49 protein-coding genes and 1 tRNA gene (1 of these 50 cut by a window edge) are annotated in these 57,207 nt (G+C 63.5%); 24 read left to right on the forward strand and 26 right to left on the reverse strand.

Going from position 1 to position 57,207, the window contains the following annotated elements; all coding sequences use genetic code 11:
- Positions 1-35: 35 nt before the first annotated feature.
- From NKI70_RS23940 to chrA, 4 genes are all read left to right on the forward strand, one after another.
- Entirely contained in the window at positions 36-1,841 is a 1,806-nt protein-coding gene (locus NKI70_RS23940; RefSeq protein WP_352577478.1) for an IlvD/Edd family dehydratase, read from the forward strand.
- A 128-nt stretch (positions 1,842-1,969) separates the two neighbouring features.
- The gene (locus NKI70_RS23945) at positions 1,970-3,199 is read left to right on the forward strand and encodes an IS4 family transposase (RefSeq protein ID WP_352698214.1); all 1,230 of its coding nucleotides are present in this window, start codon (positions 1,970-1,972) and stop codon (positions 3,197-3,199) included.
- Between the two features lie 320 nt (positions 3,200-3,519).
- Entirely contained in the window at positions 3,520-4,359 is an 840-nt protein-coding gene (locus NKI70_RS23950) for a chromate resistance protein ChrB domain-containing protein (protein ID WP_352698212.1), read from the forward strand.
- On the forward strand, positions 4,356-5,744 hold the full coding sequence (chrA, locus tag NKI70_RS23955) for a chromate efflux transporter (RefSeq protein ID WP_352698210.1): 1,389 nt from the start codon (positions 4,356-4,358) through the stop codon (positions 5,742-5,744). The genes NKI70_RS23950 and chrA overlap by 4 nt, the downstream gene beginning before the upstream one ends.
- Before the next feature lie 3 nt (positions 5,745-5,747).
- Here the strand turns inward: chrA and NKI70_RS23960 are convergent, their stop codons facing one another.
- Both NKI70_RS23960 and pdxR read right to left on the reverse strand, forming a co-directional pair.
- Positions 5,748-7,337, reverse strand: a complete 1,590-nt coding sequence (locus tag NKI70_RS23960; RefSeq protein WP_352455053.1) for a trimethylamine methyltransferase family protein — start codon at positions 7,335-7,337, stop codon at positions 5,748-5,750.
- 194 nt (positions 7,338-7,531) lie between these two features.
- A complete protein-coding gene (gene pdxR / locus NKI70_RS23965) occupies positions 7,532-9,025 on the reverse strand; it encodes a MocR-like pyridoxine biosynthesis transcription factor PdxR (RefSeq protein WP_023676815.1) in 1,494 nt (497 codons plus the stop codon).
- A gap of 254 nt (positions 9,026-9,279) precedes the next feature.
- Here pdxR and pgi point away from each other — a divergent pair, with 254 nt between their 5' ends.
- A complete protein-coding gene (gene pgi / locus NKI70_RS23970; protein ID WP_352698208.1) occupies positions 9,280-10,923 on the forward strand; it encodes a glucose-6-phosphate isomerase in 1,644 nt (547 codons plus the stop codon).
- 5 nt (positions 10,924-10,928) lie between these two features.
- Entirely contained in the window at positions 10,929-11,651 is a 723-nt protein-coding gene (locus NKI70_RS23975; protein ID WP_352698206.1) for an HAD family hydrolase, read from the forward strand.
- On the opposite strand, the gene NKI70_RS23980 is transcribed toward NKI70_RS23975, so the two are convergent.
- On the reverse strand, positions 11,635-12,291 hold the full coding sequence (locus NKI70_RS23980; RefSeq protein ID WP_352698260.1) for a class I SAM-dependent methyltransferase: 657 nt from the start codon (positions 12,289-12,291) through the stop codon (positions 11,635-11,637). The two genes, NKI70_RS23975 and NKI70_RS23980, sit on opposite strands and share 17 nt — an antisense overlap.
- A gap of 85 nt (positions 12,292-12,376) precedes the next feature.
- Positions 12,377-14,122, reverse strand: coding sequence for a long-chain-fatty-acid--CoA ligase (locus NKI70_RS23985; RefSeq protein WP_352724963.1), 1,746 nt, complete (start codon positions 14,120-14,122; stop codon positions 12,377-12,379).
- 16 nt (positions 14,123-14,138) lie between these two features.
- Between NKI70_RS23985 and NKI70_RS23990 the strand changes: the two genes are divergently transcribed.
- From NKI70_RS23990 to NKI70_RS24015, 6 genes are all read left to right on the forward strand, one after another.
- Positions 14,139-14,651 (forward strand): hypothetical protein, encoded by a 513-nt coding sequence (locus tag NKI70_RS23990; protein ID WP_352724964.1) that lies wholly within the window; start codon positions 14,139-14,141, stop codon positions 14,649-14,651.
- A gap of 165 nt (positions 14,652-14,816) precedes the next feature.
- A complete protein-coding gene (locus NKI70_RS23995; RefSeq protein ID WP_023676821.1) occupies positions 14,817-16,409 on the forward strand; it encodes an ABC transporter substrate-binding protein in 1,593 nt (530 codons plus the stop codon).
- Positions 16,410-16,467: 58 nt separating this feature from the next.
- Positions 16,468-17,475 carry an ABC transporter permease subunit gene (locus tag NKI70_RS24000; RefSeq protein WP_023676822.1) on the forward strand — a complete coding sequence of 336 codons (1,008 nt, stop codon included), beginning with the start codon at positions 16,468-16,470 and terminating at the stop codon, positions 17,473-17,475.
- A 1-nt stretch (position 17,476) separates the two neighbouring features.
- Positions 17,477-18,394, forward strand: coding sequence for an ABC transporter permease subunit (locus NKI70_RS24005; RefSeq protein ID WP_023676823.1), 918 nt, complete (start codon positions 17,477-17,479; stop codon positions 18,392-18,394).
- 4 nt (positions 18,395-18,398) lie between these two features.
- Entirely contained in the window at positions 18,399-19,274 is an 876-nt protein-coding gene (locus tag NKI70_RS24010; RefSeq protein ID WP_023676824.1) for an ABC transporter ATP-binding protein, read from the forward strand.
- Positions 19,271-20,101, forward strand: a complete 831-nt coding sequence (locus NKI70_RS24015; protein WP_023676825.1) for a dipeptide ABC transporter ATP-binding protein — start codon at positions 19,271-19,273, stop codon at positions 20,099-20,101. The genes NKI70_RS24010 and NKI70_RS24015 overlap by 4 nt, the downstream gene beginning before the upstream one ends.
- Positions 20,102-20,123: 22 nt before the next feature.
- Here the strand turns inward: NKI70_RS24015 and NKI70_RS24020 are convergent, their stop codons facing one another.
- Positions 20,124-21,044: a LysR family transcriptional regulator gene (locus NKI70_RS24020; RefSeq protein ID WP_352698200.1), complete on the reverse strand. Its 921-nt coding sequence runs from the start codon at positions 21,042-21,044 to the stop codon at positions 20,124-20,126.
- A 93-nt stretch (positions 21,045-21,137) separates the two neighbouring features.
- Between NKI70_RS24020 and NKI70_RS24025 the strand changes: the two genes are divergently transcribed.
- Positions 21,138-22,010 (forward strand): NAD(P)H-dependent oxidoreductase, encoded by an 873-nt coding sequence (locus NKI70_RS24025; protein WP_352698198.1) that lies wholly within the window; start codon positions 21,138-21,140, stop codon positions 22,008-22,010.
- Here NKI70_RS24025 and NKI70_RS24030 read toward each other — a convergent pair.
- The 16 genes from NKI70_RS24030 to NKI70_RS24105 all read right to left on the reverse strand — a co-directional run bounded on the left by NKI70_RS24030 (position 21,941) and on the right by NKI70_RS24105 (position 38,846).
- Positions 21,941-23,233 carry a cysteine desulfurase-like protein gene (locus NKI70_RS24030; protein ID WP_352591261.1) on the reverse strand — a complete coding sequence of 431 codons (1,293 nt, stop codon included), beginning with the start codon at positions 23,231-23,233 and terminating at the stop codon, positions 21,941-21,943. The genes NKI70_RS24025 and NKI70_RS24030 overlap by 70 nt on opposite strands.
- 30 nt (positions 23,234-23,263) lie before the next feature.
- Entirely contained in the window at positions 23,264-23,938 is a 675-nt protein-coding gene (locus NKI70_RS24035) for an amino acid ABC transporter permease (RefSeq protein WP_292656040.1), read from the reverse strand.
- A gap of 109 nt (positions 23,939-24,047) precedes the next feature.
- A complete protein-coding gene (locus NKI70_RS24040; protein ID WP_352680536.1) occupies positions 24,048-24,839 on the reverse strand; it encodes an ABC transporter substrate-binding protein in 792 nt (263 codons plus the stop codon).
- A 178-nt stretch (positions 24,840-25,017) separates the two neighbouring features.
- Positions 25,018-25,413, reverse strand: a complete 396-nt coding sequence (locus tag NKI70_RS24045) for a RidA family protein (RefSeq protein ID WP_352680535.1) — start codon at positions 25,411-25,413, stop codon at positions 25,018-25,020.
- 72 nt (positions 25,414-25,485) lie between these two features.
- Positions 25,486-26,634, reverse strand: coding sequence for an acyl-CoA dehydrogenase family protein (locus tag NKI70_RS24050; protein ID WP_352698195.1), 1,149 nt, complete (start codon positions 26,632-26,634; stop codon positions 25,486-25,488).
- A 224-nt stretch (positions 26,635-26,858) separates the two neighbouring features.
- A complete protein-coding gene (locus NKI70_RS24055) occupies positions 26,859-27,671 on the reverse strand; it encodes an enoyl-CoA hydratase family protein (RefSeq protein ID WP_023676833.1) in 813 nt (270 codons plus the stop codon).
- The gene (locus NKI70_RS24060) at positions 27,668-28,138 is read right to left on the reverse strand and encodes a MarR family winged helix-turn-helix transcriptional regulator (RefSeq protein WP_352724965.1); all 471 of its coding nucleotides are present in this window, start codon (positions 28,136-28,138) and stop codon (positions 27,668-27,670) included. The genes NKI70_RS24055 and NKI70_RS24060 overlap by 4 nt, the downstream gene beginning before the upstream one ends.
- Positions 28,132-28,905, reverse strand: a complete 774-nt coding sequence (locus NKI70_RS24065; RefSeq protein ID WP_352698191.1) for an SDR family NAD(P)-dependent oxidoreductase — start codon at positions 28,903-28,905, stop codon at positions 28,132-28,134. Before NKI70_RS24065 ends, NKI70_RS24060 begins: the two co-directional genes overlap by 7 nt.
- Positions 28,902-31,196, reverse strand: coding sequence for a bifunctional salicylyl-CoA 5-hydroxylase/oxidoreductase (locus NKI70_RS24070; protein ID WP_352698189.1), 2,295 nt, complete (start codon positions 31,194-31,196; stop codon positions 28,902-28,904). The genes NKI70_RS24065 and NKI70_RS24070 overlap by 4 nt, the downstream gene beginning before the upstream one ends.
- A gap of 138 nt (positions 31,197-31,334) precedes the next feature.
- Entirely contained in the window at positions 31,335-31,934 is a 600-nt protein-coding gene (locus tag NKI70_RS24075) for a VOC family protein (RefSeq protein ID WP_023676837.1), read from the reverse strand.
- Positions 31,935-32,014: 80 nt separating this feature from the next.
- Complete coding sequence (locus tag NKI70_RS24080; RefSeq protein ID WP_023676838.1) at positions 32,015-32,845, reverse strand: ATP-binding cassette domain-containing protein; 831 nt, start codon at positions 32,843-32,845, stop codon at positions 32,015-32,017.
- Positions 32,838-33,728 (reverse strand): ABC transporter ATP-binding protein, encoded by an 891-nt coding sequence (locus tag NKI70_RS24085; protein WP_031211797.1) that lies wholly within the window; start codon positions 33,726-33,728, stop codon positions 32,838-32,840. Before NKI70_RS24085 ends, NKI70_RS24080 begins: the two co-directional genes overlap by 8 nt.
- Positions 33,725-34,573, reverse strand: coding sequence for an ABC transporter permease (locus NKI70_RS24090; protein WP_023676840.1), 849 nt, complete (start codon positions 34,571-34,573; stop codon positions 33,725-33,727). The genes NKI70_RS24085 and NKI70_RS24090 overlap by 4 nt, the downstream gene beginning before the upstream one ends.
- The gene (locus tag NKI70_RS24095) at positions 34,566-35,573 is read right to left on the reverse strand and encodes an ABC transporter permease (RefSeq protein WP_023676841.1); all 1,008 of its coding nucleotides are present in this window, start codon (positions 35,571-35,573) and stop codon (positions 34,566-34,568) included. The genes NKI70_RS24090 and NKI70_RS24095 overlap by 8 nt, the downstream gene beginning before the upstream one ends.
- Positions 35,574-35,637: 64 nt before the next feature.
- Entirely contained in the window at positions 35,638-37,164 is a 1,527-nt protein-coding gene (locus tag NKI70_RS24100; RefSeq protein ID WP_023676842.1) for an ABC transporter substrate-binding protein, read from the reverse strand.
- A 107-nt stretch (positions 37,165-37,271) separates the two neighbouring features.
- Positions 37,272-38,846, reverse strand: a complete 1,575-nt coding sequence (locus NKI70_RS24105) for a phytoene desaturase family protein (protein WP_352724966.1) — start codon at positions 38,844-38,846, stop codon at positions 37,272-37,274.
- Between the two features lie 117 nt (positions 38,847-38,963).
- Here NKI70_RS24105 and NKI70_RS24110 point away from each other — a divergent pair, with 117 nt between their 5' ends.
- The 5 genes from NKI70_RS24110 (at position 38,964) to NKI70_RS24130 (ending at position 45,739) form a co-directional block, all read left to right on the forward strand.
- Entirely contained in the window at positions 38,964-39,755 is a 792-nt protein-coding gene (locus NKI70_RS24110) for a cyclase family protein (protein ID WP_023676844.1), read from the forward strand.
- A 149-nt stretch (positions 39,756-39,904) separates the two neighbouring features.
- Complete coding sequence (locus NKI70_RS24115) at positions 39,905-41,476, forward strand: phytoene desaturase family protein (protein ID WP_352724967.1); 1,572 nt, start codon at positions 39,905-39,907, stop codon at positions 41,474-41,476.
- On the forward strand, positions 41,476-41,955 hold the full coding sequence (locus tag NKI70_RS24120) for a MarR family winged helix-turn-helix transcriptional regulator (RefSeq protein ID WP_023676846.1): 480 nt from the start codon (positions 41,476-41,478) through the stop codon (positions 41,953-41,955). Before NKI70_RS24115 ends, NKI70_RS24120 begins: the two co-directional genes overlap by 1 nt.
- A gap of 42 nt (positions 41,956-41,997) precedes the next feature.
- Positions 41,998-44,151: a thiamine pyrophosphate-dependent enzyme gene (locus NKI70_RS24125; RefSeq protein ID WP_352570280.1), complete on the forward strand. Its 2,154-nt coding sequence runs from the start codon at positions 41,998-42,000 to the stop codon at positions 44,149-44,151.
- The gene (locus NKI70_RS24130) at positions 44,144-45,739 is read left to right on the forward strand and encodes an indolepyruvate oxidoreductase subunit beta family protein (protein ID WP_352698181.1); all 1,596 of its coding nucleotides are present in this window, start codon (positions 44,144-44,146) and stop codon (positions 45,737-45,739) included. Before NKI70_RS24125 ends, NKI70_RS24130 begins: the two co-directional genes overlap by 8 nt.
- Positions 45,740-45,775: 36 nt before the next feature.
- Here NKI70_RS24130 and NKI70_RS24135 read toward each other — a convergent pair.
- A tRNA-Thr gene (locus NKI70_RS24135) sits at positions 45,776-45,851 on the reverse strand.
- A 353-nt stretch (positions 45,852-46,204) separates the two neighbouring features.
- On the opposite strand from NKI70_RS24135, the gene NKI70_RS24140 reads away from it, so the two are divergent.
- Positions 46,205-47,350: a hypothetical protein gene (locus NKI70_RS24140; protein ID WP_352724968.1), complete on the forward strand. Its 1,146-nt coding sequence runs from the start codon at positions 46,205-46,207 to the stop codon at positions 47,348-47,350.
- A 102-nt stretch (positions 47,351-47,452) separates the two neighbouring features.
- Here the strand turns inward: NKI70_RS24140 and NKI70_RS24145 are convergent, their stop codons facing one another.
- Both NKI70_RS24145 and NKI70_RS24150 read right to left on the reverse strand, forming a co-directional pair.
- Positions 47,453-49,054 (reverse strand): cisplatin damage response ATP-dependent DNA ligase, encoded by a 1,602-nt coding sequence (locus NKI70_RS24145; RefSeq protein WP_352724969.1) that lies wholly within the window; start codon positions 49,052-49,054, stop codon positions 47,453-47,455.
- A gap of 235 nt (positions 49,055-49,289) precedes the next feature.
- Positions 49,290-50,300 (reverse strand): ligase-associated DNA damage response exonuclease, encoded by a 1,011-nt coding sequence (locus NKI70_RS24150; protein ID WP_352448565.1) that lies wholly within the window; start codon positions 50,298-50,300, stop codon positions 49,290-49,292.
- A gap of 107 nt (positions 50,301-50,407) precedes the next feature.
- On the opposite strand from NKI70_RS24150, the gene NKI70_RS24155 reads away from it, so the two are divergent.
- Together NKI70_RS24155 and NKI70_RS24160 are read left to right on the forward strand one after the other, a co-directional pair.
- On the forward strand, positions 50,408-51,352 hold the full coding sequence (locus tag NKI70_RS24155) for a methyltransferase domain-containing protein (RefSeq protein ID WP_352645337.1): 945 nt from the start codon (positions 50,408-50,410) through the stop codon (positions 51,350-51,352).
- A 55-nt stretch (positions 51,353-51,407) separates the two neighbouring features.
- On the forward strand, positions 51,408-51,764 hold the full coding sequence (locus NKI70_RS24160) for a hypothetical protein (protein ID WP_023676854.1): 357 nt from the start codon (positions 51,408-51,410) through the stop codon (positions 51,762-51,764).
- 7 nt (positions 51,765-51,771) lie between these two features.
- On the opposite strand, the gene NKI70_RS24165 is transcribed toward NKI70_RS24160, so the two are convergent.
- Positions 51,772-52,635 (reverse strand): prephenate dehydratase, encoded by an 864-nt coding sequence (locus NKI70_RS24165; RefSeq protein ID WP_023676855.1) that lies wholly within the window; start codon positions 52,633-52,635, stop codon positions 51,772-51,774.
- A 33-nt stretch (positions 52,636-52,668) separates the two neighbouring features.
- Positions 52,669-53,397 carry a 3-deoxy-manno-octulosonate cytidylyltransferase gene (locus tag NKI70_RS24170; RefSeq protein WP_023676856.1) on the reverse strand — a complete coding sequence of 243 codons (729 nt, stop codon included), beginning with the start codon at positions 53,395-53,397 and terminating at the stop codon, positions 52,669-52,671.
- 192 nt (positions 53,398-53,589) lie between these two features.
- On the opposite strand from NKI70_RS24170, the gene NKI70_RS24175 reads away from it, so the two are divergent.
- From NKI70_RS24175 to NKI70_RS24185, 3 genes are all read left to right on the forward strand, one after another.
- Complete coding sequence (locus tag NKI70_RS24175; protein WP_352698171.1) at positions 53,590-54,249, forward strand: c-type cytochrome; 660 nt, start codon at positions 53,590-53,592, stop codon at positions 54,247-54,249.
- 173 nt (positions 54,250-54,422) lie between these two features.
- Entirely contained in the window at positions 54,423-56,306 is a 1,884-nt protein-coding gene (locus NKI70_RS24180) for an extracellular solute-binding protein (protein ID WP_352570296.1), read from the forward strand.
- On the forward strand, positions 56,306-57,207 hold the 5' end (the start) of the coding sequence (locus NKI70_RS24185; protein ID WP_352577505.1) for an extracellular solute-binding protein. 967 nt of this gene lie beyond the right edge of the window; only the first 902 of its 1,869 coding nucleotides appear in the window; it begins with the start codon at positions 56,306-56,308; its stop codon lies off the right edge, out of view. Before NKI70_RS24180 ends, NKI70_RS24185 begins: the two co-directional genes overlap by 1 nt.

A 57,207-nucleotide genomic window follows, 5' to 3' on the forward strand; every position in this document is an offset into this window, starting at 1 on the left:
TCATATCGATTTGTCATACAAATACGGAGACCACGATGGCAGGCGCCCCCACCCACAAGAAAAAATTTCGCTCGCAGGAGTGGTTCGACAATCCCGACAATCCGGGCATGACGGCACTCTATCTGGAGCGCTACCTGAATTACGGGCTGACGCGGGCCGAACTGATGTCCGGCAAGCCGCTGATCGGCATCGCCCAGACCGGCTCGGACCTGTCGCCCTGCAACCGCCATCACATCGAACTGGCCAAGCGCGTGCGCGAAGGCATCGTCTCGATGGGTGGCATCCCTTTCGAGTTCCCTTGCCACCCGATCCAGGAGACCGGCAAGCGGCCGACTGCTGCACTTGACCGCAACCTTGCCTATCTCAGCCTGGTAGAGGTGCTCTACGGCTATCCGCTCGACGGCGTGGTGCTCACCATCGGCTGCGACAAGACGACGCCGGCCATGCTGATGGCCGCGGCCACCGTCAACATTCCGGCTATCGCGCTTTCGGTCGGCCCGATGCTCAACGGCTGGCACAAGGGCAAGCGCACCGGCTCCGGCACCATCGTCTGGGAATCGCGCCAGCGCCTGTCGGCCGGCGAGATTGGCTATGACGAGTTCATGGATATCGTTGCCTCCTCGGCGCCGTCGACCGGCTATTGCAACACGATGGGTACCGCCACCACGATGAATTCGCTGGCCGAGGCGCTCGGCATGCAATTGCCGGGCTCGGCCGCTATCCCCGCCCCCTATCGCGAGCGCGGCCAGATCGCCTACGAGACCGGAAAGCGCATCGTCGACATGGTGCATGAGGATCTGAAGCCCTCCGACATCATGACCCGTAAGGCCTTCGAGAACGCCATCGTCGTCAACTCGGCGATCGGCGGCTCGACCAATGCGCCGATCCACCTCAACGCCATCGCCCGCCATCTCGGCGTGCCGCTCGACAATGACGATTGGCAGAAGGTCGGCCTCAACATACCGCTAATCGTCAATCTGCAGCCGACGGGCGAATATCTCGGCGAGGACTATCACCATGCCGGCGGCGTGCCGGCCGTGGTCGCCGAATTGATGAAGGGCGGCCTGCTGCCCTATCCGGAAGCCATGACAGCTAACGGCAAGACCATCGGCGACAATTGCAGCGGCGCCGTCAACGAGAACCTCGACGTCATCCGCACGGTTGCCGAGCCGCTGAAAGCCAATGCCGGCTTCATCAATCTCAAGGGCAATCTGTTCGATTCGGCGATCATGAAGACCAGCGGCATCTCGCCCGAATTCCGCGAGCGCTATCTGTCGAACCCGAAGGACCCCGAAGCCTTCGAGGGCAACGCCATGGTCTTCGACGGCCCCGAGGACTATCACGCCCGCATCGACGACCCGGCACAGGGAATTGACGAGCACACCATCCTGTTCATGCGCGGCGCCGGCCCGATCGGCTATCCCGGCGGCGCCGAAGTCGTCAACATGCAGCCGCCTGCCTATCTGATCAAAAAGGGCATCCACGCGCTGGCCTGTATCGGCGACGGTCGCCAGTCGGGCACGTCGGGCTCGCCGTCGATCCTCAACGCCTCGCCCGAAGCCGCCATCGGCGGCGGCCTGGCGCTGCTGAAGACCGGCGACCGCGTCCGCATCGACCTGCGCAAGGGCACCGCCGACATCCTCGTCAGCGACGACGAGATCACGCGGCGCCGCGCCGAGCTGCAAAACAATGGCGGCTATCAGTATCCGAAGCACCAGACGCCCTGGCAGGAAATCCAGCGCGGCATGGTCGACCAGTTTTCCGAAGGCATGGTGCTGAAGCCGGCGGTGAAATACCAGGATGTGGCTCATACAAGCGGCGTGCCGAGGGACAATCACTGACCAGGGTCCGTCGCACGAGGCGGCCGCCGGTGCAGGCAATTTGCCGAGGTCAGCGCCACGAGGGGTAGGGTCATAGGCGCTAGTTTAAGCTCTGGACACGAGGAATCTCGATATGATTCAAGCTTGGGATGAAGATTCGTCCTGAGATTTTGGATCATTGGCCGGAAGTGAGCGGGCGACTTCCGGCTAATTTTGACCTGGAAGCAACGGCTCGGTCGTGCGGAGCCTTGACGCGGGTTCGAGAAATCAAGAGCGCTGAGACGCTGTTGCGGCTGGCACTGGCCTATGGCGGCCTCGGCATGTCGCTGCGCGAGACCTGCGTATGGGCAGAGGCTGGCGGAATTGCGCGGTTGTCCGATCCATCGCTGCTCGCTCGGCTGTGCAAAGCCGCACCCTGGCTCGGCGATATCGCGACTGCACTGATTGCCGAACAGACAAAACTGCCCGTGCGGCGCTGGACCGGGCATCGCTTGCGGGCACTGGATGGCACGTCGATCTGCGAGCCGGGAGCTGACCGTACGACATGGCGGCTGCATGTCGGCTACGATCTGGCAACCGGTCAAGTCGATCAGCTTGAATTGACCGACGTGCACGGGGCCGAGAACCTTCAGCGCCTCAACTACCGGCCGGGAGATATCATACTGGCCGATCGCTGCTATGCCCGACCGCGCGATCTGCGGCCGGTGATCGATGCCGGTGCAGACTTCATCGTGCGTACCGGCTGGAACTCGTTGCGCCTGTTGCAGGCGAACGGCGAGCCTTTTGATCTGTTCGCAGCACTTGCCTCTCAGGCTGAGCAGGAAGGCGAAGTGCACCTTCGAATCCACGAAGGCATCAAGGCAGCGACGCCGCTGATGCTGCGCCTCGTTGTCCGGCGCAAGGACCCCGAACAAGCGGCGGCTGAACAGAAGCGCCTGCTGAAGGATGCCAAGAAACGCGGCAAGCAGCCAGACCCGCGCAGTCTTGAGGTGGCGAAGTATATCCTTCTCCTGACCTCGCTGCCGGCCGACGCCTTCCCGCCAGCCGACATTCTCGCCCTCTATCGCTTTCGCTGGCAAATCGAGCTGGCTTTTAAAAGGTTCAAGAGCTTGGCCGGCCTCGACATGCTGCCGGCCAAGAAGCCTGAGCTCGCACGAGCGTGGATCTACGCAAGGCTGATCGTTGCCATCATCGCCGAACAGATTGCCGGGCAAGTCCCGGACTCTTCCCCCTCTGAACCAGGCAACACCACCCGTAACCCCATCGCGCTGGCGTCTCATGAAGTTAGCTCTGGCAACCATCTGCGCCGCCATTCGTGGACCACTCCAGTGGCAGACGCTCCGCAACATGTTCCTCCGAACATGGCGTCATATCTGTGAGCCCCCACGAAGCCGGCGAAAACAATCCGACTATCTGAAAACTCGCTTAAACTAGCGCCTATGAGGGGTAGGGTGGGGGTACATCGCAGAGCGAAAGCCTCGGCTTTCCACCTGCGATAGCCTGCCGTTAATGGGCAGAAATGCCCGGCACAGGGTTGGACGCGGTCATTTGTCAACAGCGATTGCTCCCGCGAGAACGGCAATGCTTGACAAGCGGGCGTGACAAATCCACGATCATCGCAAGGGGTGCATCGCGACGACCCCGTGAGGCGTCAGCCCAACGTTCGCGTCCAAGCTTCTCTTTCAAGGAGGTGGACGCCATGCCGTCAACAACCGCTATCACTGTATCGCAACTGTCCCGTCTGATTGGGCTGCCGGGTGCACCCGCAATCATCGACGTCCGCATCGATGATGACTACAATTCCGATCCGCGCCTGCTGCCGGGGTCGGATCGTCGTGATTTCAGGAGTGTCTCGAACTGGGCTGCCGACTTCGCCGGCAGGCAAGTGACAGTCGTCTGCCAACAGGGAAAAAAGCTCTCGCAAGGCGTGGCCGCATGGCTACGGCAGGAGGGCGTTGCCGCCGAATCGCTCGATGGCGGGTTTGAAGCGTGGCGCGATGCCAAGGGCCTTCTCGTTCACGCCGACAAGATACCGCCCGCCGATGCCAAGGGCCGCACCGTTTGGGTGACGCGTACGCGCCCGAAGGTCGACCGCATCGCCTGCCCCTGGCTGATCCGGCGCTTCATCGATCCTCACGCGGTCTTTCTCTTCGTCGAGCCGGCCGAAGTGGCGGCCGTCGCCGATCGCTTTCAGGCCATCCCTTTCGACATCGAGAACGTGTTCTGGAGCCACCGCGGCGAACGCTGCACCTTCGACACCATGATCGAGGAGTTCGGGCTCAAATCCGAAGCGCTCGATCGCCTGGCCACGATCATACGCGCTGCCGATACTGCGAGCCTCGATCTTGTTCCACAGGCGGCCGGGTTCCTGGCCGCCTCGCTTGGCCTGTCACGGATGTTTCGCGACGATCTGGAGCAGCTCGAGGCCGGCATGCTGCTTTACGATGCGTTCTTCCGCTGGTGCCGCGATGCCACCGAGGAGACGCATAACTGGCCGGTCGCCGGCGCAGTCAGTCTCGGCGCAGGCAAACCATCGTGAGCGCCGTCTTTTCGAAAAAGCCGGCGGAGATCCAGGAGCCCGCTGTGCCGAGCTTCCGGCAGGCCGTGAAGGTCTGGGCGAAAATCGGCGTGCTCAGCTTTGGCGGCCCGGCCGGGCAGATCGCGCTCATGCACAAGGAACTGGTCGAGGAACGGCGCTGGATCGGCGAACAGCGCTTTCTGCATGCGTTGAACTACTGCATGCTGCTCCCTGGCCCCGAGGCCCAGCAACTCGCCATCTATATCGGCTGGTTGCTGCACAAAACGGTCGGCGGCCTTGTTGCCGGCCTCCTCTTCGTCGTGCCGGGCGCGCTTGTCATGCTCGTCCTGAGCAGCCTCTATGCGCTCTATGGCGATGTACCACTCGTCGCGGCGCTGTTTTTCGGGGTCAAGGCGACCGTGCTCGCCATTGTCATCGAGGCGGTGATCCGGATCGGCAGACGCGCGCTGAAAAACCCGGTCATGGTGTCGATCGCACTCGCCGCCTTCATCGCCATCTACGCGTTGAACGTGCCGTTTCCGCTGATCGTGCTGCTTGCCGGGCTGGCAGGCTGGATCGGCAACCGTAGTGCGCCGGCAGTTTTTTCCGGCGCCTCGCGTGGCAAGGGCAATGTTCCCGACATAAAGGGCGTGGTCGATCTGATGTTCGAGCGCGGTGAACTGACCCACGTCAGGCCGACACGATGGCACGCGCCGCGCACTTTGGCGATCTGGCTGCCGATCTGGCTGGGGCCTGTTCTGCTGGTCTGGGCTTTCACCGGCCCTGCCAGCGTTTGGACTCAAATCGGTGGCTTCTTCAGTGTCATGGCGGTCGTCACCTTCGGCGGCGCCTACGCAGCCCTTGCCTATGTCGCGCAGGCAGCGGTCGAGTACTTCGGCTGGCTGGCACCCGGTGAAATGGTCGACGGCCTCGGACTTGCCGAAACCACGCCGGGTCCGCTCATCCTGGTCTTGCAGTTCGTCGGCTTCGTTGCCGCGTTCCGCCAGCCGGGCTTGCTGGCGCCGCTGCTTGCCGGACTGTTTGGCGGGCTGTTCACGCTGTGGGCGACGTTTACCCCATGTTTCCTATGGATATTCCTTGGGGCGCCTTACATCGAAGCGCTGCGCGGCAACAAGGCGCTGTCGGCGGCGCTCGGTGCGATCACCGCCGCCGTCGTCGGCGTCATCATGAATCTCGCTCTATGGTTCGGCTTGCACGTCATCTTCGGCGAAGTGCGCAATGTCGGGCTTGGAATGGACGTGCCGGTGCTTTCATCGATAGACTGGCGCGCGGCGCTGCTTTCCTGTGCCTCGATGATCGCCATTCTGAAGCTGAAGATCGGTATGCTGCCGACGCTTGCCGGATCGGCGCTGGCCGGTGTCTTGTTGCTGGCGGCGAGCGGGTAACGCTCAGCCGCCCATTCTGCCGCGCGGCAGCTTGATCATATCGCCGAAGCGGGCGCGCAATTTGTCGTCGACCGGCTTTGGCACATGGCGCGGGAAGCGTTCGGCAAGCACGCGTTTCTTCTCGATGATCGCCCGCTGCAGGATATCGGGCCTGCCTTTCTCATTCCATTCCTTCGGCGAAAAGCGGTCGCCGACGGCCGGATAGAAATATTCGGTCTGCATCAGCCGCAGCGTCTGCTCGTTGCCGAGATAATGGCCCGGCCCTTTCAGGCAAACATCGGCGATGGTGTCGATCGACAGCGACTCGTCCGTCACCTCGATGCCGCGCACGCAGCGCAGGCAGTGGCCGAGCATGTCATTGTCGATGATCAGGCTCTCCAGGCAGAAGCCGAGCAGCGACGCATGCATGCCGGCCGACTCATAAACCAGGTTGAGGCCGGCGAGACCGGCCATCACGTCGGTTATGCCCTTTTCGTAGCCGGACTGGATGTCAGGCAGTTTCGAATCCGTCATGCCGGCGGCCGAACCGCCTGGCAGGTCGTAGAACTGCGCCATCTGTGCACAGGCCGCGGTCAGCACCGCCTGCTCGGCCGAACCGCCCGACATGGCGCCGGTCCTGAGATCCGAGACAAACGGCCAGGTGCCGAAGATCGCCGGATGGCCGGGCTTGATGGCGTTGACATAGATAAGGCCGACGAGCACTTCGGCGACCGCCTGCACCACAGCACCGGCAATCGCCGCCGGTGCTGTTGCACCCGCTTGGCCGGCCGACAGCAGCAGGATCGGAATGCCGCCCTCCACGCAGGCTTCGAGCACGCCGCAGGCGTCCTCGGCAAACTTCATCGGCGGCACGACGAAGCAGTTCGAATTGGAGACGAAAGGCCGCGCGCGAAAATTCTCTTCGCCGCCCGCGATCGCATAAAGCATGTCGAGCGCCGGCTTGACGTTCTCACGCACAGTGAACGAGGTGCCGACATGCTTCGATGTGCCCATGACGCAGGCGTAGAGCGTGTTGAAATCCATATCGAGCGGGTCGGGAATGTCGCGCGGCACCATCGGCCGCTGGAAGAAATGGATGTTGTCGAGCCCTTCGACCAGGCGCGCGGCATCATAGATGTCCTGCAGCAGCGACTCGCGATACTCACGCTTTTCGACATCGACAAGATGCACCGCAGCACCGGCCGTGCCGTAGTGCACACGCTTGCCCTGGATCACCATGTCGTGCTTCGGATCCTGGCCGTGGAGGGTGAAATGCCGCGCCGCGTTCTTGATGGTGTCGAGCACAAGGCCGCGAGGAAAGCGCAGGCGGCCGTCCTCACTGAAGGTCGCGCCGGCTTTGGTCAGCGCCTCGATGCAGGAGGGGATGGCGTTGGCGAAGCCGACCGTCTCCAGAAGGGTAAGCACGGCCTCGTGGATACGTTCGCAATCGCTGCCGCTGAGCGGGCTGTAGCTTCCGCCTTCGAGGCCGGCACGCACCGGCTTGACGTCGTCGGCAAGCGGTGCCGCCCGCATGGCGCGGCGCGCCTCGCGCCCGCCGGACCGCCGCGAACGCTGGTCTGCGGACACGTCCTGCTTCTCATGGGCCATTGGCATGAAGGCACTCCAACTTTAGCTGCGGAGCGGGCGCGGCGGTTGGTCCACCATCGGCCTGCTTCGTCCCCTCTATACAGCGACTATGCCGCCGGCATTGGCACAGCCTATGTGCCAGCCGGTCCCGTCGCATATGCCAAGGAGCTAAAGAACCGGAGCCGCACTACATGCGCCAGGCTCCGGTCGGGGAAGGGAGATCAGGCCGCTGCCGGCCTGCGTCCAGCTGCCGTCGCAAGTTCGCGGATGCCGGGTTCAATGTGCTGCAACGCGATCGAGGAAATGCCCAAGCGCATGAAACGCGATGGCTTTTCGGTGCGGTCGAAGAAGCGGTCGCCAGGCTCGATGATGACGCTGCGCGAGGCCGCGGCCTCCGCCAGCCCGCGCGAATCGGTGCCGCGCGGCCCCTCGAGCCAGAGCGACGTGCCGCCGGCCGAATCGGTCGAGCGCCACTCCGGCAGGAAGGCGGAAATCGCATGGACCAGACGCTTGCGCCTCTCGTCGAAGGCGCTCGACAGCCGCCGCACCAGCGCCTCGTGATGGCCGAGCGACAGGAACAATGCGACGGCGCGCTGGTTGTTCGCCGGCGGATGGCGCAGCATGAAGCGGCGTAGCGCCCGAAGCTCGGAGATCAGCCCGGCCGAGGCGACGATGTAGCCGAGCCTGAGGCCGGGAGCCAGCGTCTTCGACATCGAGCCGACATAGACGACGCGGCCGGAGCGATCGAGGCTCTTCAGCGCCTGCTGCGGCGCCTCGTCCAGGAGCTGGCTGTCATATCCGTCCTCGATGATGATCTGGTTGTGCCGGTTGGCGCGCGCCAAAAGCTCCTGCCGCCGCTCTGCCGACAGCGGCACCATGGTCGGGCAATGGTGGCTGGGCGTGACGAAGACGAAGCCGGAATCATTGGGAATGGCCGAGGTTACGATGCCGGAGTGGTCGACCGGAACCGGCTGGATCTCGGCGCCGGCCAGCCGGAAGATCGAACGTGCATCGGGATAGCCCGGGTCCTCCATCGCCACCTTGGAGCCCTTGGTCATCAACAGCGTCGCCAGCATGTAAAGCGCGTTCTGCGCGCCCAACGTCACGATGATCTCGTCCGGATTGGCGAAGATGCCGCGTCGCGGCAGCAGCCGTGCCTGGATCTGCTCGATCAGGAGCGGATCGTCGCGGTCGACCATGTCGGATGCCCAGTTGCGGATTTCGAGCACCGCCAACGCCATGCGGTTGCACTCGCGCCATTCGGCGGTCGGGAACAGCGCCGGGTCGAATTGGCCATAGACGAAGGGGTATGACGACTTGATCCAGTTGTCGTGCTTGGCCGGCGGCGGCATGTCGCTCGCCGCGATCTGCCGACGCGCCTTCCAGTCGATCTCGTTGGCCTGGTCGGGCGCCTTCTGATGCGGCTTGGCCGGCGTCGCCAGCACTTCGGGATTGACGAAATGGCCGCGGCGCTCGCGCGCCACCAGGAAGCCCTGGTCGACCAGCTGCTGGAAGGCCAGCACCACGGTGCCGCGCGCCACGCCGAGTTTTTCGGCAAGAATCCGGCAGGACGGAAGCGGCATGGAAGCCGCGATCTGCCGGTCGAGGATGGCGGCGACGATCGCCTGGCGGATCTGCGCCTGCAGGGTCTGACCGGATTCCGCCGAAATCCGGAACAGGCCGGACCATATGGCCGTGTCGTTTCGCTGTGGCATGGGAGATGTTCCTCGATGGCCAGCGTTTCTCACTTGGCTGGACCAGTCGAATGTACCGGTGGCACAAGGTGTTGCGCCAATCAATTTTTCTGATCGCTGGGATTTATGCCAGTGATCCTTTGAGCCGGCCCACGCTGCGCTGCGGCATCGCTGCGCATTGAAACAGATGGAATTCGACCCGATAGTTTGCCGCGACGACACGCGCCGGAAACATCCGGCCTGATAAGATGCACCTCAAGAACTGGAGCGAAGCAGTGGATCAATCGTCCTTTCAAAAGCAGCTCGACGCGTTGCGCGATCACCGTGCGGCCAAATCGGGCTCGATGCGCGAGGCTTTCGCTGCCGATCCGCAGCGCTTCGAGAAATTCTCCGCCAGTGACGGCGACCTGCTGCTCGACTGGTCGAAATGCGCGGTTGATGCGCGGACGATGGAGTTGCTGGAGAAGCTGGCTGAGGCCGCCGACCTCGAAGGCCGGCGCGACGCGATGTTTGCCGGCAAGAAGATCAACGTCACTGAAGGCCGTGCCGTGCTGCACACGGCGCTGCGCAACCTGACCGGCAAGGGCATCGTGCTCGACGGCCAGGACGTGAAGGCGGAAGTCCTTGCCGTACTCGACGCGATGGGTGCCTTCGCCGACGCGGTGCGTTCCGGCAAGGCAGCCGGCGCGACCGGCAAGAAAATCACCGACATCGTCAACATCGGCATCGGCGGCTCCGATCTCGGCCCGGCCATGGCGACGCTGGCGCTGGCGCCCTATCATGACGGGCCGCGCGCGCATTACGTATCCAATATCGACGGTGCCCATATCCACGACACGCTGAAGGGTCTTTCCGCCGAAACCACCCTGTTCATCATCGCCTCCAAGACCTTCACCACGGTCGAGACGATGACCAATGCCGAAACCGCGCGCAGATGGGTCGAGAAAGCGCTCGGCAAGGAAGCGGTCGGCAAGCATTTCGCCGCCGTCTCGACGGCGCTCGACCTGGTCGCCAAATTCGGCATCGCGCCCGATCGCGTCTTCGGCTTCTGGGACTGGGTCGGCGGCCGCTATTCAGTCTGGGGTGCGATCGGTCTGCCGGTGATGATCGCCATCGGCCCGAAGGATTTTCGCGCCTTTCTCGACGGCGCCCATGAGATGGACGAGCATTTCCGCACCGCGCCGCTGGCGGAGAACCTGCCGGCGCTGATGGGGCTGATTGGCTGGTGGCACCGCGTGATCTGCAAATACCCCGCTCGCGCCGTCATCCCCTACGATCAGCGTCTGTCCAGGCTGCCGGCCTATCTGCAGCAGCTCGACATGGAATCGAACGGCAAGAGCGTCACCCTGGACGGCGGCGCTGTAACGACGCCGACCGGCCCGCTGGTCTGGGGCGAGCCCGGCACCAATGGCCAGCATGCCTTCTTCCAGTTGCTGCATCAGGGCACCGATTTCATTCCGGTCGAATTCCTCGCCGCTGCCGTCGGCCACGAACCGGAGCTGAAGCACCACCACGACCTTCTGCTTGCCAATTGCCTGGCGCAGTCGGAAGCCTTCATGAAGGGCCGCACGCTTGAGGAAGCCCGCGCGCAGATGCTGGCGAAAGGCATGAAGCCCGCCGATGTCGACAGGATTGCTCCGCACCGCGTCTTCTCCGGCGACCGCCCCTCGGTGACGATTCTCTACAGAAAGCTCGACCCGCATACATTCGGACGCCTGATTGCGCTTTACGAACACCGCGTCTTTGTCGAAGGCACGCTGTTCAACATCAACTCCTTCGACCAATGGGGCGTCGAGCTCGGCAAGGAACTGGCGACCGGGCTGCTGCCCGTCGTTGAAGGCAAGGAGAACGCCGCAAAGCGGGATGCCTCGACTGCCGGACTGGTGGAATACATTCACCGCTTGCGCGGCCTGGAGTGAAAAGCTTGGCGGACATCAAGGGAGTATTGTTCGACAAGGACGGCACGCTCGTAGATTTCAACGCGACATGGCTGGGCATCGCCGACTTCATGGCGATGGATGCGGCCGAAGGCGATCGCTGGAGGGCAGACAGGCTGCTTGCGGCGGCGGGCTTCGACTTCGCCAACAAGCGCTTCAAGCCGGATTCAATTTTTGCCTCCGGCACCAACATGGACGTCGTCGAGCTGTGGTTTCCGCGGCTGTCCGACGAGGACCAGATGCTTGCCGTCGCCCGCTTCAACGCCATCACTTCGGCGCAGGGATCGGCAATGGCGGTGGCGCTGCCGGGTGTGGTCGAGACGCTTGGCCTGCTTCACAGAAAATCCTACCGGCTTGGCGTCGCCACCAACGACTCGACCAGCGGCGCGGAAAAGACCTTGGTCACTCTGGGCGTCGCGCAGCTTTTCGACGCCGCCTATGGTTACGATGCGGTGGCCAATCCAAAACCGGCGCCGGATACGATCCTTGCCTTCTCGGATCTGACAGGGCTCAGGCCGGCGGCGATCGCAATGGTCGGCGACAATCGCCACGATCTGGAGATGGCGCGCGCCGGCGGCTGCGGCCTGGCGATCGGCGTGCTGTCCGGCACCGGCACAAGGGAATCGCTGTCGCAGATCGCCGACGTCATCCTGGATTCGGTTGCCGATCTGCCTGATTTTCTAGCGGCGCGGGTCAGCGAGACAGTCTAGACTCGCAGCTAGCTGGTCCGAACGAGAACACGCCGCTCGGTTTCATCGCCGCATTCCTGCCTTCGCCGACATCCGGCACCTCGTATTCGGCCAGCAGGCGAAGCCGCGACCGGGGCAGATAGGCGCGGCCCGGATCGCCGATCAGCACGGCGATGCCGGCTGCAAGGCAGCGGTCGAGGAAAGAAAGGGCCTGGCCGGCAAGATCATGGGCGTAAAACAGGTCGCCGACCACCACGACATCCACCGGCGGCGGCGGACCGCTGGTGATGTCTTCGCCAATGATCATGATAGCGACGCCGTTCGCAGTCGCGTTGAGGCCGAGCGCAACCACACCATTGCGATCGATCTCGGCCGCGACGACCGCGCTTGCCCCGGCTTTTGCCGCTGCAATGCCGACGAGACCCGAACCGGCGCCGAGGTCGAGCACGCGACGGCCGGCCACGGTCTCCGGCCGGTCGAATATGTAGCGGGCGAGCACCGCGCCGCCGGCCCAGACATAGGCCCAGTACGGTGGCTCCGGTTCAGGTCCGTCTTCTTCGGTCGCATGTTGGTTCCATTCGAGAAGCCGCCTGAGCCCGCTTCCCGGATGGGCGGTGTAAAGCCGAATTTCGGGAAGCGCGGGCACGGGGGCGATCCGCATGTTCGCCCGGATGAACTCTGCCGGGTCCGGGCGCGAACCTATGCTCACGGCGTTGGCGCCGGCGATGCAATCGCTCAAGCTGCGCCTAGCCCCGCAACGCCCGTCGCAGGATCTTGCCGACCGGTGTCTTCGGCAGCTCGGCGCGGAACTCAATATACCTGGGACGCTTGTAGCCGGTCAGGTTCTCACGGCAATAAGCCGTCAGCATGTCGGCGGTCAGTGCCGGGTCCTTCTTGACGACGAACAGCTTCGGCACTTCACCCGAATGCTCGTCCGGCACGCCGATCGCCGCCACTTCGAGTACGCCTGGATGCTGCGCCACCACTTCCTCGAGTTCGTTCGGATAGACGTTGAAGCCGGAAACCAGGATCATGTCCTTCTTGCGATCGACGATCTTGGTGTAGCCAAGCTCGTCCATGAAGCCCATGTCGCCCGATTTGAAGAAGCCATCCTCGGTCATCACCTTGGCGGTCTCGTCCGGCCGGTTCCAGTAGCCGGCCATTACCTGCGGTCCGCGGATGCAGATTTCGCCGACTTCGCCGAGCGGCAAATTGTTGCCGTCGTCGTCGCGGATGGCGATCTCGGTCGAGGGCAGCGGCAGGCCGATCGTGCCGGTGTAAACGCCGTCGCTGAATTTGTTGATCGTTGCTCCCGGCGAGGTCTCGGTGAGCCCGTAGGCCTCGCTGATCGGGCAGCCGGTCAGCGCCTTCCAGCGTTCGGCGATGGCCCTCTGCACCGGCATGCCGCCACCCAGCGTCAGGATCAGCGGCTTGAAATCGAGCTTGCGAAAATCCTCATTATTGAGCAGCGCATTGAACAGCGTGTTGAGGCCCGGAAAGATGTGGATCGGGTATTTCTGCAGCTCCTTGACGAAGCCGGGGATGTCGCGCGGATTGGGGATGAGGACATTCTGCGCGCCTTGCTGCATGCCTACCAGCACGTTCGCCGTCAGCGCAAAAATGTGATAGAGCGGCAGCGCGCAGAGGAAGTTCAGATGCGCCGGCTTCGGCTTGATGGTAAAGGCGTCTTCGGCCCACAGCGCGTTCTGCGCGACGTTCGCCAAAATGTTGCTGTGCAAAAGCATCGCGCCCTTGGAGATGCCGGTCGTGCCGCCCGTGTATTGCAGGAAGGCGATGTCGTCGGCCGCGACCCTTGCGGGCCTGAAGGCCTTGCCGGTGCCGGCCTTCAGCGCGGCGTTGAATTTGACATGGCCGGGCAGCGACCATGCCGGCACCATCTTCTTGACGCGGCGTACAACGAAGTTGACGATCGTTCCCTTGAGCCCGCCGAGCATGTCGCCCATCGAGGCGACCACGACATGTTTGACCGCGGTCCTGGCGATCACCGCCTGCAGGGTGCAGGCAAAATTTTCGAGGATGACCATGGCTTGAGCGCCGGAATCCTTGAGCTGGTGCTCCAGCTCGCGCGGCGTGTAGAGCGGATTGATGTTGACCACGACATAGCCGGCGCGAAGCACTGCCATAACCGCCACCGGATATTGCAGCACATTCGGCATCATCAGGGCGACGCGCGCGCCCTTCTGCAGCCCCGTTGATTGCAGATAGGCGCCGAAGGCGGCCGACTGTCGCTCGAGGTCGGCATAGGTGATCGATTTGCCCATGCAGACGAAGGCCGGCCGATTCGCAAACTGCTTGCACACGGCGACGAGAAAGTCGCCGATCGAGCTGGAGGGCAGGTCGCCAATCTCGGCCGGCACGATCTTTGGGTAACTCTGGAGCCACGGTTTTTCAGGCAGGCCAGCGGCCAGTGCGGTGATCGCCTTCGGTAATCTCTTGGCCGGACCTGCCGGCGGTCGTGGCGCTGTCGGCACTGCCTTCGCCGCCGGCTTGGCGGCAGATTTTGCAGCAGGCGCAGTCTTGCCGGTTGCCGGTTTAGCAGCCGTTCCAGCCGTGGTCTTCGCCGCCGGCTTCGCGCTTGCCTTCGCGGTTGCCGTCGGCTTGGCGGCGGCCGCTTTTGGCTTGACCGCTTTCGATGTTGCCTCGGCCTTTGCTTTCGCCGCGTTGGTTGTCTTTGCCGGTTTTGCCACCTGTCGCTCCCTCAATCGTTCTTATTGTTTCGGCATGCTTGCGCGCCACCACCGCCCTGATCAACAAAGATATCCCACCGCTTGCCGCAATATCCGGAACCTGGGAAAATCCGGCACGCTGCCCATCTATCTATGTATTGCCACAAGCGGCGGCCGTGCAAGCCTCGCCACCTGGAGTGCGGTAAGACTTGCCGTCAAACCTCTTGGCCGCGACCGGTTTTCGGACGCGCATCTCTTGAACCGAACGGCTCGATTCCCCCAATCGGCGGCATTACCGATCAACAAAAAATTGAAGTCGCTAATAATGTCGTGATCTGCGGATTCGGCTCGTTTTTTCCACAATTTGCCGCGTGCCGGAATTTTTTTCTGCTTCCCGTGGGTTAGGCAAACAAGCAGTTCCAAAGCTAGAAAAACGGTGCTTATATGCGGCCTTCGCGAGCCTGACAGAGGGGCTTGGAAGAACATCAGGGAGTGCTCAATGAAAAAGAAACTGACTTTTGCAGCCGCGTTGCTGGCTGCAAGCGTCCTCGGCGGCGTGGCCAATGCAAAACAACTGGTCTATTGCTCGGAGGCTTCGCCGGCCGGCTTCGACCCGTCGCCATGGAGCGGCGGCAACGACTTCGATGCCTCGTCGCGCACCATCTATTCGCGCCTGGTCGAGTTCGAGCATGGCAAGACCACCATCTCGCCCGGCCTGGCCGAGAGCTGGACGGTTTCCGATGACGGTCTCGAATACACCTTCAAGCTTCGCCCGGGTGTGAAATTCCAGACGACCGATTATTTCACGCCGACGCGCGACCTCAACGCCGACGACGTGATCTTTTCCTTCGAACGCCAGTGGAAGAAAGAAAGCCCGTGGTACAGCTATCTGGAAGGCACCGGCTGGGAATATTTCACCGGCATGGGCTTCCCCGATCTCCTGAAGGAAATCGTCAAGGTCGACGACCTGACGGTGAAATTCGTGCTGAACAAGCCTGAAGTCGCGTTCCTGCCGGACCTCGGCATGGATTTCGCCTCGATCGTTTCCAAGGAATATGCCGACCAGCTCGACAAGGCCGGCACCAGGCAGCAGTTCACCCAGAAGCCGGTCGGCACTGGTCCGTTCCAGTTCGTCGACTATCAGGTCGATGCGGTCGTGCGCTATGCAGCATGGGACGGCTACTATGGCGGCCGACAGAAGATCGACGATCTGATCTTCGCCATCACGCCCGATCCGGCCGTACGCGCGCAGAAGCTGAAGGCGGGCGAATGCGATATCATGTCATACCCGGCGCCGGCCGACATTGCCGGACTGCAGGCCGACGCGAACCTCAAGGTCGACGAGCAGGAAGGCCTGAACATCGGCTACATGGCTTACAACACGACGCAGCCGCCCTTCGACAAGGTCGAGGTCCGCAAGGCCCTCAACATGGCGGTAAACAAGAAGGCGATCATCGACGCGGTCTATCAGGGCGCCGGCGCGCCGGCCATCAACCCGATCCCGCCGACCATGTGGTCCTATAACAAGGACATCAAGGACGATCCCTATGATCCGGAGGCGGCCAAGAAGATGCTGGCCGATGCAGGCGTCAAGGATCTGTCGATGAAGATCTGGGCTATGCCGGTCAGCCGCCCCTACAACCCGAACGCCCAGCGCGTCGCCGAGTTGATCCAGGCCGACTATGCCGCTGTCGGGGTCAAGGCGGAGATCGTCAGTTACGAATGGACCGAGTATCGCCAGCGCGGCAAGGCTAAGGATCGCGATGGCGCCTTCCAACTGGGCTGGACCGGTGACAATGGCGATCCGGACAACTTCTTTTTCCTGCTCGGTTGCGATGCCATCGGCCAGTCCAATTATGCGATCTGGTGCAACCAGGAATTCGAAGCCCTGCTGAAAAAAGGCAAGGCGACGACGGACGTCGCCGAGCGCACCAAGATCTACGAGGAAGCTCAGGTGGTGTTCAAGCGTGAGGCTCCGTGGCTGACCATCGCCCACTCCAAGGTCTTCATGCCGATGAACAAGAAGGTGTCGGGCTTCGTTATGGACCCGCTCGGCATTCATCGGTTTGACGGCGTCGACGTCACCGAATAAGTCCTGAGAAATTGAACGGCGGCGCTGGACTTCCCGCGCCGCCGTTCTATGAAGCAAGATGCTCCGTTATCTCCTCCACAAGCTCGCTTTGATCATCCCGACCGTGTTCGGCATATCGCTGGCGGCGTTTGCTTTCGTCCGGCTTCTGCCCGGCGATCCTATCCTGGCCCTGGCGGGCGAGCGCGGTGTCAGCCCCGAGCGCTACGCCCAGCTCATCGAGCAGTTTGGCTACAACCGGCCCTATGTCATCCAATACCTGGAATATATCGGCAGGGTCCTGACCGGCGATTTCGGCATATCTATTGCCACCAAGCGGCCAGTGCTCGGCGAATTCCAGGCGCTGTTTCCAGCCACGCTGGAACTGGCGACAGTGGCGTTGATCATCGCCGTCCTGCTCGGCATTCCTGCCGGTATCTTCGCCGCGGTCAAGCGCGGCTCGTGGTTCGACCAGGCGACGATGGGTGTCGCGCTGACCGGCTATTCGATGCCGATCTTCTGGTGGGGGTTGCTGCTCATTATCTTCTTCTCCGGCTATCTCGGCTGGACGCCGGTTTCCGGCCGCATCGGCCTGCAGTATTTCTTCAGGCCGACGACCGGGTTCATGCTCATCGACAGCCTGATCTCCGGCAGGAGCGGCGCTTTCAAATCTGCCGTCAGCCATTTGATCCTGCCGTCGATCGTGCTGGCGACGATCCCGCTTGCCGTCATAGCGCGCCAGACGCGCTCGGCGATGCTCGAGGTGCTGGGCGAGGACTATGTCCGCACCGCGCGCGCCAAGGGCCTGGCGCCGCGCCGCGTCATCGGTCTGCACGCTTTTCGCAACGCGCTGATCCCGGTAGTCACCACCATTGGACTGCAGGTCGGCACCTTGATGGCGGGCGCCATTCTGACCGAGACCATTTTTTCCTGGCCGGGCATCGGCAAATGGATGATCGATGCCATCGGCAAGCGCGACTATGTCGTCGTCCAGAGCGGATTGCTGATCATCGCGCTGATCGTCATGGCGGTGAACCTGATCGTCGACGTGCTCTACGCCGTCATCAATCCGCGCATCCGGGTGCAGTGAGATGACCGACGAATCCGCCGCCGAAGCTACCGCCGCCTCCATCCCGACAGGCGGCAGGCAACGGGCTTTCGCCGAGTTCTGGCACTACTTCTCGATGAACACCGGCGCGGTCATCGGCCTTGTCGTGTTTTCGGCGCTGGTGCTGGTGGCGATCTTTGCGCCGTTCGTCGCCCCACATTCGCCCGACGAGCAGTTTCGCGATGCGCTGCTGGCACCCCCTGCCTGGCAGGAAGGCGGCAAATCGATGTTCCTGCTCGGCACCGACGCGGTCGGCCGCGACATGCTTTCACGGTTGATCTTCGGGGCGCGTTTCTCGCTGTTCATCGGTCTGGTGGTCGTTGTCTTCTCGCTCACCAGCGGCATCGTGCTTGGCGTGCTCGCCGGCTATTTCCGCGGCTGGGTCGACACGCTGATCATGCGCATCATGGATATCATCCTGGCCTTCCCGTCGCTGCTTCTGGCGCTGGTGCTGGTGGCGATCCTTGGCCCCGGCCTTTTCAATGCCATGCTGGCGATCGCGCTGGTGCTGCAGCCGCATTTTGCGCGCCTCACCCGCGCCGCCGTGATGGCCGAAAAGAACCGCGAATATGTCATCTCCGCCAAGGTGGCTGGTGCCGGTCATCTTCGCTTGATGGTGAGGACGATCCTGCCGAACTGCCTGGCACCGCTGATCGTGCAGGCGACATTGTCTTTCTCCAACGCTATTCTCGAGGCTGCGGCGCTCGGCTTCCTCGGTGTCGGTGCGCAGCCGCCGACGCCGGAATGGGGCACGATGCTCGCCTCGGCGCGCGAGTTCATCCTGCGCGCGCCTTGGGTGGTGACCTTCCCCGGCCTTGCTATCCTGATCACTGTGCTGGCCATCAATCTGATCGGCGATGGCTTGCGCGATGCCTTCGATCCCAAGCTGAAGAGGTCATAATCCAATGCCTCTTCTCGAGATCAAGAACCTGACCGTTTCCTTCGACACCGCCGCTGGACCATTCATGGCGGTACAAGGCATCGACCTGTCGGTCGAACCGCGCGAGGTACTGGCGATCGTCGGCGAATCCGGTTCGGGCAAGTCGGTGGCGATGCTGGCGGTGATGGGGCTTTTGCCCAACACCGCGACGGTGAGGGCCGACCGCATGGCCTTCGACGGCATCGACCTGCTCAAGCTCGGCCCATCCGAGCGGCGCAAGATCGTCGGCAAGGACATTTCGATGATCTTCCAGGAGCCGGTCGCCAGCCTCAACCCGTGCTTCACCGTCGGCTTCCAGATCGAGGAGGTGCTGCGCTTCCATATGGGCATGGACCGCGCCCAGCGCCGGGCGCGTGCCATCGAATTGATGAAGTTGGTCGGCATCGCCGACCCCGAGGAACGGCTGGGCTCCTTCCCGCACCAGATGTCGGGTGGTCAGTGTCAGCGCGTCATGATCGCCATCGCCATCGCCTGCAATCCCAAGCTTTTGATCGCCGACGAGCCAACCACGGCGCTCGACGTCACCATCCAGAAGCAGATCCTCGATCTGCTGGTCGGCCTGCAGGCCAAATATGGCATGGGCCTGATCATGATCACCCACAATATGGGAGTGGTTGCCGAGACCGCCGACCGTGTCATCGTCCAGTACAAGGGCCGCAAGATGGAAGAGGCCGACGTGCTGTCGCTGTTCGAGTCCCCCAAGAGCAACTACACGCGCGCGCTCCTGTCGGCGCTGCCGGAAAATGCCGTCGGCGACCGGTTGCCTACTGTTTCCGACATGCTGTTCGAGCCGGCCCCATCTGTAGTCGCAGCCCGGTCCGCAGGAGGAACCGCCTCATGAGCGTGACGGTAGTCGAAGGCAAGAACATCGTGCGCGACTATCATGTCGGTGGCGGGCTTTTCCGCCCCTCCCGTACGGTTCATGCGGTCAAGGGTGTTTCGTTCAGCGTCGACAAGGGCAAGACGCTGGCCATCGTCGGCGAGAGCGGCTGCGGCAAGTCAACACTCGCCCGCATCATCACCCTGATCGACCCGGCGACCTCCGGCGAGCTTTTCATCGACGGCAAGAAGGTAGACATCGGCAGGAACGGCCTGTCGAAGGAAATGCGCCGCAAGGTCCAGATCGTCTTCCAGAACCCTTATGGTTCGCTCAATCCACGCCAGAAGATCGGCGACGTGCTTGGCGAGCCGCTGCTCATCAACACCGACAGCACGGCCGACGAGCGGCGCGATCTTGCCATGAAGATGCTAAAGAAGGTCGGTCTCGGCCCCGAGCACTTTAATCGCTACCCGCATATGTTTTCGGGCGGCCAGCGCCAGCGGATCGCCATCGCCCGCGCGCTGATGCTCAACCCCAGCCTTCTGGTGCTGGACGAGCCGGTCTCGGCACTTGATCTTTCGGTGCAGGCGCAGGTGCTGAACCTGCTCGCCGACCTGCAGGACGAGTTTCAGCTAACCTATGTTTTCATCAGCCACGACCTGTCGGTGGTGCGCTATATCGCCGACGACGTGATGGTGATGTACTTCGGCGAAGCGGTCGAATACGGCTCGCGCGACGAGGTCTTCGCGGACCCCAAGCACAGCTACACCAGGACGCTGTTCGCGGCGACGCCGCGTGCCGACGTTGCCAGCATCAAGGCACGGTTGGCGAAGAAGAAGGCCGCCTGATCCGGCGAGGTTTGCCGGCCGGCTACCGCTTCTCGATCCCCGGAATGCCGGAGATCTGCTCGGCGAGAAAGTCGACCAGCAGCCGCACCCGGGCAATGCCCGCACGCTCCGGAACGATCAGCATGCTCAGCGGGACGGGAGGCGGAAAATAGCCCGGCAGGACCACTTCCAGCCGGTCGGCCGCCAGAAGATCGTCGACAAGCCAGTGGTGGGCGGGTGCGATGCCGCGTCCGGCGACAAGGGCTTCGCGCGCAGCAAGCCCATGGTCGACCAGAAATCTGCCGCCAAAGGGCACCGCAAAGGTCTCGCCGCCCGGCCCCTGCAAGGTGAGCGTGTCGCTTCCCGCGATGTTCGACATCCGGATGCCTTCATGGCCAGGCAGATCCTGCGGGACAGCCGGTCTGCCCCGCGCCGCCAGATAGGCCGGCGCCGCCACCAGCAGACGCCGGGATTGCCCGAGCGCCCGCAGTTTCATTGAGCTGTCGGTGAGCGGGCCGAGGCGAAGCGCGATGTCGACGCCCTCCCGCACAAGGTTGATGCGCTCGTCGGTAAGGCTGAGATCGATGCCGATATCGGGATAGCGGTCCTGAAAGGCGAAGATCAGCCGGCTGACATGTAAGACCCCGAGCGCCGCCGTGCAGGATATCCGGATCGTGCCGGCCGACGCGCCGCGCGTGCCCCGCGCCTCATCGCCGGCCTGCTCGACGAGGCGCAGGATCTGGACGCTGTCGGCATAGTAACGGCTGCCTTCATCGGTCATCGTGACGCGCCGGGTGGTCCTGCTGAGCAAGGGCACGCCGACGGCCTCCTCGAGTTCTCGCAAATGCCGTGTGACCGTCGACTGCCCAACTCCGAGCTCGCGCGCCACCGCCGAGAGGCTGCCGCGCTCGGCGACGCGAACGAAGGTGCGCATGCGCTCGAGAGTGACGTCCGATCTATCCATTATTCGGCATTATCTTATACATTTCCTACATATAGTGGATCAGCCCGCGGCTGGCTACCTTTGGTGTCTATCGTCCTTCTTCGGAGTAGACCCATGAAAGTCCTGCTTGTTTTTGCTCATCCTGAACCGCGTTCGCTCAACGGTGCGCTGCGTGACGTCGCCATCAGGGAACTCGAGGCCCAGGGCCACGAGGTGCGGGTGTCGGACCTCTACGCCGACGGCTGGAAAGCCGAGGTGGACCGTGCCGACTTTCCGTCGTGGCCGCCGGAAGCACGCTTCCTGCCGGCCGGCGCCTCCAAAAAGGCTTTTGCGACCAACACTCTGACCGATGACGTCAAAGCCGAGATCGACAAGCTGCTATGGGCCGACACCCTGATCCTCCAGTTCCCGCTGTGGTGGTACGCCATGCCGGCGATCCTCAAGGGCTGGGTCGATCGCGTGTATGCCTACGGCTTCGCCTATGGCGTTGGCGAGCACAGCGACAAGCGGTGGGGTGACCGCTTTGGTGAGGGAACGCTCGCCGGCAAGCGCGCAATGCTGATCGTGACCACCGGCGGCTGGGAGGAGCATTATTCCGCCCGCGGCGTCAACGGCCCGATCGACGACCTGCTGTTCCCGATCAATCACGGGATTCTATACTATCCGGGCTACGACGTGCTTCCGCCGTTCGTGGTTTACAGGGTGGACCGTTTCGGGGAGGCGGATTTCGAGCCTGTCGCGGAGCGACTGCGCGAAAGGATGCGAACGCTCGAGACAATGCGGCCCATTCGTTATCGGCAGCAGAATGGCGGCGATTACTTGATCCCAAGCATGCAATTGCGCCCCGGCTTGGAGAACCCGGGTGCGATCGCCTTTGCGCTTCACGAGGATCGCGCCGGCGCCGCCGCCCAGTCCGATCAGGACAGCCGGGCGATGATGGTGCGCAGCGCCTCGCCGAAGCGCCGGACTTCCTCGATCGTATTGTAATGCACCAGCGAGGCGCGCACGGCGCCGCTGTCCATGCTGAGGTTGAGCCGCTTCATCAGACGCGGCGCATACATGTGGCCGTCGCGAATGCCGATCTGCATCTCGGCCATTTCCTCGACGATCCTCTGTGGCGACAGCGTGCCGACATTGAAGCAGAAGGTCGGCACGCGTTCGCTGAGGCGTGCCTCTTCGGCCACGCCGTAGATCGTCGCGCCGCAATCTTTGAGCACCGCCAGCATTTCGCGCGCCAGCACCTGTTCGTAGTCGCGGATGGCATTCATGCCGGCGACGATGTTGTCGCGGCGCGATTGGTTATTCTCGGACAAGAAATTGCGGCCGATCGATTCGAGGTAGCGCACCGCGGCATCCATGCCGGAGACGTTCTCGTAGATGAACGTGCCGGCTTCGATTTTATGGGGCGGCTCGTCGGGGATGAAATCCTCGCGGAAGGTCGGCAAGCGCTTCAGTGTTTCGAAGCGGCCCCACAGGAAGCCCATATGTGGCGAGAAATTCTTGTAGCCGGAGCAGACCAGATAATCGCAATCCCAGGCCTGCACATCGATCAGCCCGTGCGGCCCGTAATGCACGCAGTCGAGGAACACTTCGGCGCCTGCCGCATGCGCAATCCCAGCCACGGAGGCAACGTCGACAATCGAGCCGATCGAATGCGCCGTTACCGTGCAGGCGACGAGCCGGGTGCGCTCTGAGACCAGCGGGCGCAAATCGTCGACATGCAGATTGCCGTCCTCGCGCATCCGCCACCATTTGAACTTGGCGCCGGCGGGCGCCAGCGCCAGCCAGGTCGCGATATTGGCGTCGTGATCCATGTCGGTGATGACGATCTCGTCACGCTCCCCGTTTGGGCGCTCGGAAAGCATCTGGCCGATGCCGAGGCTGACCAGGCGGATGAACGAAGTGGCGTTCATGCCGAAGCAGATCTCCGCCGGGTTGGTGGCGTTGATCAGCAAGGCCACGCTTTCGCGAGCGCCGGCGACGGCTTGGTCGACGGTGACGCTGCGGCCATAGCGGCCGCCGCGCTGCACATTATGCGCGACCAAATGGTTGGTGACCGCATCGAGCACGCTTTGCGGGATCTGCGCGCCGGCGGCATTGTCCATAAAGACGAAGTCCCCGGCTTGCTGCAAGGCGGGAAACATGGCGCGGATCGTCTCGACCGGGAAAGCTGCGGCATCGCCGGTTTTCGAAATCTGATGCTGGTTCAAGATCGTCTCCTGCGAAGTGCGCTGACAGATTCAGCGGGTCTTTTCGGTTTGAAAGCGGCGTTCAAGGAGGCTGACGAGACGGACCATCGGCCAGAGAAAGATCAGATAGACCAGCGCCGCGCCGATTAGCGGTGAAGGATTGGCATAGAGCGATTGCGCGTTGGTCGCTTCCTTCAGCAGTTCGGGCAGCGCCACGGTGGAAGCGAGCGAAGTATCCTTGAACATCGAAACGCAATTGCTGGTCATTGGCGGAATTACGACGCGGATCGCCTGCGGCAGCACTACCTTGCGCAAGGTCAGCAAGAACGGCAGGCCGAGCGCCTGCGCCGCCTCGAACTGGCCGCGCGGAATGCTCTCTATACCGGAGCGGAACACCTCGGCCGAATAGGCCGCCATGATGATGGCGAAGGCCATCACCGCGGACGTCCACGATGACAGGCGAATGCCGAGGAACGGCAGCGCATAGTAGATCAGGATCAGCACGACCAGCACCGGCATCGCCCGGAAAATGTCAATGTAGCCGACAGCCAGCAGCCGAAGCGGCTTTGGCGCATAGAGCCGCACCAGGCTGATCGCGAGGCCGACGGGAATACCGATGCCGATGCTCATGATTCCGAGCAGCAGGGTGTTCAGGAAACCGCGCAGCAGCGCCGGCAGGCTGGAGACCATGACGTCGGCGTTGAAGAAGGTGTCCAGCAGCGACATCGCAGCATTTCCGAAACGTTTGGCGTCCCGCGACGCTCGAGCCCGAGCCCGAAATCCGAAATCGTGCCGGCATCGAAAGCCGGCACGACATTTAAGCGCGAACTGCCGCTCAGGCCTTCGGCATAGGCATTTCCTTGACGGTCGAGGAATCGGCAGGTGCGTCGCTGCCGAACCACTTCTTGTGGATCGCGGCCAGCGTGCCGTCCTTCTTCATCGCGGTCAGCGCGTCGTTCAGCTTGCCGAGCAGCGGGTGGTCCTTGGTCATCATCAGACCGTACTGCTCGCCGGTCTTGATGCGCTCTTTTACGGCGAGATCCTTCATCCTGGTGAAAGAATATTCCAGGCCCGGAATATCGCTGACCGCCGCATCGACGCGGCCGGAGCTGAGATCGAGCAGCAAATTCTGCTGCGTGTCGTAGCCCTTGACGTCACTGAACCCGTCCGCTTCCTGGTGGGCCTTGACCCAGGCTTCGCCGGTCGAGCCGGACAGCACGCCGACGATCTTGCCCTTGAGGTCGGCCTCGGCCTTGATCGGGCTGTCGGCCTTCGCGGCGATGCCCATGTCGGAATCATAGTAGGGCTGCGTGAACGACTGAGACTTCAGCCGCTCCGGCGTGATGGTGATCGACGAGATGGCGACGTCGATGCGCTTCGAGGTGGTGGCGGCGAACAGCGCCTGGAAACCGAGATCGGCGATATCAGTGGTCATGCCGATACGCTTTGCCGCCTCATTGATGATGTCGACTTCGAAACCCTCGAACGTGCCGCTCTCGTTCTTGTATTCAAAAGGCGGATTGGTCGGATAGGCGCCGACATTCAGCGCGCCTTCGGCGTAGGCCGGGCCGCCGGCGATGCCGATGGCAGCAGCAAGAAGCAGCAGGTTGCGACGGGTGAAGTTCATTTTCGTTCCCTCTGGTTGTGATCGGACGGGTTTGGCCCCGCACGGTTTTGATGCGCCAAGTGACGGGACTGCCGGAAAGCCCTCCCGGCACGGCAGTCGCAAGACATTGGATGCTATCCAAAGTACCGCGCTTTTCAAGGCGAAAGTTTTAAGCTTAAAAAATTGCCACGTGTTGCCGTCACTCCGGAATAACCGCCGTGGCCTGGATCTCAACCTTGGCGCGATCCTCGACCAGCGCCATCACCTGCATGGCGGCCATCGCCGGAAAATGCCGGCCGATCACCTCGCGATAGGCCTCTCCGATCCCCTTGAGATTGGCCAAATATTCCGCCTTGTCGGTAAAGTACCAGGTCATCGAGGTGATATGTTCCGGCTTGGCGTCGGCCTCGGCGAGCACAGCAACAATATTGGCCAGCGTCTGCCGCACCTGGCCGACAAGATCATCGGTCTCGAAGCGGCCCTGTCCGTTCCAGCCGACCTGCCCGCCGACGAAGACAAGCTGCCCACGCGCGGCGACGCCATTGGCATAGCCGACGGGTTTCGCCCAGCCTTCCGGCTGCAGGATGGTGTGCATGTCAAAACCTCCCAATGCTCAAATCCGGTCGCTCAAAACTCGAAGACAATAATTTTCACGCAAACTCCTGTCTCAGGCCGCTCCCATCACTTGCCGTGCAATCACCACCTTCTGCACGTCGGACGCTCCCTCGTAGATGCGCAGCGCCCGGATCTCGCGATACAGGCTTTCGACGATATGGCCCTTGCGGACGCCGTCGCCGCCATGCAGCTGCACAGCCTTGTCGATCACCTCCTGCGCTTTGTCGGTAGCGAACAGCTTGGCCATGGCGGCTTCGCGGGTAACCCGAGCCGCGCCCATGTCCTTGGTCCAGGCGGCACGATAGACCAGCAACGCGGCGGCATCGACATCCAACGCCATCTCGGCGATGTGGCCCTGCACCATCTGCAGCTCGGCCATCGGCGCATCGAACAGCCTGCGCTCGGCCACTCTTGTGATGCTTTCGTCCAGCGCGCGCCGGGCAAAGCCGAGCGCCGCTGCGCCGACGGTCGAACGGAACACGTCGAGCACGGACATGGCGATGCGAAAACCGTCACCGGGTTTGCCGATCAGCGCCGAGGCTGGAATGCGTGCATTGTCGAAGGACAGCCGGGCGAGCGGGTGCGGCGCGATCACCTCCAGCCGCTCGGCAACGATCAGCCCCTCGGTTTCGGAAGGCACGACAAAGGCGGAAAGCCCCTTGGCGCCCGGCGCTTCGCCGGTGCGGGCAAAGACAGCATAAAAGTCAGCGATACCGCCGTTGGAGATCCAGGTCTTTTCGCCGGACAAGAGATAGCTGTCACCGTCACGTGTAGCCGTCATTTCCATATTGGCAACGTCCGAGCCCGAGCGCGGCTCCGACAGTGCGAAAGCCGAAATCGCCTTGCCGGCCCGTGTCTTAGCCAGCCAGTGCTGCTGGTCGGGCGTGCCGAACAGGCTGAGTGCGCCGGTGCCGAGCCCTTGCATCGCGAAGGCGAAATCGGCCAGCCCGTCATGCCGGGCCAGCGTTTCGCGCGTGAGGCAGAGCGTGCGCACGTCGAGCGGTCCCGGATTGTCCACATCGAGCGCCGTCGGCTTCAGCCAGCCGTCCTGGCCGAGCTTGGCCACCAGCTCGCGGCAGGCCGCGTCGACATCGTCATGCGCGACCGGCAGGTTCTTGGCGCACCATGCCTCCAGCCGCTCCGCCAGATCGCGGTGGCGATCCTCGAAGAACGGCCAGGAGAGGAAGGAACGGTCAGGCATTGCTGCCTCCACAATTCTCCGGCCCTGGCGCTCCACGGCGCCTCCCTCTGTCCTGCTGGACATCTCCCCCTCTAGGGGGGAGATTGGCGGCTTCGCTGCCACGGCTCTCCCTGCGATGTTGGAGATTGGCGAAAGCGGGCCTGATATCCAATCTCCCCCCTTGAGGGGGAGATGGCCGGCAGGCCAGAGGGGGGTGCTGTCCCGCCAGCGTGGAAGCGATCATCTCAATTTCCCTCGAACACCGGCTTCTCCTTAGCCACGAAAGCCGTGTACGCCCGCTCGAAATCGCGGGTCTGCATGCAGATCGCCTGCGCCTGCGCTTCCGCTTCGATCGCCTGGTCGAGACCCATCGACCATTCCTGGTTCAGCTGCGTCTTGGTCATGCCATGGGCGAAGGTCGGGCCGGAAACGATGCGCGCGGCCATGTCGAGCGCGTCGGCCTCAAGCGTTGCGGTATCGACCAGCCGGTTGTAGAAGCCCCAGCGCTCGCCTTCCTCGGCACTCATCGTGCGGCCGGTATAGAGCAGCTCGGCGGCGCGGCCCTGGCCAATGATGCGCGGCAGGATCGCGCAGGCCCCCATGTCGCAGCCGGCAAGGCCGACGCGGGTGAACAGGAATGCTGTCTTGGCCTGGGGCGTGGCGATGCGGATATCGGAGGCCATGGCGATAATCGCGCCGGCGCCGACCGCCACGCCATCGACCGCCGCAATAATCGGCTTGCCGCAATTCAGCATCGCCTTGACGAAATCGCCCGTCATGCGGGTGAAGGCGAGCAGCGCCTTCATGTCCATCTTGACCAGTGGGCCGATGATTTCGTGGACATCGCCGCCCGAGCAGAAATTGCCGCCATTGGGCAGGACCACCACAGCATCGACATCATCGGCGTAGACAAGGTCGCGAAATATGTCGCGCAATTCGGCATAGCTGTCGAAGGTCAGCGGGTTCTTGCGCTCCGGTCGATCGAGCCGGATCTTTGCGATCTTGCCTTCGACCTGCCAGAGGAAATGCTTCGGCTTGCGGCCGGCCAGCTTCGTCATTCCCGTCCCTCCCAATTGCTGCGGAAGGAGGTCAGCATGCCGGTCAGCCGGCGCGCCTCATCCTCGCTCACATCGCCCAGCAACTCGCCGACCCATTTTTCATGCGCGGCGGCGATCACGGCGAAAATCTTCGATCCCTCTTCCGTCAGCCGCACCATCGAGGTGCGGCGGTCGCCATTGCGTCGGGCCCGCATCACCAACCCTTCCGAGACCAGCCGGTCGATGATGCCGGTGACATTGCCGTTGGACACCAGCAGGAAGCGCGAAAGATCGCTCATCAGCATGCCCTCCGGCGCGCGGTAGAGCGCGGCCATCACGTCGAAGCGTGGCAGCGTTGTGTTGAACTCTTGCCGCAGTCGTTCGCGCAGCTCGGCCTCGATGGCGCGCGAGGCGCGCAGCAGGCGTATCCACAGCCGCAGGCGGTCCTTGCCGGGTCCGGACGGGGCGGGCAGGGGACCGGCTACCATGTCCCACCTCCGGAGATCGAAATCGTCTGCCCGGTAATCGACCGGGCGGCGTCGCCACACAGATAAAGTACCGCGGCCGCAATTTCTTCCGGCTGGATGAAGCGGCCTTGCGGGTTGGTCGCGGCTAGGCTTGTCCGTGCCTGCTCGGACGAGCGGCCGGTCGTTTGGACGATGCGCTGGACGGTGCTCTCCAGCATCTCGGTTTCGACAAACCCTGGGCACACGGCATTCACTGTTATGCCGGACTTGGCGGTCTCGACGGCGAGTGCCCGCATCAGGCCGACGACGCCATGCTTGGCGGCAACGTAAGCTGCGACATAGGGATAGCCTTTCAGTCCGGCGGTGGAAGCGACGAAGATGATACGGCCAGTCTTGCGCACTGCCATGCCGGCCAACGCCGGCTTCACCGTCAGGAACGTACCGGTCAAGTTGACGTCGAGCGTGCGCTGCCAGTCTGCCAGCGAGGTCCGCTGCGCCGGGGCACTGCCGGACATGCCGGCATTGGCAACGACGATGTCGAACGCTCCGCGTGCCGCTTCCGCGGCCTCGTAGAGCGACGCCATCGACGTCTCGTCGGTGACGTCGGCGGCAATGGCGAAGATGGACTTGTTCTCCGCGGCGACCTCGGCAAGCGGCTCCACGCGCCGGCCGCAGATGGTCACGTCAACGCCCGCGCCGGCCAGCGCCAGCGCGATCGCGCGGCCGACGCCGGAGCCGCCGCCGGTGACCAGCGCATGACGCCCCGAAATCGTCGCCGCGGCACTCATACTTTCAACCCCGCTGCCGCTTCGCGTTCGGCCAGCCGGTAGAGCTGGTCGCGGCCGGGCAGATAGGGATCCGGCCATTTGACGCCGCGATCGCCAAGCATGACGGCCGCGTGCAGCGTCCAATACGGATCGGCAAGATGCGGCCTAGCCAGTGCGACGAGATCGGCGCGGCCCGCCATCAGGATCGAGTTGACGTGGTCCGGCTCATAGATATTGCCGACCGCCATCGTCGCCATGCCGACCTCGTTGCGGATGCGATCGGAAAACGGCGTCTGGAACATGCGGCCATAGACCGGTCTTGCCACGGCCGAAGTCTGGCCGGCCGATACGTCGCAGATGTCTACGCCGGCCTCATGCAGCAGCCGCGCGATCTCTACGGCATCGGCCGGCGTCACGCCTTCGATGCCCAGCCAGTCATTGGCGGAGATGCGCATCGAGATCGGCTTCTCGGCCGGCCACGCGGCGCGCACCGCATGAAAGATTTCCAAGGGGTAGCGCATGCGGTTTTCCAGCGAGCCGCCATAGGAGTCGGTGCGCCGGTTGGTCAAGGGCGTGATGAAGGAGGACAGGAGATAGCCGTGCGCGGCGTGGATTTCGAGCATGTCGAAGCCGCAGCGCGCCGCCATCTCGGCCGAAGCGACAAACTGGTCGCGCACCATATCCATGTCGGCGCGGTCCATCGCCTTCGGCACCTGGTTTTCCCGCGACCACGGCACGGAAGACGCTGCCATGACGGGCCAATTGCCTGAGGGCAGCGGCACGTCGGTTCCCTGCCAGCCGAGCCTGGTCGACCCCTTGGCACCGGAATGGCCGATCTGGGCGCAGATCTTGGCCTCGGTTTCGGCATGGACGAACTCGACCAGCCGCTTCCAGGCGACCTCATGCTCGGGCGCATAGAAACCAGGGCAGCCAGGCGTGATGCGGCCCTCCGCGCTGACGCACGTCATCTCGATGTAGAGGAGACCGGCGCCGCCCTTGGCCCGTTCGGCGTAATGGGCGAAATGCCAATCGGTCGGACAGCCGTCGACCGCTTTGTACTGCGCCATCGGCGAGACGACGACGCGGTTCTGCAGCGCCATGCCGCGCAGCCGGAACGGCGCGAACATCGGCGCGCGACGCAGATTGTTGCCCCCGGCGCCGGCCTGGCGCTGGAACCACTCCTCGGCGCCGGCCAGCCATTCGGCATCGCGCAGCCGCAAATTCTCGTGACTGATGCGTTGCGAACGCGTCAGCAGCGAATAGTTGAACTGCACCGGATCGAGGCCGAGATAGCGCTCGACCTCCTCGAACCATTCGAGCGAATTGCGCGCCGCCGACTGCAGCTTCAGCACTTCGGTGCGGCGGGCGTCCTCATATTTGCTAAAGGCGGCCTCGAGGTCTGGCTCGGACTCGAGATAGTCGGCCAGCGCCACCGCGCTTTCCAGCGCCAGCTTGGTGCCGGAACCGATCGAGAAATGCGCGCTCGCCGCCGCGTCGCCCATCAGCGCCAGGTTCTTGTAGGACCAGCGTTCGCACAAGACGCGCGGGAAATTGATCCACGCCGAGCCGCGGATATAATTGGCGTTGGTCATCAGCGCGTGGCCGCCGAGATGACGGGCAAAGATGCGCTCGCAGACGGCAATCGATTCCTGCTGCGACATCGCGCCGAAGCCGAAGCGCTGCCAGGTCTGCTCGCTGCATTCGACGATGAAGGTCGCGGTATCGCTGTCGAACTGGTAGGCATGCGCCCACACCCAGCCATGCTCGGTCTTTTCGAAGACGAAGGTGAAGGCGTCGTCGAATTTCTGGTGGGTGCCGAGCCAGACGAACTTGCATCTACGAATGTCGATATCGGGCTTGAACACGTCGACGAAGGCGCTCCGCGCTTTCGAGTTCAACCCGTCGGCGGCGACAACCAGGTCGTGCCTCTCCATATATGGCTTGGGATCGGCGATGTCGGTTTCGAAGACCAGCTTGACGCCGAGTTCGCGCGCCCGCCGCTGCAGCAACGTGAGCAGCCGCTTGCGGCCAATGCCGCAAAAGCCGTGACCGGTCGAGACCGTGCGCACGCCGTCATGGATGACGGCGATATCGTCCCAATAGGCGAAATGCTTGCGGATCCAGACGGCGCTGACCGGGTCGTTTTTGGTCAGGTTCTCCAGCGTTTCCGCCGACAGCACGACGCCCCAGCCAAACGTATCATCGGCACGGTTGCGCTCGAACACCGTGACCTCATGCGCGGCATCCCTGAGCTTCAGCGAGATTGCAAAGTAGAGCCCGGCTGGTCCGCCGCCGAGAACCGCAACTTTCATCGTGCGATCTCCTCTTCGCTTCTGTTTGTCGAGTTTACGCCTGAGACGGATTAATTCAAGCTTGAAGTTTCAGGATTGAAACAATCCGCCCCAGAAACCCAGCTTGCCGGCAGTTGCGCAGGCCAGGGACGCCCCGGGCTATTTTTCCGGGTTCTTCGGGCTCCACAGCACCGTCTCCGCATCTTTTTCATAGGCCATGCCATTGGGATAGCTGATCGCTTCCAACTGCAAGCCCCAGGGCGCCTGGAAGTAGAGGATGGTCTGGCCGGCCGCCGGGCCTTCGGTAACCGGCAGCGGTCCCATCCGCGTCTTGACGCCCTTGCCGTCAAGATAGGCTTTTGCGGCGGCGATGTCGTCGACATAGAAGGCGATATGGAAGCCGCCTATGTCGCTGTTGCGAGGCGTCAGGTCCTTCTGGTCCGGCGCGGTGTATTTGAACAGCTCGATGTTCGACCCGTGTCCGCAGCGGACCAGGGTGATCTCCTCAATCACCGCCTTGGGATCGACGCCCAGCAGATCCTGCATGAATGTGCCCTTGTCGTCGGCGAACGGGCCGAACGACATCGCCTTCTTGCAGCCAACCACCTCGGTGAAGAAATCGACCGCCTGCTCCATGTCGGGGACGGTGACGCCGGTGTGGTCGTGGCCACGCATGCCGGGAATGGAACTGGCGTAAGCCGTGCCGATGCCTCCCAGCACGGTGGCGGTGAGCACTGCGTAGCGGATTGCATTCTTCATGTCAGTCATCCTCCATCGCGGGACATTTTGCCGGGTGCACGCCTGAGGCCCGCTCTTTAGCGTGCGAATAGGATTGTGTTTCATGCCGGCGCCTTTGCGGCGGGAAGCAGCCAGGCATCATCGATCTCGGGCAGCGGAATGGCGGCGAGGAGGTCGCGCGTGTAAGCCTGCTGCGGCTTCTCGAACAAAGTATCCGTCGCACTGGCTTCGACGATCGCGCCTTCGCGCATGACGATCACTTGCCGGCAGAGCCGCCGGATCACCGACAGGTCATGGCTGATGAAGGCGACGGTCAGGCCCATCTCCGCTGCAAGCTTTTCCAGCAGCGTCAGGATCTGTGCCTGCGTCGACACGTCGAGGCCTGAGACGATTTCGTCGGCCAGCACGAATTTCGGCGACAGCGCCAGCGCTCGGGCAATGCCGACGCGCTGGCGCTGGCCGCCCGACAATTCATGACGATAGCGGCTGGCGAAGCCTTGCGGCAGGCCGACGCGCTGAAGCGCTTCAGCAACTCGGGCTTTCAGATTGTCGCCGAGGCCATTCTGTTTGAGTGGTGCGGCGATGATGCTGGCGATGGTGCGGCGTGGGTTAAGCGACGACATCGGGTCCTGGAAGATCATCTGCAGATTGCGGCGCAGCGGCCGGAGTTCGGCCTCAGCCAGATGCGTGATGTCGCGGCCGTCGAAGATGACCTTGCCGGCGCTCGGCTCCAGAAGCCGCACTAAGGCGCGGCCAAGCGTCGATTTGCCGGAGCCGGATTCGCCGACGATGCCGGTCACCGATCCCTTTGGCAGGTCGAAATCCAGCCCTTTCAGGATCTCGGCCAAGGGCGCGCGGCCGATCAGCGGCTTGCGCGTCATGTCGGGCAGCGCGACCTTCAGCCCACGCACGGAAAACAGCGGCTCAGCCATGCGGGCGCCTCCAGGCCTGATCGGCGGCGGCGATCTCCGAAGCAAGCCCGGCCAGCACCGCCTCGTCCACCGGCTTCAGCGAGGCGAAGGGATCGGTGTAGCGTGGCGTCGCGGCCATCAGAGCTCGCGTGTAGGGGTGCTGCGGAGCGGCGAAGAGAGCGGCCGTTTCGGCCTCCTCGACCACCTTGCCAGCATAGAGCACCGAGACCTTCTGGCTGATCTTGGCGACGACGCCGAGATCATGGGTAACGAACAGGATCGCCGTGCCGTGCTCGCGCTGCAGTTGCGCGATCAGCCGCAGGATCTGCTTCTGCACAGTCACGTCGAGCGCCGTGGTTGGCTCGTCGGCGACGATCAGCCTTGGTTCGGCTGCGAACGCCGCGGCGATCAGCACGCGCTGGCGCATGCCGCCGGACAGCTCGTGCGGATAGCATTTGAGGACACGCTCGGGTTCGCGGATTTGCACCTCGTCCAGCAATTGGCGGATGCGTGCATCGGCCTTCTCGCCGCTCCAGCCGAGGATGCGCACCAGCCGGTCGGTCATCTGCGGGCCGATGCGGCGTGACGGGTTGAGCGCGGTCAGCGGGTCTTGCGGGATCAGCGCCGTGCGCGCGCCGATCAGCGTGCGCCTTGCCTTGGCCTGCAGTTTGCCGAGGTCCTCGCCCTCAAGCAGCATGTCGCCTTCGACGATGCGCACGCTCGAAGGCAGCACGCCAAGCACCGCCTTGCCGATCATCGTCTTGCCGGCGCCGCTCTCGCCGACCAGCGCACGCACCTCGCCGGGCTCGACGGCGAGCGACACCGAGCGCAGCACGCGCAAGCCATTAGGCAGCACCGCGCTAAGGCTGCGTATGTCGAGGCAGGGTTTCGCCAGCGCGTTCATCGCAGCACCGGATCGAAACGTGCCCTGAGGCCCTCGCCAAACTGGCTGAACGACAGCACCGTCAGGATCAGCGTGACCAGCGGGAACACCAGCACCCACCAAGCCTGATGGATCGACAGGCGGCCCTCGGCGATGATGCCGCCCCAGGTTGGGTCGTCGGTCGAGATCGACAGATTGACGAAGGACAGGATCGCCTCGACGATGACGGCAATGCCCATCTCCAGCGACAGCAGCGCGACGATCGACGGCACCACATTGGGCAGCACTTCGCGCAGCATGATGCCGATGCGGCCGTAGCCGGCGATGCGGGCATTCTCGACATAGTCCATGCGCGACTGGCCCATCGTCTCGGCGCGGATCACCCGGCAGAAGCGCGTCCAGTCGATGACGGCAATGGCAATGATAACCGAGCTCAAGCCGGTGCCGAGCACGGCGACCAGAAGGATGGCAAACAGCACCGGCGGAAACGCCATCCAGACATCGACGATACGCGAGATGATGCGGTCGGCCCAGCCGCCGAAATAGCCGGCGATCAGCCCCAGCGTCGAGCCGACCAGGCAGGCGGCAAGGGCTGCCGCGAAGGCGACGATGAAGGCGATGCGGGCACCGAAGATCAGCCGTGACAGGAGATCGCGGCCGAGACTATCGGTGCCGAGCCAGTAGCCGGGCTCGGCTCCATCGAGCCAGAACGGCGGCAGGCGCTCCAGCATCAAATCCTGCGCCAGCGGGTCCTGCGGTGCGACCAGCGGCGCAAAAATTGCGGCCAGCAGCGCAATCAGCAGCCAGCCGCCGGCCAGCCACAGGCGTGCCCGCGAGCCATGTCTCGAAATGCGGGCCTCATCCATGGCGCAGCCTCGGATTGAGCAGGGCGTACATCATGTCGACGGCAAGGTTGATCAGCACAAACAGCAGCGCGAAGACCAGCACGATGCCCTGGATCAGCGGCAGGTCGCGGTTGATGACGGCATCGATCGCCATGTTGCCGAGACCTTCATAGGAAAACAGTCGTTCGACGATGACCGTGCCGCCGATCAGGAAGGTGAACTGCACGCCGACCAGCGTCAGCGTCGGCAGGGCCGCGTTCTTCAGCGCCTCGCGCAGGATGACCTGCGTTTCCGAAAAGCCCTTTACCCGCGCCAGCACGACGTAGTCGAGGTCGAGCACTTCCTTCAGCGACTGTTTCAGCAGCTGCGAGATGATCGCGGCCAGTGGCAGCGCCAGCGCAATCGCCGGCATCAGCATGTGTGCCAGCAGGTCCCTGGTCAGGTCGAAGCGCAGCCGTACGATGCTTTCGAACAGATAGAATTGCGTGGCGAAGGGCAGGTCGAGCTGCGGCGACACCCGGCCAGAAATGTCGAAGATAGGCACCAGCACGCCGAACAGAAGGATCAGCACCAGGCCCCACAGGAAATCGGGAATCGAGAGTGCCGCACCGCTGGCAATGTCGATGCCGGCTTCGACCGCGGTGCCGCGTTCGCGCGCGCCGAGGATCGCCGTCGTGCCGCCGATCGCCAGCGCCATCACAAGCGCGACGATGGCGAGTTCCAGCGTGGCCGGGAGGCGATTGAAGACCAGCCCAAGCACGTCCTGCCGCAGTGAGATCGACGTGCCGAAATCGCCCCTGACGACACCGGCCAGCCAGATGAAGAATTGCTGGACGATGGTCTTGTCCAGCCCGTAAAGCGCGCGCAGCCGAGCGATGTCGGCATCGGTCGCGCCGGGCGGCAGCATCATCGCGATCGGGTCGCCCGGCGCGACACGGATGACGATAAAGACGACGACGGCCACGCCGAACAGCGTGATCGCCATCGTCAGAAGACGGATCAGGAATCTTTGCAGCAGCATGGTCGCCCGTGGCGGAAAATGCGCGCCGTCATTCCGGACGGCGCGCGGCAAGCCGAAGACTGTCTCAGGCCGGGCTCATCAGCGCCGGCAGAAGTGCGCCCGACACATGCTGCACCACATTGACGCCCTTGGCATGCACGATCGGCTGCGCATACTGGATCAGCGGCAGCACATAGGCCTGTTCGGCGATGTATTTGTCGACGGCCTTCCAGCCGGCAATGCGCTTGGCCTCGTCCTTCTCGCCCCATAGTGGATTGATCATGTCGATCAGGTCCTGGCTGTCCCATACCGAATGCGGGCTTGGGCCATACATGGCAAAGCCGGTCGACGTGGTGGGATCGCCGATGGCATTGCCCCAATTGTAGAAGGCCGCCGGCGCCAGCTTGTCGGCGGCGCGCAGCTCGTAGTGCTTGGCGATCTCGTAGACCTCGATCGTTGCCTCGATGCCGACCTTGCGCCACATGCCGACGATCGCCTGGATCATCTCGTAGTCCTTGGGCTTGAAGCCCTTGGTCGTCTGTATCGTGAACTTGACCGGCTTTTCCGGCGAATAGCCGGAGGCGGCCAGCAGTTCCTTGGCCTTGTCCGGATTGTGCTCCACCTTGATCGACGCATCGTAGGCCTCGTATTCCGGCGTCTCCAGCGTATCGATGGGCTGGCCGTAACCGCGCAGCAGCCGGTCGACCAAAAGCTTTTTGTCGACCGCCATCACCGCCGCCTGGCGCACGTTCTTGTCCAGCATCACGTCGATGTCGTTGAAGAAGATCATGCCGATGTCGGAGACGTTCTTGCATGAGCCGGCAAGTCCATCCTTGGCGATCAGGCGGTCATATTCCTCATAGGGGATTTCCAGCGTCACCTGCGAGGAACCGGACTCGATCTCGGCGACGCGGCTCGCCGCATCGGTGACGAACTTGATGGTTACGTTTTCGAAGGCCGGCTTGCCGCCCCAGTAGTTCGGGTTGGCCTTGAGCCGCAGGAAGGCGTTGCGCTCGAATTTGTCGACCATATAGGGCCCGGTGCCGATCGGGGCTTTCTCAAAACCCTCGGCGCCGACCTTTTCGTAATAGGCCTTCGGCATGATGTAGCCGGTCAGGAACGACATCCACTTGAAATACACCGGGTCGAATTGCACGACGTCGCCGGTGATCTTGTTGCCGTCGATCTTGAAGTTGTTGACGTTCTTCCAGACGAACTGGATCGGGTTGCCGGTCTTTTCATCGCCCGCCCGCTGCAGCGACCAGACCACGTCTTCGGCCGTGAATGGCGAGCCGTCATGCCAGGTGACGCCCTCGCGCACCGTCATCATGATCTTGCTGCGATCCTCGTTCCAGCCCCATTCGGTGAGCAGGCCGGGCGCGAAAGAAAGATCCGGCTTCTGCGGGATGAACTGGTCGAACACCGACTGGTAGAGACCCTGGATGGTCGGGTTGACCGCCGAAGGCCCGGTGGTCGGGTCCCAGGACGGCAAATTGACATTGTAGGCGATGGTCAGTTCGCCGGCAGCCTTGGCGATTTGCGGCAGGCCGAGCGCCGTGGCGCCAAGTGCGGCCGCGCCATATCCGAGCAATTCTCGTCTGTTGATTGTCATGGTCGTTCCCCTGTTGCTTTTATGCGCGGTGTCGTTGTCAATCGGTGGGTTCAGGCTCCTTGGGCAACCGCGCCTTGTCCTCCTTCACCCTAGATGAAAAATGGAGCCTACCTCCCGCCAAGTTGTTGCGCGAGCATGTAGCCCGACGCCGCCCCGGTGCCGGCGCCGGGCCATGTTGCCGCCCCGGTCAGGTGCAGATTGCCGACCGGCGTGTTCCAGCCGGCGTAACCGCGCGCCGGCCGGAACAGGAAATTCTGCGCCAGATGATGGCTGCCGCAGATCTGGTCGCCGCCGACAAGGTTCGGGTTCTCGCGTTCGAGGTCGATGGGCGAGAACACGGCGCGGCCGAGGATCTTCCGACGAAGGCCGGGCGCATAGCGCTCGATAATGTCGAGGACGCGCTCGGCGTAGTGCTCCCTAGCCTCGTCCCAGTGAGCCGCCGCGATCGTGCCCGCTGCATCGCCTGCAATCTCGGCTGGCAGCATGCGCACCTGCACCCAAAGTACGTGCTTGCCGTCCGGCGCGCGCGAGGGATCGACGGCCGTCGGCTGGCCGACGACCAGCACCGGTTCATCCGGCAGCATGCCTGCCATCACCTGCTGGTAGGTCAGCGACATGGCGTCGAGCGACGGCGAAAGGTGCACATAGGCGAACTGCCGAAGCTCGGCGCCGGCGCGCCAGTCCGGCAGATCGTCGAGCGCCAGATGGATCATCAACGTCCCCGGCGCGTGGCGGAATTTTTTCACGGCCGTGTCGAAGCCGGTGTCGCCCGATCCGTTAGGCAACAGTTTCCCGGTCAGCGCCTTGGGCGCGACACCGGCGATGACGGCCTTGGTGGCTGTGTGGGTCTCGCCGGAAGCGAGCCGCACGCCGGTCGCTTTGCCGGCCGAAACCGTGATCTCGGCGACATCAGCCCCGGTGACGATCTTGCCGTCGGCGGCCGTGAGCATGCCCGACAGAGCGCGGATAATGGTGTCGGCGCCGCCTCTGCCGAGCACCATGCCGAAGCGCTGGTTGGCCATGGATTCGAGGTAAGGGAACACCGCGCCGCCGGCGATATCGGGGGCGAAGTCGAGATGCATGCCCCAGGTGGCGAGCGTCGCCCTGACATGCGGTGACTGGAAAGTCTCCTCGAGCCAGGCGCGGGGTGACGAAAGCAGCAACCGACCAGTATCGAGCGCGCCGGCAAAACCCTTCTTGCGCCAGAGGTTCCAGGCGGTGCCGGCGAGCGCACGGCCGCTCATCGGCGAGCCCAGCAGCCGGAACAGATGCTCGGCCTCCGCCGGGAATGCCGCAACCAGACGGCGCCATGTCTGTGCGTCGGCGTCGGAAAAAGCGGCCATGCGCGAGGCGGTCTTTTCCAGGTCGGTGCTGACGCCGAACCAGCGACCGTCGGGGAAGGCGCTGGCAAAACAGTCGGCCACCGGCACGAATTCCAGCCCGTGGGTTTTCAATTCATTTGCATATTTCTTGTGAAAGGCCGAGCCGGCGAACAGGCTGAGATTCATCGCGCCGAAATCGTGCCGGAAGCCCGGAAGCGTCAATTCGCGCGTCTGGACGGCGCCGCCGATCGTTGCATTACGCTCGAAAACTGCCGTTTTCCAGCCTTTGAGCGCCAGATGCGCGGCGCATGCCAGACTGTTGTGGCCTGCCCCGACAAATATGGCGTCGAACTCGCTCACGCCCCGTCCCATTTGCTTTATGCTTAAAGATAATTGCAGATGCATATGTTTTCGTCTAGTAGGATATTAAGGGCCGCGAGAGCCTTCAGCACCATCGAGAAAGAGGGAACAGAGACCATGGACACACAACAACTTCTAGGCGAAGTCGCCGGCCAGCTGCTTTCAGGCGCCATCCAGGTGGTCGACCTGACGGCGCCGCTCGGGCCCAACACGCCACTGATCAAGCTGCCGCCGGAACTGGCGGTCGACACGCCGAAGATCGAGATCCACGCCATCTCCGCCTATGACAAGAATGGCCCGTGGTGGGCGTGGAACTGGCTCAAGCTCGGCGAGCATTCGGGCACCCATTTCGACGCACCCAACCACTGGATCACCGGCAAGGATTATCCGGACGGCGCCACCGACACCATTCCGGCGCAGAACTTCGTCGGCCCGGTCAACGTCATCGACTGTTCGAAGCAAGCGGCAGCCGATCACGATTTCCTGCTCACCGTCGATCACATCAAGGCATGGGAAGCCGAACATGGCGCTATCAATCCCGGCGAGTGGGTGGTGATGCGCACCGACTGGTATAAGCGCAACGGCTCGGAAGCCGAGTTCCTCAACGCCAATGAGACCGGACCGCACACGCCTGGCCCGACCGCCGAAGCCATCCAGTATCTGATTAGCAAGGACATCAAGGGCTGGGGCAGCGAGACGATCGGCACGGATGCTGGAAAAGCAGGGGGAATGGAGCCGCCGTTCCCGGCGCATAGCCTGATGCACAAGGCTAACCGCTACGGCCTCGCCAGCCTTTGCAACCTCGACCGGCTGCCGCCGAAAGGCGCGATCCTGATCGCGGCGCCGCTCAAGATCGAGCACGGCACCGGCAGCCCGATCCGCGCGTTGGCGTTGGTGCCAAGGCAATAGGGTAGCTGCGGTCTTCGGGAGAAGATCATGTGCGGAAGTGGCACTGTGATGACGGAGTGGGAGCGGCAGCCTTGCAAAGCTGCGGCTCTACGGCGCCGTAGAGCGCCAATTTCTGCAATTGAACTCCTGCCGGCTAGGAGCACGCATCGATGAGCGCTCCCGATCACATCGTCGTCGGCAGCGGCATCAACGCGCTGGTCTGCTCGGCGATGCTTGGCAGCAAGGGGGCGAAGGTGCTGGTGCTCGAGCGCAACGACCGCATCGGCGGCTGCATGCGCACCGAAGAAATCACCGCGCCCGGCTTCATCCACGACGTGATGGCGACGACCTTTGTCCTGTTCATCACCTCGCCGGCCTATGCGGCGCTGGGCAAGGATCTGGCGCGGCACGGCCTGGAGTTTTGCAACACCTCCACGCCGACCGGCGTGCTGCGCCCGGACGGCAGCCATGCCGTCCTGCGCACCGATCGTATCGCCAATGTAGCGGCGATCAATGCGCTTGCCGCGGGCGACGGCGACCGGCACGCAAACGATGTCGGCGAGATCGAGCGCAACGCCGGTCTGCTGTTCGGACTGCTCGGTGGCAGCCTGTGGTCCTACCCGACGGCCAGGCTGCTGGCGGGTGAGGCCTGGCGGCGCGGCCCGCGTGGCCTTGCCGCCTTTCTCGGCAGCGCGCTGGTGCCGGCGCGCGGTTGGCTGGAAAGCACCTACCAGTCGGAAACCATGCGCGCGCTGTGGGCGCCCTGGGTGCTGCATGCCGGCCTCGGGCCTGAGGACGCGTTCTCCGGCCAGATCGCCAAGGTCATTGCCTTCGCGCTTGAGGCGGCCGGCGCGCCGATCGTCAAGGGCGGTGCCAGGAATCTGCTGGCCGCCTTCGAGGCCCTGATGAGGGAACGTGGCGGCGAAATCCGCACCGGCGCCGACGTCGCGGCTATTGTCCAAAGCGGAGGCCGCGCCGCCGGCGTGCGGCTGGCTTCGGGCGAAACGATCAACGTGAACAAGAGCGTCATCTGCTCGGTCACGCCGACGCAGCTCTACGAGCGGCTCCTCGGCGACGCGGCGCCGAAAGCCGACGTCGAGGCAGCGCAAAAATACCGCTACGGCAAGGGCAATTTCCAGATCCACTATGCCTTGGACAAGCCGCCAGCATGGCGCGGCGAGGGCCTGGACAAGGTCGCGCTGCTGCATCTGACGCCGGGGCTCGACGGCGTCTCGAAGGCCTGCAACGAAGCCGTGCGCGGCATGCTGCCGGAGGTGCCGACCATGTGCGTCGGCCAGCCGCACGCGCTCGACCCATCGCGCTGCCCGGACGGCAAGGCGGTCCTGTGGCTGCAACTGCCCGAGGCGCCACGGCATATCAAGGGCGATGCCGCCGGCAAACTGCAAACACCGGCAGACGGTCGCTGGACCGAGGCGCTGCGCGAAGCCTATGCCGACCGTGCCGAAGCGATCCTCGCCAGCCATATCGATGGGTTCAAGGACAGCGTCATCGCACGCCGCGCCTGTTCGCCGGCCGACCTGGAAGCGATGAACATCAATCTGGTCGGCGGCGACCCCTATGGCGGTTCCTCGGCCATCGACCAGTCGTTTCTGTGGCGGCCGTTCAAGACGAGCCGCAATCACGCCACCGGGGTCAGGGGTCTCTACCACATCGGTGCCTCGACCCATCCGGGTGCTGGCTTGGGCGGCGGCTCCGGCTTTCTCCTGGCGGGGAGGCTGTGATGGAACAGAAGGTTGAAAAGCGCCAGCGCATCTCGACTTTGGGCCAGATCGGCCTGCAGCAATTCGCGCCCTATCTGATGAACCGCATCATGGGCCGCTACAACGCCACTTTGCGTGACAATTTCCGCAGGCAGGGCCTGACCATTCCGCAGGTGCGCACGCTGGCCGTGCTGTCGGTCACCGATGGCGTCACTGTCAACGATCTCTCGGTCTATACCGTCATCGAGCAGTCGACCTTGAGCCGGACGCTCGACACGCTGGAGGGGCAAGGGTTTGTGCGGCGCGAGCAGGGGGTCACCGACAGCCGTATCCGCCATGTGTTCCTGACCGACGATGGCCGCGCCGAGTTCGCGCGCGCCTGGCCGGCCATGCACGACGCTTTCGAGGCAATGTTCGACGATGTCGACGATGCCGAATACGCGGCGCTGATCGCGACATTGCAGAAGATGCTGAAGAACATTCGCAAGCACGACATCTGATCTTACGCGCCGCCATCGGGGCGGTAACGGAAGGAGCCCAAAATGGCCGAACGGTCTTTTGCCAAGGAAGTCGAAAAGCTCAGGCTCGGCGCCGGCGAGGAGTTTTCCGGCGAAGGCATTCTCGCCATCACCAAGGCGCTGCTGCAATGCGGCGTCGGCTATGTCGGCGGCTATCAGGGCGCGCCGATCAGCCATTTGATGGACGTGCTGGCCGACGCGCAGGATATCCTGGGCGAGCTCGGCGTGCATTTCGAGGCGAGCGCCTCGGAAGCCACGGCCACCGCCATGCTTGCCGCATCGGTGCATTATCCTATCCGCGGCGCGGCGACCTTCAAGTCGACGGTCGGCACCAATGTCGCCTCCGACGCGCTCGCCAATCTCGCTTCCGGCGGCGTCACCGGCGGTGCATTGATCATCGTCGGCGAGGATTACGGCGAAGGCTCCTCGATCATGCAGGAGCGCAGCCACGCCTTTGCCATGAAGAGCCAGGTCTGGCTGCTCGACCCGCGACCGAACCTGCCGTCGATCGTCAAGGCGGTGCAGGACGGCTTCGAGCTGTCCGAGGTTTCCAACACGCCGGTCATGCTGCAGGTCCGTATTCGCTGCTGCCATGTCCACGGCCATTTCATCGCCAAGGACAACAAGCGCCCGGCAATGACTGTGGCCGATGCGCTCGAGGCGCCGCGCCGCGACACCGGCCGCATCGTGCTGCCGCCCGCGTCCTTCCTGCACGAGAAGGAAAAGGTGCAGAAACGCTGGCCGGCGGCGGTGGATTTCATCCGCACCAACAAGATCAACGAGTTTTTCGGCCCGGAGCACGGCTCGGTCGGCATCGTCATGCAGGGCGGCATGTACAATTCGGTCATCCGGGCGCTGCAGCGGCTTGGCCTCGCCGACACTTATGGCGACACCGACGTGCCGCTCTATGTGCTCAACGCCGTCTATCCCTTAGTCGACGACGAGTTCCTGTCTTTCTGCGAAGGCAAGGACGCCGTCCTCGTCGTCGAGGAAGGCCAGCCCAACTACATCGAACAGGCCTTTGCCGCGATGCTGCACAAGGCCGGCCGCGGCACCAGGCTCGTCGGCAAGGAACATCTGCCTATGGCCGGCGAATATACCGGCCAGGTGATGCTCGACGGCATCGGATCGTTCCTGCGCGCCACCATCCCGCATCTGCTGCCAAGCGAGGTCCGCGCGCCGAACAAGATCGGCGACGGGCTCGACACCGCCGACCTGATCAACGTCGTCCCGGGCCGGCCGCCCGGCTTCTGCGTCGGCTGCCCGGAGCGGCCGATCTTCGCCGCCACCAAGCTGGTCGAGCAGGAGCTGGGCAAGCACCACATCGCCTCCGACATTGGCTGCCATCTGTTCTCGATCATGCCGCCTTTCGAGCTAGGTGCCACTACCATGGGCTACGGGCTGGGGCCGGCCTCGGCTTCGGCGTTCAATTCGCCCGATGCCAAGCGCCGCTCGATCTCCTTCGTCGGCGACGGCGGCTTCTGGCACAACGGTCTGACCTCGTCGATCGGCAACGCGGTGTTCAACAAGAACGACGGCGTCATCGTCATCGTCGACAATTTCTATTCGGCCGCCACCGGCGGCCAGGACATCCTGTCGTCCCGCGCCGGCAACAAGACCAAGTCGACCAAGCACCCGATCACCGAGGCGGTGAAGGGCATGGGCGTCAAATGGCTGCGCCACATCGACCGCACCTACGACGTAACCAAGATGCAAGACACGCTGCGCGAGGCGCTGACGACGGACGAAAAGGGCCCGAAAGTCATTGTCGCCTCGTCCGAATGCATGCTCAACCGGCAGCGCCGCGAAAAGCCGCTGGTCGACAAGGCGATCAAGGGCGGGGCGCGCATAGTCAAGCCGAAATTCGGCGTCGACGAAGATATCTGCACCGGCGACCATGCCTGCATGCGGCTTTCCGGCTGCCCGTCGCTGTCGGTGAAGTCGCTGGACGACCCCCTGCGCGACGATCCGGTGGCGCATATCGACCAAAGCTGCGTCGGTTGCGGCAATTGCGGCGAGGTCGCCGATGCGGCGGTGCTCTGCCCATCCTTCTACCGCGCCGATGTCGTGCACAATCCGAGCCGCTGGGACCGTTTCCTTGAAGCCGCTCGCCGCGCCATGATCGGTCTCTTGCAGCGGCGCCGTGAAAGCCGGCGCCTGATATTCGCCGATGCTTGACGCCGTGCCCTCATCGCGCTCGAAAGCCGGCGCCCCCGAAGACGAGCGCGTCATCAAGCTTGCCGTGCTGGCGGTCGGTGGCCAGGGCGGTGGCGTGCTGGCCGACTGGATCACCGACGTCGCCGAGCGCAACGGCTACGTCGCGCAATCGACCTCGGTCGCCGGCGTCGCCCAGCGCACCGGCGCCACCATCTATTATGTCGAAATGTGCCCCGACACCGGCCGCCTGCCGGTCTTCGCGCTGTCGCCGTCGCAGGGCGACGTCGACATCCTGATTGCCGCCGAACTGATGGAGGCCGGCCGCGCCATCATCCGCGGCTTCGTCACGCCCGAGCGCACGACGCTGATCGCCTCGTCGCACCGCATCGCCGCGGTCTCGGAGAAGATCGAGCCCGGCGACGGCCGCGCCTCGTCCTCCAAGGTGCATGCCACGGCGGAAGCCGCGGCCAAGCGCTTCATCGCCTTCGATATGGAGAAGATCGCCGCCGACAATGGCTCGATGATCTCGGCCAGCCTGCTCGGCGCGCTGGCCGGCTCCGACGCCTTGCCGTTTACACGCGAGAGCTACGAGCAGGCGATCGGCGCCGGCGGCCGTGGTGTCAAGGCCAGCCTCGCCGCCTTCGGCGCCGCCTACGATCGGGCGCGCGGCATCGCGAGTGCGCCTTCGGGCGACAAGACTGCAGGGCCGGCAGCCGCTGAAACCGGCTCGGGCGCAACGGCAAAGGTGAGCGGCCCGCAAAGTCTCTTGCGAGGCTGGCAGCAACTGGCCGCCCGGGTCGATGCTTTGCCGGCTCCTGTCGCCGACATGGCGCTTCGCGGCCTGAAAAAAGTGGTCGACTATCAGGACGTTGCTTATGGCGGCGAGTATCTCGATAGGCTCGACCGGGTCGTCGCTCTGGACGATGCCGAACACGCCTACGCGCTGTCGATCGCCGCCGCCAAGCATCTGGCCAACGCCATGTGCTACGACGACATGATCCGCGTCGCCGACCTGAAGACGCGCTCTAGCCGCGACCGACGCGTACGCCGTGAGGTTGGCGTCAAGGACGGCTCGGTCCTGCAGGTGACCGAATATTTCCATCCGCGCATCGAGGAATTCTGCGGCACGCTGCCGGCCGGGCTCGGCAGCTACATCGAGGCGCGGCCGAAGCTCGCCGCCTTCCTCGACCGCCGCATCAACCGCGGCCGCCATATCCGCACCGACAGTTTCGCCGGCTTTGCCGCTTTGTGGTTCATCGGCGGCCTGCGCCGCTGGCGCCGCCGCCTGCTGCGCCACAAGGTCGAGACCGCGCATCTCGAGCGCTGGTATGCGCTGGCGCTGGGCCAAGTCGGCGAGGACTACGCGCTTGGCACGGAGATCCTCAACTGCCGCCGGCTGATCAAGGGCTACAGCGACACCCACGCCCGCGCGCAGTCGAAATTCGACCGGGTGCTGTCGGCACTCGACCTGGTCAAGGGCCGCCCGGACGCCGCCGACTGGATCCGGCGCCTGCGCGAAGCCGCGCTGAAGGACGAGAAGGGCGACATGCTCGACGGCGCGCTGAAGACCGTGGCGTCGCTGGGTGATAGCGACGTTCCATCGAGTTGATCTGTGAAATGGTCCCGTTTAATTCATCGAGAATTTTGGTGCCGCTTAGGTGACTCGAACACCTGACCCCATCATTACGAATGATGTGCTCTACCAACTGAGCTAAAGCGGCCCGGGAAGCCGAGCTTCCAGGATGGGCTGCGTGATAGACGCAACCGGCCGCGAATTCAAGATGGCAGTCGCGATTTCAGGACGAGGCAATTCGTGCCGCCTCCGGCCGGGCGCAAGGGCAGCCGCCGCGCGGATCTACCATTGGCCGCGCGATGCCGCATCGGCACGCCGCGCGACCGCCACGTTGGCCGTGACCGGAAAATCAGCGAAAAATGTTGATTCCTTTACCGAAAACCGCCGAAATAAGCTTTGTGCCCCTCGGCAAGGCAGAATGCGGCCGCTCGCTTGTTGATTGATTGGTCGCCTGCGGCTAACGATCATGACAAAGTGAGTGAAATTGCAGAGGGAATTCGCTTGGACGCGATCGAAAAAGCGATCCGCAATGCCTTCGAGAAAGGCAATGCCGACGACCGGGCGTTTCGCGAGCGGGTCTATCGATCGGCTTTCGCGGCACTCGACCGTGCCCTGCAGGCCAATCCAAACGTCACCGTGGAGGTCGCCATCAAGCGCCGCAAGGCGGTCCAGGCGAAGATCACCGAAATCGAATCGGAATTCCTGCCGGCGGTTCCCGATGTCGCCACGCCGACCGACAGTTTGCAGGCAGCACCGGCGGTGGAGCCTCCGGCTGAAACTGAAACCGAAGCCGAGCCGTCGCCCGATGTCGTCGTTGACGGTCCGGCGCAGCCGTCCGAAGCCGATGCGCCCCGGTCGCGCGTCCTGCCTGTCGTCCCCGACATCATGCCCGATGCGCCTGTTGCCGAGGCGCCGGTGATCGACATGGGGGCTTCGGCTCCGACCGAAACCGACGACGCGGAAGTGACGCCCGACCGCGACGACCGGCGGGCGAGGCGGCGCCGCCTGCCCTTGACCGCGATCTTCTTCGGTGTGACGCTGCTCGCAGCCGCCGGCATCGGCCTTTATTTCGCCAACCAGACCGGCGTCTTCAAATCGGCGACCGAGCTCGACACAGCGCCACCGGAAGCGCCGCCAACGGTCGATGGCGAAGATTTCACGCCGGACGACACCGCTTCGCCGCCAAAGCAGGGCGAGGAGGACGAGGCGCGCGACTGGATCAACGTTTTTTCGCCGGGTGACCCGACGCAGGTCAATGCACCGTCGGACGCCAAGGCCGACGTTATCCAGGACGAAAGCGGTTCCTTCCTGCGCATCCGCTCGGGTGCATCCGGTTCGGCCATCAGCTTCGACGTCGGGCAAGGCGTGCTGGAAAAACTCGCCGGCAAGCATGCCACATTCGACATCATCGCGCGCTCCGAGGAGGGCCAGGAGACGCAGATTTCCGTCGATTGCAATTTCGGCGAACTCGGCGACTGCGGCCGCAAGCGCTATGCGGTCGGTCGCGAGCGCAATGAATATCTGTTCGACGTGCGCTTTCCCGACAAGCGTCCGGGTGCTGCCGGCACCATCGCCATCAATTCCGACTTCGACAAGCAGGGCAAGTCGGTCGACATCTACGAGATCCGCGTTTCAGTCGTTCCCTAAAGCACGTCGCGTTCGGACCGGCCTCATGCGACGCACTTCAGGTTCTTATTTTGATGCATGTCGTTACCGCAAAACCGCTGCACACTTTTTGCGCGACATGCATTAACTATCGAGCAGCGCCTGCAGCGTCTCGATGCGGTCGGCTTCCGCCGCCGGCTTGTCCCAGCGCAGCCGCGAAATGCGCGGAAAGCGCATGGCGACGCCGGATTTGTGCCGCGTCGAACGGTTGAGCCCTTCGAACGCCACCTCCAGCACGAGGCCTTGTCTGCGGTCGGCCCGTACCGAGCGCACCGGGCCAAAGCGCTCGATCGTATTGTCGCGGACATATTTGTCGATCTGCCTCAGTTCCTCGTCGGTGAAGCCGAAATAGGCTTTTCCCACCGGCACCAGCTCCTCCGATCCTTCCGGCCCGGACCAGACGCCGAATGTGTAGTCGGAATAGAAGCTCGAACGCTTGCCGTGGCCGCGCTGGGCATACATCAGCACCGCGTCGACCGTGTGCGGATCGCGCTTCCATTTGAACCACGGGCCCTTCGGCCGCCCGGCCACATAGGGCGAATCCCAGCGCTTCAGCATGACGCCTTCGATGACCGGATGCAGCGGCTTGCGGCGCAATTCCTCCAGCGTCTGCCAGTTGGTGAATTCGACCAGCGGCGACAGATCGAAGCGGCTCGGATCGAGTGTCCTGACGAAGGCCTCGAGCCGGCCGCGCCGTTCGCGGAAGGGAAATCCCCGCACATCCTCGTCACCAATCTGCAGCGCATCGTAGCAGCGTATGAAGGCCGGGTATTGCTGCTGGATCTTGGGTGACACGCTCTTGCGGTTCAGCCGCTGCTGCAGGTCCGAGAAGGTGCCCGTCGCCTGCCTGGGGTCACCGACCAGAAGCTCGCCGTCGAGGGCGCCTGAAAAATCCATCGCCTCGGCAAGATCCGGAAAGGCGCCGGAGACATCGTCACCGGTGCGCGAATAGAGCCGGCGAATGCCGCCTTCGCAAACCGCCTGGACGCGGATGCCGTCCCATTTCCATTCGGCCGCGTAGTCGGCCGGGTCGAGCTTTTCGAGGTCGCCGTCGCCGACGGCATTCGACAGCATCACCGGCCTGAACAGCGCCAGCGCCGTCTTCCTGGGTTTTTCGGCCTTGCCTTCCAGCCAGGCGAACAGCCCGGTATAAGGCGGCGTCAGCCCGTGCCAGAGTTCCTCGATCTCGGCTATATCGACCTTGCCGAAATCGGCCAGCGCCTGCTTGGCGAGCCGCGCCGAGACACCGATGCGCAGGCCGCCGGTGACCAGCTTTATGATGGCAAAGCGCGCAGACGTGCTGGCGCTGTCGAGCAGCCGCGCCAGGACCTGCGGCCCGTCGGAACGGCTCGCCGCCTGCAACTTGGCCACCACCTCGGCCAGCGTCGGCTCGTGGTTCGCAATATCGAGAGGCGATTGCGGCCAGACCAGCGACACGGTCTCGGCCAGGTCGCCGACATAGTCGTAGGAATAGCCGAACAGCACCGGATCCATGCGCTCGATCACCAGTGTGCGCAGCATCGCCGGCTTGACCGCGGCGATGGACAGATCGCCGGTGATGGCCGCCAGCGCCAGCCCGCGGTCCGGATCCTCGACGCTGCGGAAATAGTCGGTCAAAAGCGTCAGCTTGCCGTTGCGCGACGGCGTCAGCACCAGCCGGTCGAGAAGCTCGGCGAAGCGGTTCATGAGCGGCGCGCCAAGGGGGGAAGCTTGCGATCCTTCGCGCCCCTCTCTGTCCTGCCGGACATCTCCCCCACGAGGGGGGAGATTGGCAGTTTCGTCCTTGCCACCCGTCCAGCAACGTTGGTGGTTGGCGAAAGCCGGCGCGACATCCAATCTCCCCCCTCGTGGGGGAGATGTCCGGTAGGACAGAGAGGGGCGCCGTAGAGCTCTGCGCAGGTGACCATCGAACCTCGCATTCTCAATCGCCCTCGTCCTCATAACCAACCAGATGCAGCGGCCGAGCCGCAATGCCTTCGAGTTCGCACCAGCGCACCAGCGCCTCCTCGCGGCCATGCGTCACCCAGATTTCTTCCGCGCCGGTCTCCTTGATCGTCGCCGTCAGTTCGTCCCAATCGGAGTGATCGGAGATGATCAGCGGCAGCTCGACGCCGCCCTGCTTGGCGCGCTGGCGGATGCGCATCCAGCCTGAGGCGAAGCACGACATCGGATCGGGAAAACGCCGCGCCCAGCGATCGGCGAAGGCGGATGGCGGGCCGACGACGATGGCGCCGGCAAAGTCGCTTTTTTGGCCGGTCTCGACGGTCGCCGGTTCCAATGTGCCGAGATCGATATTCTGGCTCTGGTAATACTCGCTGAGCTTGGCCAGCGCGCCGTGGATGTAGATCGGCTTTTCGTAGCCGGCATCGCGCAGCAGCCGCATGACGCGCTGCGCCTTGCCCAGCGCATAGGCGCCGACCAGATGCGTGCGCTCGGGAAACTGCTCGGTCGATTTCAGCAGCCGGGCGATCTCTTCGGTATCGGGCGGATGCCGAAACACCGGCAGACCGAACGTCGCCTCGGTGATGAAGACGTCGCATTTGAGCGGCTCGAACGGCTCGCAGGTCGCGTCCTTCTGGCGTTTATAGTCGCCGGACGCGACGATGCACGTACCCTGATGCGCGACCTTGATCTGGGCCGAGCCAAGCACATGACCAGCCGGGTGAAAGCTGACGGCCACACCGCCAAGCGCAATCGTCTCGCCGAGCACGGCGGCTTGCGTCGTTCCGGCAAAACTGTCGCCGTAGCGCAGCCCCATGATGTCGAGCGTCTGCTGCGTCGCCATCACCGAGCGGTGGCCGGAGCGGGCATGGTCGGAATGGCCATGTGTGATCAGCGCCCGGTTGACCGGCCGCACCGGGTCGATGAAGAAATCGCCGGGCGGGCAATACAGCCCTTCCGGCCGGGGATGAAGCAGGTCGCTGGCGCGCATGGCCCCAAGATAGGCGCTAATTCCGGCGCGGGAAGCCTGTTGTATGTCACTGCTGACTCCAGCATAGAGCGCAAGCCGGCTGCAAACACCCGGCGGAACCCGATCGCATGAAATCGCTCCAGACCTCGTCCGGCGATTTGACCGCCGACCGCCGCGCCGACTATGCCGAAATGCTCTATGCATCCGGCGATCATGCGGCAGCGGCGGAATTGCTGCTCGGCGCGCTCGAACTGGCGCCGCAATGGCCAGCCGGCTGGTTCCGCCTCGGCGAGATGCAGGAAGCGGCGGGCGCGCGCGATCGTGCCGCGCAGGCCTGGACGACGGCACTGCGGCTCGACCCGGCGGACAGGCTCGGCGCGGTGCTCAAGCTGCAATTGATCGGCAGGGCAGCGGCGGCCCAGGCGCCGCCCAGCGCCTTTGTCGAGACGCTGTACGACCACTATGCCGGGAGTTTCGAGGCTGAACTGGTCGACAGGCTCGGCTATCGTCTGCCCGAATGCCTCGACCGCGCCATCCAGGCAGCACGGCCGGGCCGGTTTTCGCTGGCGCTCGATCTCGGCTGCGGCACCGGCCTCATGGGCCAGAAGCTGCGGCCGATCGCCGACCGGCTGGAGGGTTACGACATCTCGGCCGCCATGCTGAGGCAGGCGCGCGCCAAAGGCGTCTACGATCTGCTCGTCAAGACGGACCTGCAGGATTTTTGCTATTCTGGCCCGAAAGCCGATCTGGTGACGGCGGCCGATGTGTTCATCTATGTCGGCGCACTCGAAAAGGTGGTGAACAAGATTGCCGGAATGCTTGCCGGCGGCGGTCTGTTTGCGTTCTCCGTCGAGACGCTCCCGGGCGGAGAATCGTCTGACAGCGCCGGCTTCGCCCTGCTGCCGTCCCGCCGCTACGCGCATTCCCAAAGCTATGTAGAGCGGGTTCTGGACGCCGACGGCTTTTCAGTCCTGTCGCTGCAGGCAACGATCATCCGGCAGGATCGCCGCCAACCGGTCGAAGGGCTGGCCGTAGTGGCAAGCTTGCTTTCCGGCAGCGTAAAATCTGGCTAAGACTTCTGCCGCTGCGCATGAGAAGCCGCAGCTGCGAACGACAAGGAGCACGTTCATGCGCTGGAACATGACGGTCTTGGCATCTTGCCTGGCGATGGCCGGCTGCGTCGGCAATTCGATGTCCGAACGGCAGGACGAAAACGTCCAGTCCTCGCTGCAATATGACAAGGTGCCTTGCGATCAATTGCTGGCGCAACGAAACGGCCTGGCGCAGCAATATCATCTGCCGGTGGACGCCAAGCCGTCCTTCTCCAACCCGGCGACGGGCTTTGGCCCGTTCACGCCGGATATGCGCTCGAAAGCCAAGCGCGATGCCGACCAGGCAAGCGGCAAGATCGACGCCATGAACCGGTCGATTGCCCGCCGCGAATGCGGCAAGCCGGCCAAGCAGAACAAGCTCGGCCTGACCTGACCGGATCCTAATCCGCCACCTTCCACTGCTCGCGCGAGGCGCTGGCGGGATAGACGCCGAGAATGCGCATTTCGCGCGAGAAAAAGCGCAACTCGTCGAGTGCCAGCTTCACCAGCGGATCGTCGGGATGGCCCTCTATGTCGGCGTAGAACAGCGTCGCCGTAAACGCGCCGAGCTGGTAGCTTTCCAGCTTGGTCATGTTGATGCCGTTGGTGGCAAACCCGCCCATCGCCTTGTAGAGCGCCGCCGGCACGTTGCGGACGCGGAAGATGAAGGTCGTCATCATCCTGGCGTCGGCCGAGGGGCGCTCGGCCCATTGCTTGTTCTTGGTCAGCACGACGAAGCGGGTGACGTTGCTGTCGGTGTCCTCGACATTCTCCTCGATGATGTCGAGTCCGTAGAGGGTCGAGGCCAGCGCCGGCGCCAGCGCGGCCATGGTGCGGTCCTTCATCGCGGCGACCATCTTGGCGGCGCCCGCGGTGTCGCCGGCAACCGTCGCCTTCCAGCCGTTCTTGCGGATGTATTTGCGGCATTGGCCGAGCGCGTGGATGTGGCTGTGCACGGTCCTGATCTCGTCGCGCCTGACGCCGCGCAGCACCATCAGCTGGAAGTGGATCGGCAGAAAGTATTCGCCGATGATGTGCAGCTTCGATTCCGGCAAGAGGTGATGAATGTCGGCGACGCGGCCGGCAATGGTGTTCTCGATCGGGATCATCGCCAGATCGGCCTTGCCGGTCTCGACGGCGTTGAAGGCGTCCTCGAAGGTCGGGCACGGCAACGGCTCCATCGACGGGAACATGTTGCGGCAGGCGGTGTCGGAATTGGCGCCCGGCTCGCCCTGGAAGGATATTTTGTTGGTCTTTTCAGGCATGCGCAGAGTCTCGGGAATTGGGGGAAGAATTTCTTAGTTGGAAAGGAGCGCCCTGGCGCGTTCGAGATCGTCCGGCGTATCGACGCCAAGCGGCACCGACTGGACGATCTCCGCATCGATGCGCATGCCGGCCTCCAGCGCCCGCAACTGCTCCAGCCGCTCGCGGCGCTCCAGCGGCGACGGCCTTAGCGCAACGAAGCGTTCGAGTGCGGCGCGGCGATAGGCATAGAGGCCGATATGATGGTAGAGCGGGCCTTCGCCCCAAGGGGCGGTGGCGCGGGTGAAATAGAGCGCCCTGAGCCGCGTCGTCGAGAGTGGCGAGCCGACCAGCTTGACGACGTTCGGATTGGTCTTTTCCTCGTCGCGTACGATCTCGACGCAGAGCGTGGCGATATCCACCGCTGCGTTCTCGAAAGGCTTCAGCGCGGCGCCGATAACAAGGGGGTCGATGGTCGGCAGATCGCCCTGCACATTGACGATGGTCTCGACGCTGTTGCCGGGATCGAGAATGGTCAGCGCTTCGAAGATGCGGTCGGAACCGGTTTCGTGGTCCGCCCGCGTCATCACCGCCTCGAAACCATGCGCGCGCACCGCCTCCGCAACGCCTTGCGTATCGGTGGCGACGACGACCCGGCCGAGCCCCGCCTCGGCAGCACGGCGGGCGACGTGGACGATCATCGGAGTGCCGGCAATGTCGGCCAGCGGCTTGCCCGGCAGGCGCGTCGAGGCCATGCGGGCCGGGATCAGGATGAGGGTGGACATGAGGCGGGCAGGGGCTCGAAAAAGAGGAGGACAAAAGTGGCAAAAGGTCTCACTGGCAGCGCCCTTATAGGTGTTGCAACGCCGGAGCAAAAGACCTAGTTTCCGCGCGATTTGACCGCCTCGCAGGGTGGTTCACGATACCGACGGACGGAGTGGACGGATCGGTCCGCCGGAAAAGGGAGCCTGGGGCGTATGGATTCCAACGAAGTCAACAAGCTGCTCGCCGGTCTCCTCGGAACCGTGTTCATCGTCTTTTCCATTGGCATCGTGTCCGACGCGCTGTTTGCCTCGCCGGCGCCGGAAAAGCCCGGCTTCGCCATCGAGGCGACCGAGCCCGCCGAAGGCGGCCCGGCCGCTCCCGCCGCGGCCGTGAAGCCGATTGCCGAGCTGCTGACCACTGCCAACGCCGAAGCGGGCGCCGCCATCTTCAAGAAATGCCAGGCTTGCCACTCCGGCGAAAAGGGTGGCCCCAACAAGGTCGGCCCCGATCTCTGGGACATCATCGACCGTCCGGTCGCCGAGCATGAGGGCTTTGCCTATTCGGCCGGCATGAAGGAGTTCTCCAAGGGCGGCAGCGAGAAGTGGACCTACGACAATCTAAACCACTTCATCACCTCGCCGAAGAAGTTCGTAAAGGGCACCGCGATGGGCTTCGCCGGTCTGCCGAAGGATGAGGACCGCGCCAACGTCATCGCCTATCTGCGCACGCTGTCGGACAATCCGAAGCCGCTGCCGGCGCCCGGCGCCTCGGCCGAAAATGAGGCCGCCAAGCCGCCCGAAGGTGCGGCCCCTGCCAAGCCGGCAGAAGGCGCGGCGCCAGCCGCTCCGGCGCCGGCTGCGCCCGCAAAATAACAAAACTGTAATGGCATAATCCTTGAAAAAGCCGGGTTCAGCCCGGCTTTTTCGTTAGGAAAAATGCATATGCGACGACAAAGCCGCTCGGTTGCGGTTTTCAGCGCCGCCAAATGATCTAGATTGGGCCCAGACGCTATGGTGACGGCGCTATATCGCGAAGAGGAGAACGCATGACGGTTGGCCGAGCGCGGACGCTTCTGAAATCAGTGCTGATGCTGGCCGCTTTTGCCGGCGGATTGCAGGCGGCCTTCGCGGACGAATGGCGTACGACCTCCTCGCTGATCGGCGAATCCAAATACGGCGACAACTTCCAGCACTACGACTACGTCAATCCGGATGCGCCGAAGGGCGGCACAGTGAACTCAGTGGTGCTCGGCACGTTCGACAGCTTCAACCCCTATATCGTGCAGGGTTCGCCGGCCGCCGGCTTCGCGCAGTTCGGCGGCGGCCTGCTCTACGACACGTTGATGGAGCAGGCGACCGACGAGGGCAGCACCAGCCATCCGCTGATCGCCGACGCCTACAAATATCCGGCCGACTATTCCTCGGCGACCTACCGGCTCGATCCGCGGGCGAAATGGCATGACGGCCAGCCGATCACCACCGAGGACGTGATCTGGTCGTTCCAGGTGCTGAAGGCCAACAGCCCGATGTACAGCCGCTATTTCGAAAACGTCACCGACTCCGTCGCGGTGTCCGACCGCGAGGTCGAATTCCACTTCAGCCAGAAGGGCAACCGGGAGCTACCGAAGATCATCGGCGATCTCGTTGTGCTGCCCAAGCACTGGTGGGAAGGCACCGACGCCAACGGCAAGAAGCGCGACGTCACAAAGCCGACGCAGGAGCCGCCGCTCGGCTCCGCCGCCTACAAGATCGCCAGCTTCAAGCCTGGCTCCGAAATCATCTGGCAGCGCGTGCCCGATTACTGGGCGGCCAAGCTGCCCGTAAAAATCGGCCGCGAGAATTTCGACAGGCAGCGTTTCACCTATTTTCTCGACGACAATGCCGCCTGGCAGGCCTTTACCAAGGGCGGGCTGGACGACATCAAGCCGGAGAACAGTTCGAGGCGCTGGAACACGGCCTATAATTTCCCGGCAGTTCAGGCCGGCGACGTCATCAAGAAGGAATTCAAGACCGCGTCGCCCGAACCGATGCAGGCCTTCATGCTCAACACCAGGCGCCCGCTGTTCCAGGATCGCCTGGTGCGCGCCGCGTTGATGTATCCGTTCGATTTCGAGACGATGAACCGGACCCTGTTCTTCGGTTCCAACACCCGCACCAGCAGCTATTTCCAGGGCACCGAACTGGCGTCGAGTGGCCTGCCGCAGGGCAAGGAACTCGAAATCCTCGAGCAGTACCGTGACAAGCTGCCGCCTGAAGTCTTTACCCAGGAATTCAAGCTGCCGGTCTACGACAACCCGCAGGCTGAGCGCAAATACCTGAAGACCGCGGTCGATCTGTTCGCCAAGGCAGGCTGGATCATCAAGGGCGGCAAGATGGTCAACGCCAAGACCGGCGAACCGTTCAAATTCGAGATCCTCGGTTGGAACGACACCGACCAGGTCATCGCCAGCCCGTATATCGCCAATCTGCGCAAAATCGGCGTCGACGCAACGCTGCGCCTGATCGACCAAACCCAGTATATCAACCGAGTCACCCACTTCGACTTTGACGTGGTCACTTCGATACTCGGGCAGTCGGACTCTCCCGGCAATGAACAGCGCGATTTCTGGAGTTCCAAGGCCGCCGATTCGCCGGGATCGCGCAATTACGCCGGCATCAAGAATCCGGTCGTCGATGCGCTGGTCGACCGCATCATCTTTGCCACCGACCGCGACGATCTGGTTGCCGCCACCCATGCGCTCGACCGGGTGCTGCTGTGGAACTACTATGTCGTGCCGCAATATTACCGCGCCGTGGTTTGGCTGGCCTACTGGAACAAGTTCGGTATGCCGGAGAAACAGCCCGCCTATAGCGGCGTCGACCAGAATTCCTGGTGGATCGACCCGGACAAGGAAAAAGCGCTGGCCGCCAAATACAAGAGTGGCAATTGATGGCGGCGCTGCCCCGTCGCGATTTCCTGGCCCTTGGCGGTGCGGCCGCCGCTGCAGCGCTGCTGCCCGGCCGGGCTTTCGCCGCCATCCCGACCGGCGTGAAACTGCACGGGCTGTCTGCCTTCGGCGATCTCAAATATCCTCCGGATTTCACGCATTTCGACTATGTCAATCCAGACGCTCCCAAGGGCGGCCGGATGAATTTCGGCCCGCCGAACTCCACCCTCAATCAGAGCTTTCTGACTTTCAACACGTTGAACTCGCTGGTGTTGAAGGGGGATTCGCCGCCGCGCACCGAGCTCTGTTTCGATTCGCTGATGGCAAGGGCGCTCGATGAGCCGGATGCGGTCTACGGCGTGCTTGCCGAATTCGTTACCTTGTCGCAGGACCGCAACGGCTTCCGCTTCAGCCTGCGGCCACAAGCGCGCTTCCATGACGGCTCGCCGCTGACGGCTGAGGACGTTGCCTTCGCCTTGAACCTCTACAAAGACCGGGGACACCCGAACCTTTCCCAAGCGCTGCGGCATATGACGGATGCGGTCGCAATCGATCCGCTTACTGTCAGCCTTACCTTCAACGGCAAACAGTCGGCGCAGAATATCCTCGCGATCGCCGTAATGCCGATCGTGTCCAAAGCCTTCTATACGGCCAATGATTTCGACGCCTCGACGATGACCCCGCCGCTCAGCTCCGGGCCGTACAAGATGGGACGGGTCGTGGCCGGGCAGACTATCGAATATGAACGCGTCGCCGATTATTGGGGGCGCGATCTCGCCGTGAACCGCGGGCTTAATAATTTCGACCGTATCCGTATCGATTTCTACCTTGATCGCCAGGCAGCGTTTGAAGCGTTCAAGAAAGGCGATACGCATTTTCGCGAGGAGTTCACCGCGCGCGTATG

This window comes from Mesorhizobium sp. M0500, assembly GCF_040321165.1.
GTDB lineage: Bacteria > Pseudomonadota > Alphaproteobacteria > Rhizobiales > Rhizobiaceae > Mesorhizobium.

What these genes read in the sequence shown, in the direction of transcription:
- NKI70_RS24055 (WP_023676833.1), bottom strand. Translation starts at nt 27,671, where the DNA reads ATGACGAAGCTGGCCGGCCGCAAGCCGAAGCATTTCCTCTGGCAGGTC.
- NKI70_RS24165 (WP_023676855.1), bottom strand. Translation starts at nt 52,635, where the DNA reads ATGCCTGAAAAGACCAACAAAATATCCTTCCAGGGCGAGCCGGGCGCC.
- NKI70_RS24180 (WP_352570296.1), top strand. Translation starts at nt 54,423, where the DNA reads ATGACGGTTGGCCGAGCGCGGACGCTTCTGAAATCAGTGCTGATGCTG.
- NKI70_RS24080 (WP_023676838.1), bottom strand. Translation starts at nt 32,845, where the DNA reads ATGGCTGAGCCGCTGTTTTCCGTGCGTGGGCTGAAGGTCGCGCTGCCC.
- NKI70_RS24125 (WP_352570280.1), top strand. Translation starts at nt 41,998, where the DNA reads ATGGCCGAACGGTCTTTTGCCAAGGAAGTCGAAAAGCTCAGGCTCGGC.
- NKI70_RS23940 (WP_352577478.1), top strand. Translation starts at nt 36, where the DNA reads ATGGCAGGCGCCCCCACCCACAAGAAAAAATTTCGCTCGCAGGAGTGG.
- NKI70_RS24000 (WP_023676822.1), top strand. Translation starts at nt 16,468, where the DNA reads ATGCTCCGTTATCTCCTCCACAAGCTCGCTTTGATCATCCCGACCGTG.
- NKI70_RS24150 (WP_352448565.1), bottom strand. Translation starts at nt 50,300, where the DNA reads ATGCGCGCCAGCGACCTGCTTCATCCCCGGCCGGAAGGGCTGTATTGC.
- NKI70_RS24130 (WP_352698181.1), top strand. Translation starts at nt 44,144, where the DNA reads ATGCTTGACGCCGTGCCCTCATCGCGCTCGAAAGCCGGCGCCCCCGAA.
- NKI70_RS24015 (WP_023676825.1), top strand. Translation starts at nt 19,271, where the DNA reads ATGAGCGTGACGGTAGTCGAAGGCAAGAACATCGTGCGCGACTATCAT.
- NKI70_RS24170 (WP_023676856.1), bottom strand. Translation starts at nt 53,397, where the DNA reads ATGTCCACCCTCATCCTGATCCCGGCCCGCATGGCCTCGACGCGCCTG.
- NKI70_RS24035 (WP_292656040.1), bottom strand. Translation starts at nt 23,938, where the DNA reads ATGTCGCTGCTGGACACCTTCTTCAACGCCGACGTCATGGTCTCCAGC.
- NKI70_RS24120 (WP_023676846.1), top strand. Translation starts at nt 41,476, where the DNA reads ATGGAACAGAAGGTTGAAAAGCGCCAGCGCATCTCGACTTTGGGCCAG.
- NKI70_RS24065 (WP_352698191.1), bottom strand. Translation starts at nt 28,905, where the DNA reads ATGAGTGCCGCGGCGACGATTTCGGGGCGTCATGCGCTGGTCACCGGC.
- NKI70_RS24175 (WP_352698171.1), top strand. Translation starts at nt 53,590, where the DNA reads ATGGATTCCAACGAAGTCAACAAGCTGCTCGCCGGTCTCCTCGGAACC.
- NKI70_RS24025 (WP_352698198.1), top strand. Translation starts at nt 21,138, where the DNA reads ATGAAAGTCCTGCTTGTTTTTGCTCATCCTGAACCGCGTTCGCTCAAC.
- NKI70_RS24115 (WP_352724967.1), top strand. Translation starts at nt 39,905, where the DNA reads ATGAGCGCTCCCGATCACATCGTCGTCGGCAGCGGCATCAACGCGCTG.
- NKI70_RS24160 (WP_023676854.1), top strand. Translation starts at nt 51,408, where the DNA reads ATGCGCTGGAACATGACGGTCTTGGCATCTTGCCTGGCGATGGCCGGC.
- NKI70_RS24085 (WP_031211797.1), bottom strand. Translation starts at nt 33,728, where the DNA reads ATGAACGCGCTGGCGAAACCCTGCCTCGACATACGCAGCCTTAGCGCG.
- NKI70_RS24005 (WP_023676823.1), top strand. Translation starts at nt 17,477, where the DNA reads ATGACCGACGAATCCGCCGCCGAAGCTACCGCCGCCTCCATCCCGACA.
- NKI70_RS23960 (WP_352455053.1), bottom strand. Translation starts at nt 7,337, where the DNA reads ATGCCAATGGCCCATGAGAAGCAGGACGTGTCCGCAGACCAGCGTTCG.
- NKI70_RS24060 (WP_352724965.1), bottom strand. Translation starts at nt 28,138, where the DNA reads ATGGTAGCCGGTCCCCTGCCCGCCCCGTCCGGACCCGGCAAGGACCGC.
- NKI70_RS24090 (WP_023676840.1), bottom strand. Translation starts at nt 34,573, where the DNA reads ATGGATGAGGCCCGCATTTCGAGACATGGCTCGCGGGCACGCCTGTGG.
- NKI70_RS24040 (WP_352680536.1), bottom strand. Translation starts at nt 24,839, where the DNA reads ATGAACTTCACCCGTCGCAACCTGCTGCTTCTTGCTGCTGCCATCGGC.
- NKI70_RS24110 (WP_023676844.1), top strand. Translation starts at nt 38,964, where the DNA reads ATGGACACACAACAACTTCTAGGCGAAGTCGCCGGCCAGCTGCTTTCA.
- NKI70_RS24075 (WP_023676837.1), bottom strand. Translation starts at nt 31,934, where the DNA reads ATGAAGAATGCAATCCGCTACGCAGTGCTCACCGCCACCGTGCTGGGA.
- NKI70_RS24145 (WP_352724969.1), bottom strand. Translation starts at nt 49,054, where the DNA reads ATGAACCGCTTCGCCGAGCTTCTCGACCGGCTGGTGCTGACGCCGTCG.
- NKI70_RS24050 (WP_352698195.1), bottom strand. Translation starts at nt 26,634, where the DNA reads ATGCCTGACCGTTCCTTCCTCTCCTGGCCGTTCTTCGAGGATCGCCAC.
- NKI70_RS24100 (WP_023676842.1), bottom strand. Translation starts at nt 37,164, where the DNA reads ATGACAATCAACAGACGAGAATTGCTCGGATATGGCGCGGCCGCACTT.
- NKI70_RS24020 (WP_352698200.1), bottom strand. Translation starts at nt 21,044, where the DNA reads ATGGATAGATCGGACGTCACTCTCGAGCGCATGCGCACCTTCGTTCGC.
- NKI70_RS23980 (WP_352698260.1), bottom strand. Translation starts at nt 12,291, where the DNA reads ATGCGGATCGCCCCCGTGCCCGCGCTTCCCGAAATTCGGCTTTACACC.
- NKI70_RS24155 (WP_352645337.1), top strand. Translation starts at nt 50,408, where the DNA reads ATGAAATCGCTCCAGACCTCGTCCGGCGATTTGACCGCCGACCGCCGC.
- NKI70_RS24095 (WP_023676841.1), bottom strand. Translation starts at nt 35,573, where the DNA reads ATGCTGCTGCAAAGATTCCTGATCCGTCTTCTGACGATGGCGATCACG.
- NKI70_RS23945 (WP_352698214.1), top strand. Translation starts at nt 1,970, where the DNA reads ATGAAGATTCGTCCTGAGATTTTGGATCATTGGCCGGAAGTGAGCGGG.
- pdxR (WP_023676815.1), bottom strand. Translation starts at nt 9,025, where the DNA reads ATGCCACAGCGAAACGACACGGCCATATGGTCCGGCCTGTTCCGGATT.
- NKI70_RS24010 (WP_023676824.1), top strand. Translation starts at nt 18,399, where the DNA reads ATGCCTCTTCTCGAGATCAAGAACCTGACCGTTTCCTTCGACACCGCC.
- NKI70_RS23995 (WP_023676821.1), top strand. Translation starts at nt 14,817, where the DNA reads ATGAAAAAGAAACTGACTTTTGCAGCCGCGTTGCTGGCTGCAAGCGTC.
- NKI70_RS24070 (WP_352698189.1), bottom strand. Translation starts at nt 31,196, where the DNA reads ATGAAAGTTGCGGTTCTCGGCGGCGGACCAGCCGGGCTCTACTTTGCA.
- NKI70_RS24045 (WP_352680535.1), bottom strand. Translation starts at nt 25,413, where the DNA reads ATGCACACCATCCTGCAGCCGGAAGGCTGGGCGAAACCCGTCGGCTAT.
- NKI70_RS23950 (WP_352698212.1), top strand. Translation starts at nt 3,520, where the DNA reads ATGCCGTCAACAACCGCTATCACTGTATCGCAACTGTCCCGTCTGATT.